We start from the raw sequence: 57,671 nt of genomic DNA on the forward strand, positions 1-57,671 counted from the left end.
CCGTAATCACGAGCAAACCATTCCCCACGATCAGCAGCGGTTTGTAACCATATTTAAGCACCCATTTCCCGCTTGGGACAGCAACAACCATCCAACCAATCGACGTTCCGAGTAGAGCGATACCACTCACAAATAGCGAATAGCCCTGATTTTGCAAATAAAGCGGAATAAAGCTTGAAGTCCCGAATAAAGCTGCACAGGAGATGAAAGAAACGGCAATCATAATCGCAACTGGCCGGTTACGAAGCAGATTCAAAGGAACAATCGGTGCACTGTGCCTCTTCTCATAGAAGAAAAAAGCAACCATGAATAGAGCACCCAATGCCCCGTAAATATAATTGTATTGCTCAACTGTTGTCGTGAGTAGCAGCAGCGATATCCCCAAAGCGAATAGCACGGCCCCGCCGTAATCCACCACCGATTTCTTCGCTTGATAAACTTCTTTATACGGCTTCAAAGCAAAAAGCGAAACCAAGCAAATCGGAATATTAACGAAGAATATCCATCGCCAGCTCAAATAAGTCACAAAAAACGTCCCTAATAACGGCGCTAATACTGCCGCTAGCCCCCACATTGCTGTGAAAAAAGCTTGCACTTTCCCACGCTGCTCCACTGGATATATGTCCCCTGCAATTATCGCCGGAAATGGCATCATGACGCCTGCACCAATCCCTTGAATGGCTCTAAACAAGATCAGCTGCAGCATACTCTGGGATAAACCGCAAAGTACTGACCCACCAAGAAATAAGAGAATCCCTGCGGCATAGATCTTTTTCCTACCAAATAAATCGGATAATCGGCCTGCAAGCGGAGCGAGTACCGTAGAAAGCACCATATACGAGGTAAATGCCCATGCAAATAGGTCACTACCGCCAATTTCCTTCACAATGATCGGCATCGTCGTGTTGGCAATGGTCGTATCCATAGATGCTACAAGCATCGCCAATACGATGCTAACCATGACCGTTGTTCGATTGCTTAGATTACTACTCAACATATTTCCGTGTACCTCCTATGCTGTCTTCTTCATCACATCCATATATTGTAACTGATTCACTATCTAATGAATAGCGTGTTTAGCGATTTGGCTGCTGAGACTCGAAACAGCATGAAAAAATTTCTTTACATATGGCTTACGCGTATAATAAAATTAATCCAATTGAAATAGTGGGTAATTGAATGGGGACATGACTACATGACTTTGAGTATTTTGTTTATGGGCGTAATCGTTGGTTTTTTGGTTGGATTGACTGGTGTTGGCGGAGCTTCGCTGCTCACCCCCATCTTAATTCTAATCGGTATTCATCCTTCTATTGCCGTCGGAACAGACCTGCTTTATAATTCCATCACGAAGCTTTTCGGCACAATCCAGCATTGGCGGCAGAAAACGATTGATTTTAAACTTGTCAAAATGTTAGCCATGGGCAGTATTCCAGGCGTCATTGTCGCAGTAATATTCCTGAAATTATTCAATTCGTTTTATAATAATCAAGAAGTCATTATTAAACACGCGCTTGGCTATGTCTTGATTCTGGTTGCTTTTGCCACCTTGTTCAAAGTCTTCTTCGGCCATAAGATCAAAGAGAACCGTTGGCAGCTCAAAAGCTTGAAGGAGAAACGCGGTCTAACAATCACCATCGGTGCTGTCCTAGGATTCATTGTAGGAATAACCTCCATCGGTTCCGGCTCCTTATATGCCATTGCCATGCTTTATTTCTACCGCATGGTTCCTGCACAACTCGTCGGTACTGATATCGCCCACGCATTTTTTCTGGCAACGACAGCAGGCATTCTGCACGCCAGCATGGGGAATGTCAACTACACGCTCGTCATCAATCTTCTGCTTGGCTCAATCCCCGGAGTGCTGATCGGCAGCATGCTCTCCACCAAAGCACCAACCAACGTCCTGCGGACGATTATTGCAAGCCTAGTATTAATTAGCGGCCTTAAATTAATATGAAAATTATTAAGAAGCTGTCCCTAAAGTCGTTAAATGACAGAAGGACAGCTTTACTTTTGAATTTTTTGGGCAGGGAGGCCCTTCTCAAATTTAGAGGGAAATACTACCGCTGTTTATTGGAGTAACGCAGCTAAAATTTGAATAACTGGAATTTTTCCTGTTTATGGAACGTTGAGCTAGGAAAGCACGGTATTCAGGGCTAATTAACGGTAGTTTTTCCAGTTATTTAGGAACCAAGCCGGGATATGTTTGAAATAACGGGAGGATTTCCCGTTATTTATTAAATCGCGAAACCGGATACGAAATTAAATATCGAATTTTCCGAAAAAGAAAGCAGCAGTGGATAGAAAAACCGAGGAACTAAGCCAGAACAGGCCTCTTAGCCCTCGGTTTTATTGAAGGCTATTGAGGGTATTCCAAAGATTTACTTTGGGGACACCCTCCTTCGTATAAGGTCATCCCTGAGATTCCCCGGGAAATAACCTTTTCTTATTTCAATGTCATTTCCTTTGTGAACCATAATTTGCAGCTCAATATACTTAGAATAATACCTGTCATTGCTGCCGAAGCCGTAAATGCAAACAAAATCAAAATTTGATACTTAACCGCTTCGATCGGGCTCGAACCAGCAATAATCATCCCTGTCATCATGCCAGGCAGTTGAACTAATCCAACCGTCTTCATGCCATCTATAGTTGGAATCATACTTGCCTTAATAGAGCGCTGAAGCGCTTGTTGAATAGCTTGCTTCGGCGTTGCTCTCAGCGCGAGAAGGGCATCAATTAACTCGCGAGAAGAACCGACTTCGCGGTTCATCTGGTTCAAAAACAACCCGCAAACAATCATAGAACTACCAATTGTCATCTCGCTGATGGGAATTATGAATTGCGTTGTTGGTTTGATAATTGGAAGCCGAGCATAATTCCCATAGTTAGAATTTCCGTTACAGCAATGGCTGCTGCTATACGCCAATTGATTCCCTTTAACCCTTTTGCCCGTTTGCCTGCATTTTGAGTAGCTACCATAATCATTATCGCGATGATTCCTATAATAAGTCCCACATGTTCGGTTTGAAAAACAAAATGAAGCACATATCCAATGAACAAAAGCTGCAAAGCACCACGGATGCTTCCCCAGGCAATGTCCTTCTCAAGCCCAAGCTTTTGCCATTTGGATAAAACCATCGTAATCATAATAAAAGTAAACGTAATGCCCAAGGCAACTGGTGACATACTTACTTCACTCCCCCTTGATCAAGGGAAAAAGCAATTAAGTCGTCTGTTTCACCGTCAGGACGTCCATGTAATGATAACTGGCCACCTTGAATGTTGTCTAATGCGGCTAAAACTCGTAATAGCGTACTCTTCCTTTACCCCGATGGCCCTGGATGGTTATGACATCTTTTGGGCTTACATCCACGTTGATTTGTTTAAAAAGCGGTGTGCTCCCTCCGTTTGGATGGTGCTTATGTACATGTTCAAAAACAAAAAAAAGCTGCAGAATTTCTCACTCCCTAGATGATTAACGCTTATGATGACTAAAGTATAGCACAGCTGCTATTTCACGGTGTTATTGACCCATTTTTTATGCAAACAGGCGCTTGCCTACACAAGATGACTTGCCCTATTCATACGTTGTGATGAACACCCAATGTGATGATAAAGGAGCTACTGCATATGCAGCGACTAATGTGTAAAGGTAAAATCCACCGTGCAACGGTAACGGAAGCCGACCTGAATTACGTCGGAAGCATTACCATAGATGCTTTGTTAATGCGTAAAGCGAACATTTTACCCTACGAAATGGTTCAGGTTACCAACCTGCGCAACGCTACTAGATGGAAAACATACGCCATTCCAGCGCCGGACGGCTGCGGAAAAATCGGGCTGAACGGACCGCCTGCCCATCTTTTTCAACCTGGGGATCTTGTCATCATTCTGAGCATGGGTCTGATGAGTGAAGCTGAAATTACGACCTTGAAACCTCAAGTCGTGTTCGTAGATGACCAGAATCAGGTACTCCGGGTTGAGGAGCATGATGTGGTTATTCAAGAGCAAGAAGTGAAGTCCTATGAGTAACCTCAGCACAAGCAAGTGGACGAAATACAAGCTGCTCCGCAAATCGGAGGAACTCAGAGCGAATCTCCCGGAAACCGAATGGCTAAAGGAATCGACCTTCTGGCGAATGATAAATAAATACAGCCAAGTTATTATTAAGCCTACTGGCAGCTATGGCGGACATGGTGTCATTCGAATTAAAAAATTGGATAATTCCGAATACGAGCTCCAAGACGGAGCAAAAAAGAAACTCTTTAGCGATCAAGAACAAGTAAACGCTTTTCTCAAAAAGAAAACCGGCAAAAATTATATTGTCCAGCAGCGTATTCCGCTTGCTACCGTTAATGGACGGCCTTTTGATCTACGCGTGATGGTGCAGCGGCGCCCCAATGCGAAATGGCAAGTAACTGGTAAACTGGCCAAAGTCGCAGGTGCAGGCTTTATCGTTACGAATATCCGCATGAGCAGCGGAAAAGTTGTATCGGTGGAGCATGCTCTCAAGCGTTCTCAGCTTAAATCCATACGATCTGGGAGTCTCCTGGCGCAGCTGGATAAAGTCGCACTGAAGAGCGCTGCCAAGCTTGGCCCCTCCTATCGGTGGGTTAAAACGATGGGCATCGACATGGCTTTTGATAAAGAGGGGCATGTTTGGATCATTGAAGTCAACTATGCGCCAATGCTGGAACTGTTTTTGAAACTAAAGGATAAGTCGATCTTCCGCAAAATCAAGTCATTTCACCAAAAATAAACAAACGCAAGAGACACAAGCCGTCTCCATCTTCACCCGGCTTTAATAATCTACATTAGAGTTTGCATACGCGAATTCACAATAACTAACCATTCGTTTTCCCGCTGAAAACGGCGAGGAGGCCCAGAGATGAAGCAATTGGGGCTTTATTGCTCACGATGTTCGGCAAAGCTCCCTTTCCGCTATCAAGACATGAAATGTACTTGCGGCGGCACATTATTGGTCGATTACGACTTGGAGCGCTTGAGCAAAACATTCACGAAGGAAGCATTACAGACTCGCTACCCATCCATGTGGAGATACAACGAACTGCTTCCGGTGAGCAACCCGGATTGTATCATCACGTTAGGCGAAGGCTGGACCCCGCTAGTACGCTTACAGAATTGGGAACAGAAGCTACCGATTAGGCAGCTATGGATTAAACGCGAAGAACAGAACCCGACTGGAAGCTTCAAATCGCGAGGATTCTCCGTTGCCGTTTCTCTGCTTAAAGAAGCGGGAGCAACCAAAGCGGCGGTTCCTTCCAACGGCAACGCCGCTGGCGCTCTTGCTGCCTATGCAAGCCACGCCGGGATTAGGGCTTCGGTGTTCATCCCTTTGGACTGTCCTCCGCTGATCGTTGACGAGTGTCCTCTCTATGGAGCGGAAACTTTCCTTGTGGATGGCTTAATTCATGACGCCGCTGCTATTATTGAAGCCGGCAAGCAGGAACAAGGCTGGGTGAACGTCGGCACTTTGAAGGAGCCTGGACGCGTAGAAGGCAAAAAAACAATGGGACTTGAGCTCGCCGAGCAGCTCGGATGGTCGTTTCCCGATGTTATCATCTATCCAACCGGCGGAGGCTCCGGAATTATTGGCATGTGGAAAGCTTACCATGAGCTCCAATCGCTTGGTTTTGTTGACGGACCCATGCCACGTTTCGTATGCGTGCAAAAAGAAGGCTGCCAGCCTATTGTCGACGGACTTCTGCCGCACTCTGCCATGGTTCAGACAGCAGAAGCAAGCAGAGAGCCCAGTCCGACCGGCATGCGTGTGCCGCAACCGCCTGATTTGCCCCTCATCTTGTCAATCATTAAGCAAAGTGGCGGTACGGCGCTGGCCTTATCCAAGGGTCAAATCGCCGATGCTACGCGTTCTTTAGGCGCTCAAGGCATTTCCTCATCGCCAGAGGGCTCTGCAACCTGGGCAGGCCTAATTGAGCTGTGTGACCGTGGCTGGCTGCGTCCAACCGACTCGGTCGTGCTGTTCAATACCTCTCATGCGATGAAATATGCACAACTGGAAATCATTTCCTCTATCCCAAGGATACGGAGTTATGCGGATTATAAGTCGCATGGGCACAGACTTGGGCACTGATTCCGCTGGCTCATTGCCTAAGAAAGCAGAAAAGGGATATCTCGTTAAGCCATGTAATGGCTGTGAGATATCCCTTTTCTTCGAAAGATTACGACTGACCTAGATTATTTTCTTCGTACAAGCGGGACATCGCTTGAATCAGAGGCTCAGCTGGATCGCGGTTCAATAAGAATAATGTCATTAAATATTGCAGCGGAAGCGCGCAAGTGTTATTGCCGTCTTGCACAGCAATGAAGCCGGCTTCCAGAACCGGACCATGCTCCTCGTGAAGCTCTAAATCAACATAGATCTTTTGATCAGGGAATTCTTCACGAACAGCCGATGCGCAGTAAGGAACAATATGTTTATCCAGAAGCTCTTTCGCCTGGTCTTCGGTTTGCGGCGGATTAGGAAGCGGATGGCTCTCTGGGCTTCTCAGCAAGTCCACAAAGAAGGAAGAAAGCCAGAGTCCTGCATTCGGATTTGTTTGGAAATTTCTCATAATTTCATTTAAGAAAAATCCACATGACGTGAACTTCTCATCTTTTTTAAGTGTAAAAGCAAACATCGGGCCATACGTCGGATTATTTCCGATTTGTCCCTCGACTTCGTATTCGGGAAATTGCGCCTTCATAACTTCGTTCATGTGCTGAAACCAAGTCATAATGATCTGGGCCTGTTCTTGTTCCAAATCTGGTGCGTTATTTTCTTCCGTTTGAGTTTCGATCTCTTTTTCTGTCATTGTGGTAAAAGCCTCCTGAATCATTCATATTGGCACGAATATTCCTATTGTACCGCATTTGATCCAGATCAGAAAGCTATAGTTACATTTTTAAGGACGAATACGGACGACACCAACCTCAGACGCGTTCACCGAGATCGAGTTCCCTCCTTGACCAATGGTTGCGCTAGCGGATTGTCTTACTCTCACTTTTGTTTTTCCGCTGCTGTAGCTTGATTTCTTGTTTGATTTGCGCTGCATGCATCACCACCCCCTCTCCTCGAACGTGGACACTCTATGCTCAGAGTATGAAAGGGTTAGCGTTCTTTCTTCTTTTTGCGTCTTTTGTAAATTTGAATATTTAAAGCATTACTTGCCAGCGCATTGCCTACCTTCGCCGATGCCTGGGCCGTTTGATGGATGTGAATGATAATCACATTCTTTTTGCCGATCCGATATCGGTACGTCTTTACCTTTGATCGAAGCATGGTGAGCTCCTCCTCGCAAGCGCACAAACAACGCTGTGTATTGCTGTAGCATATGCACCACGCTGACAGGCTGTATCAGCAAGTACATAAGGGGAGCACAATAGGCTGTTAAAAGGATCTTTTTATAATCGCTTAGGAGTCGGCATACCCAGCAGTTCAAGCGCTTCATGAAGGGTAGCCTTCACCGTTTGTGTGATCCATAAGCGGTGGGAGATGCTCTCTTCGCTCCCTTTCAAAACCGGACAAGCACTATAGAAATGATTGAACAGGGAAGCCAACTCAAACGCATAATGACAAATTAAGCTAGGAGCCAATTGCGCGGTGGCATTCTCCAAAGTTTCCGGCCAATAAGCGATATGCCTCAGCAACTGATATTCTTGATCTTCCAGAAGGGTTCCACTAAACTTGACTTCTATGGTTTGCAGATGATCATCTTTCTTTGCTTTGTCCAAAATACGGTTCGCTCTTGCATAGGCATATAGCAAATAAACGCCTGTATTCCCAGTCACTTCAGTTGCCTGCTCCAGATCGAAAATCACTTCCGTTAACAGCTGATATTTCAGCAAATAGTAACGGATCGAGGCCGCGGCGATGGATCTGCTGGATATCCCCGCTTTTCTTGAACGTTTGGCATCTATCACTTTCTCCATGCGATCCAGCAGATCTGCGACTTTAATTCCAATGCCTTGACGACCTGACATCGCGTAGGAGCTTTTGCCTTCGGAAGTATCTATGCCAAGCCCTGCCGCTGTATCGGGACTCAAAGAAACAACGCCGTAGCTTACATGCTTAAGCTGGTTCGCCTGCTGCTCGTAACCAAGAACTTCAAGAGCTAGTTTCACCATCTCTTGCGGATATTGCTGACGATAGTCAATGACATTAATAACCATATCTGCGTGCCCAATGGTTTTCTTGCTTCCTTGGGCTGCCGTTGACCATAGACGGTCCTCCCATTTTTTATACACAAAATCATTTTCCAGCAGTCCGAATTTCCATAGATGATAGGCGATATCCTTCGCAGTGTAGGTGAGAATGCCATTAGAACGAACAAGCACTTTATCCCCTTGATATTCCTGGTTGTCCGCTGGAGCTTCTCCCCCTTCTTCGAGGTTTTTCAATACCCAACAGCCCGCCAGTTTCCCCTCCGTCACCTTGTGAAACATCTCCGTTTTGCTGAGCAGCTCGAAGGTTGTATCCCAAAACCCTGCACGAACAATGCTGCTTTCCCAGACCAGCACATCATAGGAGATGCCGAATTGTTTCATTTCATCCAATTGCTCACGCACAATTCGCTCCGCTACCAGAGCGCCCATCCATGCAAGATTCGATGTTCCGCTCTCAATGGCATGTAAGACCACAGATCGCTGCTCGGCTAGCTCTGGCTGCGCTTTATAGGCATGATTCACCTTTGCGTAGGTATCCCAACAGAAATCTCCGAAACGTAGAAAATTCCCCTCCGTTTGCGTATGAAGAATGCCTACCACCGTATCTGCTAATTGATTCCCAAGGTCATCAATATAATTGTGAACCTCTACTTCATACCCAGCATGTAAGAGCATACGCGACAGCGAATCACCGATACAAGAGTTTCTCAGATGACCGACATGCGCGGCTTTGTTCGGATTAATGGAGGTATGCTCAACTAATACTTTTGTTTGTTTTCTAAAACTAGTGCGCTTAGTTGGAGCTTGAAATTCACCATTAGCCCATGCGTCCCAGTTGATATAAAAATTCAGAAAACCAGGTGCAACAGCAGCTGCCTTGCTAAACAAACCTTGGACAAGCCCGTTCATCTCGATGCGGCTTTGAAGCTCCCCAGCGATCTGCAAGGGGGATTTGCGTAATATTTTGGCCAAAAGCATGGCAATGTTGGAGCTGTAGTCACCATGTTCCGGATGTGCCGGATGCTCGGTTAAAATTTTCAAATTCGCTGGACGCTGGGTCCCGGATTCCTGGAACATGGCCTCCACGTGCTGCTCAATTTCAACGGTTAGTAGCTGCTGAATCATCGTATTTTCCTCCCAAATCACCTTATTTGCATACAAAAAAGCTCCCGTCTCTAAATAAGAGACGAGAGCTGTTCATTCCCGCGGTACCACTCTAAGTGTTAAATCCGTAGATTTAACCCCTCCAACGATAACGGCTTATGCCGGATCTCCCTACTGCTCATTTCGGAAGACCATTTCCCAGGTCCGTTTCGTTCCTGACATTCGTACCGGTTCCCACCATTCCCGGCTCGCTGCGACTGTCCGACAAGAACTACTGTCCTGTTCATCAATGTTACATATCAAGTTATGAATTGACTGAATATTACTTTAATATTTTCAAGTTGTCAAGAGGCAACTAATTTCATCATTAAGATGCCAATGAACGCCAAGGCCAATCCAGACTGTTCCATCTTTGAAAATTTATCCTTCAAAACAAATCGCGTGTAGAGCAGAACAATCAGTACATTCAATGCGACAACAGCAGAAACTAAACCTGCTTTGCCATGATCAAATCCATGAATAATGAAAATCATGCCGACTACATTCGTAATGCCCACGATCATCCCAAATAGAAATGTCCGTCTTTCCGTCCAACCCGAGGCAACTGCCACTTGTACCTGAGTATTGTCACCTTGCTTCTGATCCCTCAACCACCACAACCCAAAACAGATGGTTCCAGTAGCAAACATACAGAACAACGTCGGAAACAACGGGGCGGATACCAACGTCGTCCATTTACTAGACAAGTCATTGGCGGCAAACAGAATCAACGCCAGAGCTCCCCATCCCGCTCCTTGTAGATTTTTCAGCGTAATATCATTGGAGTAACGCACGACTAGAATCCCGATAACAATAATGACAAAAGCCAGAAACTGCATCATGTTTAGTCGTTCATCCCAAATCAGATACGCGACGAATACCACAACGACGGATGGCAAACCAGTGAGGATGGCGACCAATGACGCTTTTCCTACGGCAAAACCTTTGAACATGCTGGCATTAGCTCCAAAGGAAAACAGCCCCATCTGAACGCCAATTAACGCAGAAACCGTCCAAGCTTGTTGTAAAATAAGGGCGCAAATGGCGCTTATTAACGCCCCCATGAAAAATGTGCCGCATAGCAGCACATTCCGATTTAGTGATTGTTGGCTAGACCAGTGATACAGAATGCCTCGCAGCCCGAAACTGAAAGCCGCAAGTACGGAATACATGAGCCACATCCGAACAGCTACCCCTTTCTTTTGCTTGCAAAGATCGGGTTATTTTACCACATTAATCCTTATTGAACAACACTTTGTTGCAGCACAAGGCGCTCAAGAATGGCATCTCCGCCCGCAGAAACTTTCACTTCCGCGAACTTCGCATTTTGTTCGTAGCTGCGACCAGTTCCTTCCGGGATGAAATAAGTTTCAATCCCATATTCAATCCCCTCATACCCTTTACGGGTACCGTTAATGCGAATTTCTCCCGGGGCAAGCGCCTCGCCTTTCGTATACACGCGGCTGAATTCATGCACACCTGTAGCTGTGTTCGGAGCAAGCACAACAGCGATTTTTTGCTTAGACGGCACCTCACCATTCTTAGAATCAAGGATCGGCGGCTGAGAAATCGTGTAGCGCAACCGCACATAATCACCTTGAATAAGTGAACGCGGGTCTAGCGGTTCAAGCTGGAGCTTGATGAGCTGCCCGTGGGAGAGCAGGTACTCGCTTTTGCCAATTTGTATGGACATGGCCGCGATTTGCAGCATCACTAGCACCGCAATAAGGATTCGGTTTGTCTTATAATTTGCCCCAGCATCCGCATCCGGCTCTGCAGCTTCAAGCCGATGTCTCTTTTCATACCAAAGAGTAAAGATCAGAATCAATATGCCAATCATAGCGAATGTAACCGATTTGTGCAGCAGCTTCCAAGCTAAATCGTAATATTTGTACACGAGGAAAGCTGTCCAAAAGCCCATCGACCAAGTGAAAATCCATCGGACTTGCAGCTGCCTGCTAACGACTAAAGCAAGTACCACTAGAACAAAGAACAGCGCATTGGTGATATAATACCAGGCAGACTCAGTCATGAAGGTTAATGCAAACAAGGTTAATAGAAACGTTGGATAACTGCTATAGAGCACCGGCTGCCTAACTTCAGCATTCTGAATGGCCTGCCCGCCTGCAAACAGAATGGATAATAAACCGGCAATCACAGACAGCACGATAACACTGCTATGGATCCAATTGGACAGAATCGCTGCTGTAATCAGGATTGCTGCAAGGAAGAAAAAGATGCGATGCACGGTCCCAGCAATGTAGATAAATGCAGCAATTGTAAGCGCTAAGAAGGCGAATAAAACTAAGACATTTTCTGCAATTACAGCCGCTCCCGCTCCAAGCAACAGTCCGCTGATAAGGATGGTGTACCGGACTAAAGCATTAAGCTTTCTCAAAAAGATCATACTGGTGACAACAATGAGTCCAAAACCCATCAACACATTCTTAGGGTCATCGAAACCCAACACCAACGTAACAATCCCAATAACCGTCAGACTGCCAAGCAACGAGCCGATAATAACAACAGAAACCGTGAGAACTCGCACGATCCATTTGGTAAAATCACCTTCCGGCTTATCGCTCTCCCCTGCCTCTCCTTCGAGTTCACCATTCCTTGGCTTCTCAGCAGGCTGCCATGCACGGATAAAGGTCATGAACTTTACATTCGCACCGATGAATACAATCACAAAAAGCAAACTCACTATGAAGAAAAGCTCGTTATAATTGTGCACGATGAGCTCAATGTATTTGAACGTAATCGTGGCTGATATCCATAAGCCAGAGAACAGCAGATAGGCTTTGTTGCGCATTTTATGGGAATACCATACTGCTGCGGCAAGAACGGCAATCAGGGGGAGATTCATAAACAGCCCATAATCTTCGAAAGCGTACGAATTTGAAAGCATGAGCATTATGCCTATACCCACTTGAAATGAAATCCACTTCAAAAACGGCGAGTTTAACCTTCTACGCTCTGTTAGCAGATAGAGAATACCATTCGCAATAGCTAATCCTAACCAGATTGCGATTTGGATAGCCTCCGAATCCGATCTCCCTTCCCATTGCGGGAAAAAGTAAAAGGAATATGCCAAATGCCCAAGGATATACGATAGGATATAGAAGGGCTGCCACCTCGTCCATATGGCAAAAAGAAATGCCGGTATAAACCAGATCGCAAACAACGTGTAGCTATCGGCATGGGAGTTATAGGTTTGCCCAATGAGCCCTGCCCCTACACCAAAGGATATGCAGCTTGCAAACAAGCTAAGCTTACTCAGAAACTGCCGGCCTGCTTGATGGGAAAGCCAGACCGATAATCCATAGAAGCCGAGAATAAGCAGAAAAGCAGGTACGAACTTCTCCCAGCGGTTTAATTGCTCCCAGTTGGTTGCAAAGAAATATACAATGGCTGTTAAAAGAGAGCTGGCTCCCAGCACATAGCCTAATTGAATCGTAATCCATTTCGATTTCATGATGCATTCCCTCCTCTCGTCTTACTTCTCATTGTACTTGAGATATAAGTTTTGAGAAGTACTAACTATTCCTAGTACCCGGTCATTAGCCTAGCTAATCATTCATGTGTGTATGTGCCCGGCAGTAAAAAAACTAGCCAGAAACTGGCTAGTCGCTTTTTACCGATTATTCAATTGTTCTGAGATCTTAAAGCTTTGTACAGACTTTTGCAGCTGAACGGACATCTCCGACAACTGGCGAATCGCCGAAGTAATTTCCTGAATAGCAGCACTCTGTTCTTCTGCAGCGGCTGCGACTTCCTCATACCCGGCAGACTGCTCTTCGGTAATTCCTGAAATTTTATGCATCACTCGGGAAATGATCTCGAATGATCCCACGGCTTTCTGCAGCGTATTCAACAAATGATCCGTCCGCTCGGAAAACACGGAAATACCATTGAAAATGACTTTGAAATTTTCATACGTATCATTAATCCAGGTTTGGCCCTGTTCAACAGCTTGATTGCCCTGAACAATACTTTCCATGACCAGACGGCTGTCTTTTTGAGTACCTGAGACGAGCCCCGTAATCGAACTCGCAGCCTTCGAGGATTGCTCCGCCAGCTTCTTCACCTCGCCGGCAACAACGGCAAATCCTTTGCCTTGTTCACCAACACGAGCCGCTTCAATTGAAGCATTCAAAGCTAGTAGATTCGTCTGCTGCGCAATCTCCGTAATAATGTTGATAATCGCTCCGATTTCCTTCGACCGATTACCTAATTGAAGTGCGGCTTCATGCGATGATTTCATCTCTTTTTGAATCACGTTCATCTGATGCAGCGTCTTTTCGACAAGGTGCTGACCATCAACCGATTGCGCCCCAACTTTGTGCGCCATCTCCTGCATCTCTTTGACTTCGGTCGTTACCTCCGTCAGTTCTGAGTTAATCTCTACGATTGATGAAGTACTCTCTGAGATGGAACTTACCACTTCAGCCACACCGTCGTACATACTGTTCATAGAAACAGCAACCAATCCTGCACTTGAACTTGATTCATCCGCAGATTGATACAATTGCTCACTCGTATGGGTAATGATATGGGATGAGTCATACATCTGCCGGATAAGCGACTCCAAATTCTTTCTCATCACATTAAAAGCAGCAGCCAGTTTACCAATCTCATCGGTGCGCTGAATGGAGACTTGTTCCGTTAAATAACCCGCAGCGACCTTCTCTGTGACATGCATAAGCTGAACGACCGGTTTTGTCACGGACCGACTAATGTAATAGGCAATTAGACTGCCAATGGCCAAAACAATAAGCGTTATGCTCAGCATTGTCCAAAACAAGTCTTGATTCGTTTTGGGAATAACGCTCGCATCCAAATCAATGCCGATGATGCCGACGTTGTCGCCATTTTTGTTACGCAGAGGAACAAATATAGATTTATGAATACCATAGTCATCTTTGTAAATGCTGCTGATCATGGCTTTATCCTCGGCAATTGCCGCATTCATTTCCGGTGTAAATGGATATTCGGTGCCGTAATCATCATCAACACCCGTTAGTATGACGATCTGTTCTTTCGTTGGAGTTTTGGTCAAAACATACACGTTCTCCAGCGTGTCCTGTTTCTTGAACTCCTCGAATTGTTTTTTTATTTTCAGATAGCCTGGTTGTTTGGTGTCCGTAATATCTTCAGGCCGTTCAGGAAGGACAGCTAAATAGTTGGATACGTTTTGAATATTCGACGTTAATCGCAGAACAAATTGATCTTCAAGCTTCGTCGCTAATCCTTTACTAACCCAATATCCGGACAAAGAAAATACCGAACTAACAACTAACAACAGCAAGACAATGCTGATCGTCATTTTTACCGCAATATGTGCACGGATCCAGTTCATCACTTTCATTATAAAATGTTTCGATTTATCTGTCAGAGTCTGCGCTTGCGTAGCCACTTGTTGTTACCTCCCGCCTATCGTAGATGCTTCAGCATGTTTCTCATAGACTTGTGAGACGAATGTCTTCAAATATTGCACGATTTCAGGGACATGCTTAACCTCTGTGTAAGGGGAGATAACGAAGATTTTGGTCGCGTATAAAGCGGTAGAGCTCCCCTCTTTCGTTGGTACTAGCAGATGCTTTTTGGTATCGCCAAAAAATATGCGTTCGCGCTGCTCCCCGAGAACTTCAAACAAGTTTTCATTAAACTTGTTGATACGTTCAATTTCATTTAGCGTGCATGCACCCGAAATTTCTTCTTGGAAGCGAGAGCTCCCCTCTGGGTAAAGTCGAAATAACGTGATAATACCAGGATTATCCGCATTAACAATGACAGCCTCTGGGATTTCAAGACGCAGCGCCTCCCGGAAGGCGAGATTAACCTCAACGAATTGAGCCAACAGCTGTTGATACCCTTGAATGCCAAATGCAAGAAGAGCGCTGTATATGCTAATAGAGCTAGCCATACGAGAGCATTCCAGTGTATATCCTGTATGATACTGACCATATCCACGATGCCCGACATATGGCGTTTCATCCGGATGCAGATCCATTAACGTTAAATCCGCGGCTTCTTTTAGAAGAAAAAGGCTTGTCAGATAAGGGGTTTGTCCTAGTTTTTGAAAATCAAAGCAAAGCGAATCCGCCAAATGCAGATGTCTCATCCGGCTATGTATAGCTTTTTTAATGCCTTCAAAACCTCATCTTTGAAATTTAGTGGATTCGACGTGAAGTTATAATCCTGGAAGAAAGCAAAAAATCCGCCTAATGCCGAGTCAGCATGGATATGTGGTCTTAGCAGCCCAAACTGCGCAGCAACCTTGCCTGCTGTTGCTTGGATATGCTCCAAATCGTCAATCCCCATGGCATCCGTGGTGCCTGTCGTTGCGACAATATAGACAGGGACTCCACCTCTGGCGATGACTTCCTCCATCTTATGCTGCAAATCGCTTACGTCCATGGAACTGTCAGCCTTCGTGCGAACGCGAATCAATTTATCGCTTCCGATTCCCGTTGCTTCTACAGATTTGAATAAGCTGTAATGGGCAGCTTCGGAACAAAAGGCATACAAGTTGTCGGGAACGCCTTTCTGCAAAGCCTCCGGAGCAAATTTGGCAATTGCTATACGAAGGCCTGAGAATACAGCTCCTTGACCACCCCACGTTGTGTATCCGCCGCTTTTCATTGCATCATAGCCGATTAATTTCGACATCATGCTGATTACTTTTACTTCCGCTTCAGCACCCGCTGGACCGTACACATCCCAGAGATTGTTGCCATTAACCATGAACGCTGCAAGCATGCCAAGAATACCGGGTATGCTGGCCATCGGCAAAATGTTGGTTAGAAAATATTTTGTATGATAGGGATGATTGTGCAGCAGCTCCAATAACTCCGAGTTTACTTCCTCCAGGGGCATACTGTCAGCCGGGATCGCACTATTATGGATAAGGTTGTTATAAAATCTGTCTGTGCGGTCTTTCTCCCCTCTAAGGTTGACCCCATCCGGGTTTTTCAGCAAATCGACACCTGTCAAAATTTGTTCAACGAATCGCAAAAGCATTTGGCGTGATTGCCCGTTGCCATTCTCACTAGGAAATAAATTCTGTACGTTTGGCAATCTTCTCTCTCTCATAATTTCCTCTCCTATCGATAGAATCGTTTAAAGAACATACTCAGAAAAAATGTGAATTGCCGCAATAACCCCTTTCTTCGACATAAGTCGACAAAAATCCTTACTTTTTTATACATTAGTATAGTACAGCAATATTAATATAACAACACAATTTACCAATTATTCTAGTTAAATAGTACTTTTGATATATAGTTCATATAATGACATTTAATAACCAATGGTAGATTAAAAAGGTTAAAAAAAGCTTTATCACCATGTCCAATGAGGAAGGTGATAAAGCTTTTTAAGTTTAAGAAATGGATTGCGCCTCGTCCATACTCCCTTGGGAGTGGTGATACAATTGCTCATAATAGCCATGTAGAGCTAGCAACTCCGCATGGTTGCCTTCTTCAACAATTTGTCCTTGACTCATAACCAGAATGCGATTCGCGTGAATAATCGTCGAGATCCGATGGGCGATCACGAGTGTCGTTCTTCCCTCAGCAACAATCTGCAGAGCCGACTGGATCAACTGCTCCGTCTGAGAGTCCAAATTCGCTGTAGCTTCATCAAGGATCAATATTTTCGGCTGGAAGACAATGATCCGCGCAAACGAAATCAGCTGTCTTTCACCCGCAGATAAGCCGCTTCCTCTTTCTGAGATACGCGTCTCATACCCATCCTTCAGCCTGGCTATCAGCGTGTCCGCTCCAACCAATTGGCAAGCCTTGATGACATCCTCACGCGCAACGGTTTCATCAAACATCCTCACATTATCGAGAATGCTGCCGGCATATAAATAGGGCTCCTGCTGGACCAGCCCGACCATGCGATGCAAATTAGCCTGCGGCATATCCCGAATGTCTGTGCCATCAATCCGAATGCTTCCTTCCTGCACATCATAGAAGCGGCATAGCAAGGAAATTAGTGAACTTTTGCCCGCTCCCGTCGTACCTACAATCCCGATCATTTCACCGGGTTCAATCCGAAGCTCGAGATCTTCAAGCACGGAGATATCTTTCAAATAGCCAAATTTCACATGGTTAAAATGTATCTCGCCCTTCACCTTAGCCAGTGGGATAGTCTTCGCATTCTGCTTGTCATTCACGTCCGGCTGTGTAGCAAAAATGTTCCAGATCCGGTTCATTGACACTGTTGTAGACTGGAGCGTATTCCACTGCTGCGTGATATTATTAATCGGTTGGAAAAACTGCCGAATATACGTGATAAACGCATAGAGGACACCAAACTCAATCGCTTTATCGAATACGGCCATTCCACCGACCCATGTGATAAAAGCGACAGATAAATTTCCTAAAATATCAAAGGATCGGTTAAATAACACGTTCGTGCGGATTTCCCGCAAGTTGGCCTGAAAGTAGCTTGAATTTCGATCCACAAAACGTTTCATTTGTTCATTCTCTTGGTGAAAGGCTTGAATGAGATGCATGCCCGATAAATTCTCAGCCACAAAGGCAACCATTTGAGATAACCGCGTCCTGGAAAGCTGATACGTTTTGCGCATATACTTACGGAAGCTTATAGCAATAATCGCTATGATTGGAATTACTATCATACTGTACAACGTTAACGTTGGATCCAGATGATACATCAGCACAATGATGAAAATCAAGGTCATTCCATCGCGCACTAGACTTAATAGAACTTGCGTGAAGAACTGGTTCAGTGTCTCTGTATCGCTGGATACATGTGTGATCAGACTGCCGCTAGGCGTCTTGTCATAATAAGACATCGACTGTTTGAAAATGTGTTGGAACAAATCCTTGCGGATTTTGGCCACGATACTTTGGCCGGCAAATTGCAGCAAGTTGTTCTGCAAGTAGCTGAAAAATAAAGAGCTCACCGAAAGTCCTACATAGAACAAACAAATCATCAGCAGTCCGTGATAATCATTTTTCCCGATCATCAAGTTATCATCGATAGCGATCTTGACGAGATAAGGCTGAAACAAGTCAGCAGCAATACCCATTAATGCGCACAGCAGAACAGCTGCAAATGTTAACCTATGCGGTTTGGCATAAACGGATAAAGCCCGGAAGGACGTTTTCATCGGTAGCGGCTCATTGGTGCTGCTCTCTTTACTCCGCGACATCGTGGCTGCCCCCTTCCTGTATCGCATGAAGCTCGGCATACAAGCCTTCCTGCGCGATAAGTTCTTGATGTGTGCCGCGTTGCACAATTCGGCCTTCGTGAAGCACAATAATTTCATCCGTATGCTTCAAGGCTGATATCCGGTGTGCAATCCAAATAGTTGTTTTGTTGGAACGTTCTTTACGAATCGTGTCGATGATATGCTTCTCAGTTACAGAATCCACTGCGCTAACGCTATCATCAAGGATCATGAGCGGTGAATCCTTGATGATGCCTCTGGCGAGACTTGTTCTTTGGCGTTGACCGCCTGACAAGGTCACCCCGCGTTCACCCAGCTTCGTCTCAAACTTCTCAGGAAAGGATATAATGCTGTTCAGAATTTGCGCATTCTTGGCCGCGCGTTCTACCTGCTCGAGCGGTAATTCCCGTTTGTAAAAGGCGATGTTGTCCCGAATAGTCGTGCTAAATAGGAAGCCTTCTTGAGGCACATAGGCGATCTGGTTGCGCAGGCTTTCCAAGGTCACATCCCGAATGTCTGTATCCCCGATCCAAACGGTCCCCTCAGGAGGATCATAAATCCGTAACATCAGCTTCACCAGCGTCGATTTACCGCTTCCTGTTTTGCCGATAATGCCAATCGATTTACCCGGCTCAATGGTCAGCGATATGTCGTGGAGCACCTCATCCTCATCATCCGGATAAGCAAAGGACAAATGCTCAATCCGAATGCCTTCTTGATCGAGATGGGAAGGCTGCGCCAACTCCGATTGCACAACTTCAGATTTCAGATCAAGCAACTCATTGATACGCTCAAGCGAAGCTTTGGACCGCTGCATGGCATTAATAACACGGCCGATCTGTTGAAGCGGGTTGACCATCATGCGTATGTATAGCGTTAATTCAACGAAATTCCCAATCGTAATCCGGCCTTGAATCGTCAAATAGCCCCCAAATGCAATCGCGATAATAAGCGATAATGCGCCCAGAAACGGAATTAGTGCTTCAAATAGGGAAGACAGACGAACGAGTCTCAGTTGGTTGTCGCGAATCCGATCCACCGTTGCACTGAACCTGCCAATCATGATCGGTTCGACCGCGAACTTCTTCGTGACACGGATGCCGCCAAACTGCTCCTCGGCTGATTCTGTCATTTTGCCTAAAGCTTCTTGTACTTGTAAGGAACGATTTTTAATAATAGGTTGAAATTTCACACTCAGAATCGGAATAAGCAATAAAGGCAAAATACATACAGCAATTAAATACAATGGAATTGAACTAAAAAGCATGGAGACAACAACAGCGATAATTAAAATCACCGAGTTTACAATCTGGTTAATCCCCATGGAAATGGATTCACGGATGACAGTCACATCGTTCATCACATAACTCAGCAGCTTGCCGACACCATTCTTGGAGTAAAAAGTAGCCCCCAGCAGTGTAAAATGATCAAACAATCGGTTTCTAGCGACGAACTCGAATCGTCTTCCATTTCGCATAATCAAATACTGTCCAATTGCTGTTAATACACCGAATGTAATACCAATCATCAGGAGCTGCACGCTGTAGGTCACAATTAAATCTCTACTCAAGCCCCCCAGCTTAAGCTGATCAGTAAATTCGCCTAGCAGTTTGGGGTAATACGAATGTACGATGTTGCCTACAGAGATCGACAATGCAGCTGCGATGTACAACGGCCATTTCAGCTTCAGGAAATCAATTAATAACCTTGTTGACTTCAAAACGACATCACTTCCTAATACTTGTTGTCTGGAATAATAAGTATTCCGAAGGAACAATTGTATCCTCTTAGGCGTCCCACTACAGTATACGCCTATTCAAAGCCACTTCCTATATCAGATATTGACGTTATAATAGAGAAGTCATCTAATTTTCACATATGTTGCCTAGGAGGATTACGGATATGGATTTTATATTGGACCGTATTGACAATAAAATTGAGTTCTTTCAAGCCTATGACTTGCGAACGCTTGAGAAGCAAATTAACGCACAAGTCGATAATAACAAAGCACTGTTACTGAGTGTTTTCGCCGTTCAACATCATACTACATTCGACCCGAATGCAGGTAAAATGCTCTACAGTGCGGTTGTACATTTCAAATCCTAATAGACATTAAAAAATGACTTCCCATCCTATTGATGGGAGAGTCATTTTTTGCATTATAAGCCCAGCATGAACTGGAGCGTCTTGTCATTAAAGCCCGGAAGCCCTTCGTGTCCGAAATCCGGATACAGCTCATAGCTTTTTGGGGATTTGATTTTGTTGAACGCTGCAAATTGCGTAGAAGGCGGGCATACTGTGTCAGATAAGCCTACAGCCATCATGACTTCCCCTTGAATCCGCTCCGCTAGATTTTGAATATCAATGTAGCCTAGCTTGGTGAAAACTTCCTCTTCACGCTTATGCTGCGGATCATGACGGCGGAAAAAGTCCTTCAGCTCTTGATAGGCATCCTTCGCCAAATCCATTTCCCATACGCGCTTATAGTCGCTAAGGAATGGGTATACTGGCGCCAATCGCTTAATACGCGGCTCCAATGCGGCGCAAGCAATCGTCAAAGCTCCGCCTTGGGAGCCTCCCATGGCTCCTACGCGCTGCGCATCTACCTCTGGCATGTTCATCGCAATACCGGCTAGCTGCGCTGTATCCAGGAAAATGTCTCTGAACAGCAATTGATCCGGATGATCGTCCAAACCGCGTACAATATGACCTCTAAGCGTAGTCCCTTTCATGCCTCCTACATCTTCGGACAAGCCGCCTTGCCCGCGGCAATCCATCGAGAAGAACGAGTAACCTAAGGCCGCATATTGCACTTTATCCGACCAGTCGCCGGAATTACCTGAATAACCATGAAATTGTACGATAGCTGGATGAGGTGCGGATGAGTGCTTAGGACGAATATATTTGGCATAGATACGTGCGCCCTTCACGCCTGTGAAGTACAGATCGAAGCATTCTGCAAAAGGAACCTGAAATTCGCTAGGACTCAGCTCGATTTGCGCATCAACGGCTTTCATTTCTGCAATCGCACGCTCCCAATACGCATCGAAATCGTCAGGGCGGGGATTGCGCCCCTCATAGGCGAGCAACTTCTCTAATGGCATATCTACTAATGGCATGATAACTCCTCTTTTCTTTTATTTTAAAGGAGCCTTGTACGCAGCGAAATCAACAGCTTGACCATTTACCAATCTGCCTAGTTCGCGGTCAGGGCCGCTTTTGAAAACAAGTACATCATCATTTAGCGTTGTGTAGGTCAATACGGCACCGCCCTCTGCAGATTGAGCATGCTCCGGGTGTCTGTCTTTCATTGTGTCTGCGAATTGGCGGATGCCCTCAATCCCCTTATTCACCGCGTCATGTTTGTCGATACATTCAATAACTACGGCATTTTTGCTGCCACTGCTCGTAATAATGGAACGGTCGGTACGCGCTTCTCTTTGATACGACTGCTGAACATAGACAGCCATGTATACATTTCCGCAAATGCCGAATAAAGCATGCTCAGCTTCCACCCATTCCCCTGCTGGCAAACAACCAATAATCTGATCCTGGTGGTTTTCAGGGATTTGATAATCAGCAATGACGGTATTCCGGTGAAAAAACACTTCTGAGAATTCGCTCTGATGCCGCAAATCTCCTTCTTTATTTCCAACCGCTGGATGAAAAAAATAAGCATGATTGATTCCTGGCACATCATCCAGTGGCAGCGATACATCCCAGCGATGCTGTTCATTGTCAAACTCAAGCACGCGCTCGTAGATACCGCCTACCGCATAACTTTCTGAGATATATACATAGCTATGCAGAACATCCTCTTCATTGGCGGCCTTGCCGGCCTGTTTGGGAATTCGGGATTTCACTTCAATTGGCGCTTTACGGTGCAAGGCTAGCTCACGAGCATCAACCGGAGCTTCATACGCAAGAAAACCTGCAAATTCGGTTCGAGGCATTTCCTCAGGCAGCGTAAAATCCCCATACTGCACATAATCATGCAGGACATTCGTATCCCTGGGCATATCATGAGGCCAAATCCTGGAGTGCGGCCCCACCCATGCGCCTCCCAAATAATACGTCGAGCGAATACGCCATAAATAATCCAGCATTTGAGCTAGCTCATCTTTCAGATTTTGATCCTTCATTAGGTGCCACGCGCACGTAAACGCCTGAACGTGGTGCCAGAACCACGGCAGCCCCCCGTACTCGGACATGCCGATCGAGGTAATCCGATTCCGTGTAAGGCGTAAGCTCGTGATGCCATCCTCCAGCAAATCTTTATCTTCATAGCGCTGTCCAAAAATGAGTTTGGCGGCTGTGTATTTGGCTTCGTGATGGTTATAGTGCTCAACCTTTTTGCGATAGAAGCCGCTCTGATAGATATGTTGAAGCGCTTCCTCGAATGAGTTTCGCAAGGACTCGCTAAGAACAACCGAGTATCGATCATAAAAATAAACCATCAGACTTCCCATTAATTCCACTGGCAGTGTATTTTTAGAAGCTTCCTGCGGGGTTGGTTTTAAATTTAACGGCCAATGGCCGTAGGTTGGACTTTGTGCATCCTGATCCTGTAGTTCAAGTAAGCGCTGAAGAATGGCTTCTGCTTTGGTTTTCGCCAAATAGCGGTCTCCGTCAAATGCAATCTCTTGTTCTTGAGAAGCAGCAAATAGATAAGAAGCATAGTAGAAATTGTCTCGAACATCTTGGTGAAATAAGAAGCCGCTGTCTAGTAATGGCAGTTGATAAGCCGCTGCGGCAACCTTGGATTTGATCTCGTTTTGTCTTTGTTGCAAATTCGTCAAATTTGTCATCCCCTTGCGTCCTTCATAAAAGAGAGCGTTTTATCCGTTTTATAAAGCGCTCTCTTTCTAAGTTGAAACGTTTAACTTAAGTTTATATGCAAATATATGCATCGTCAATGCATGCCGGAATATTCATTTTTCATATTTTGACTGTTGCTTCCCTTTACAATTTCTTATAAAATGATCTACCGTTGGTCAAAAAATATATTCTTCATTATTTGCTTGGGATAGGAGGTATTCATCCTGATTCATATCGAGAACTTACAAAAAGTGTACGAGGATATACCGGGACGTGTACCGGCCATCCAGCAGATCCATTTACATATCGATCGCGGAGAAATCTTCGGTATTATCGGACACTCCGGCGCAGGGAAAAGCACCTTGCTGCGATGCGTAAATTTACTTGAGCGCCCCTCCTCGGGCAGCATCACCATTGATGGCGAAGACATGACTAGTCTAAATGCCAAACAACTGCAAGTAAAGCGCCGCAAGATCGGGATGATTTTTCAACACTTCAATCTCCTCTCCTCCTCTACGGTTGCCGATAATATTGCTTTCCCGCTGAGACTCGCTGGTATGGGACAAGCTGAGATTGCTGCAAGAATCAAAGAGCTGCTTGAATTGGTTGGACTGCAGGACCATGCGGACAAATATCCCAGTCAGCTCTCCGGCGGACAGAAGCAGCGTGTTGGTATTGCCAGAGCACTGGCTAACCATCCGGACGTTCTGCTCTGCGACGAAGCTACTTCTGCTCTAGATCCGCAGACCACGAATGCGATTCTGGCCTTGCTGCTCGATATTAACCGGAAGCTTGGTATTACAATCCTGCTCATTACGCATGAAATGCAGGTGATTCGGGCGATCTGTGACCGCGTTGCTGTCATGGAGAAAGGTTTGATCGTGGAAACCGGGAAAGTGCTCGATGTATTCCTGCAACCGCAGCATCCAGTAACGAAGGATTTTGTTGGTCAAGTCTCTGATTTCGCGACCAGCGCGACGGATGACGGTACAAGCGTGAAACCAGATCATGCGCAAGGAACGGTTATTCGGATTACATATATCGGAGCCAAAACGTATGAACCCATTCTCTTCGAAACGGTCAAATCGACGAATGTCACCTTCGCTATTTTGCAGGGCACTATTTCTTCTATGAAAGGTGTGCCATACGGCCAGTTAGTTGTCCAATTATCCGGCGCTCAGCGTGAGGAAATAGATGTTGTGATTACAAAATTAAAGCAAGAAGGAATGGAAGTCGAGGTGATTACCCCGTGAATATGACTTGGGAGATGAATTGGGCTGAGATTGCCAAAGCAACCAGCGATACACTTGTCATGCTAGGGTGGTCGCTGCTTTTCACCATCATTATCGGCTTAGCCCTTGGTATTATTTTATTCCTTACTTCCAAAGGACAGCTGTTGCAAAGTGTTCCTCTTTATGGCGTGCTCTCATTAATTGTGAACATCCTGCGCTCCGTGCCGTTCGTCATTCTCATGATCTCAGTGTTTCCGATCACGAAAGTGCTCGTGCACACCACCATCGGCGTGAAAGGCGCGATCCCGCCTCTCGTTATCGCCGCCGCGCCATTCCTGGCGCGGCTGGTCGAATCCGCGCTGCGTGAGATCGAGAGCGGCGTCATTGAAGCCGCTCAGTCGATGGGCGCAACGCCGTGGCAAATCGTCTGGCGCGTTCTGCTGCCGGAGGCGCGCCCGGGCTTGATCTCAGCCGTTACCGTAACGGCTGTTGCTCTGCTCTCCTACTCCGCCATGTCAGGCGTCGTAGGCGGAGGCGGGCTTGGCGATCTTGCGCTCCGCTACGGCTATATGCGGTTCCGTACGGATATTATGATCGTCACCGTCGTTATTCTTGTCCTTTTCGTTCAGCTTTTACAAATGCTTGGTGATCGTATGGTCGCCAAATACAACCGCAAATAAGACATTATCAATTAGTGGAGGTCATTTTATCATGAAAAAACTTTCTGTTTCACTTGTTGCTCTATTCTTCGTGTTGGCGCTTGCCGCATGCGGACAAAAACCGGCTGATAATCAAGCGAGCACAGCTCCTGCTGCTTCTGGAGCACCAGCGGCAACGACGCCTGCCAAAGAAGTTACGCTGAAAGTCGGGGCTTCTTCCGTTCCCCACGCGGAAATTTTGAACGGCATCAAGGCAAAAATGAAAGCACAAGGTGTTAACCTAGAAGTCATCGAGTTCAACGATTATGTACAACCGAATGTGCAAGTGTTTGAAAAACAATTAGACGCTAACTTTTTCCAACACCAGCCTTACCTGGACCAATACAATGCCGATAAAAAGCAAAACCTTGTAAAAGTCGTAGGCGTACACATTGAGCCATTCGGTGCTTACTCTCAAAAAGTGAAATCCGCTGCTGAGTTGAAGGAAGGCGCGTCAGTTGCCATTCCGAATGACCCGTCTAATGCGGGCCGTGCGCTGGCGTTGATGGAGAAAAACGGTTTGATCAAGCTGAAAGACGGCGTTGGCATTAAAGGAACGGTGAAAGACATCACCCAAAACAGCAAAAAACTTCAAATTAAAGAGCTTGACCCAGCTATGCTGCCGCGTACGATCGGTGAGTTCGATCTAGCGCTTATCAACACGAACTACGCGCTTCAAGCGAATTTGAATCCTACCAAGGATGCGCTGTTCATCGAGGACAAAAACTCTCCTTACGTGAACATTCTCGTGGCTCGTCCGGACAACAAAGATTCCGAAGCTATGCAAAAGCTTGCCAAAGAATTGAACTCCGCTGACACGAAAAAGTTCATTGAAGACAAATACAAAGGCGCTATCGTTCCAGCGTTCTAAAATAAATAAAGTAAAACCGTCAGGAATTGTCCTGACGGTTTTTTTGTTCGCGGGAATTCAACTAACGTCACTCAGGGACGATGTCTCACCTGAAACAAAAGGAAAATCTACCTTTAATCAGAGCGGTATCGGTAGATGGGACGGAATAACTGGAAAAACTCCATCTAAATCGTCGTTGGCTGCTGAAATCTGCTGGTTTTGAAGAAATTAGCGGTAGAAAATACCTTTCTTTGGGATAAAGCAGGTCCGACGTTGAGATTAGCTGTAGTAATTGGCGTTAATTACAAAGTAATTGTTCCAGTTAATTTCCAGTCCCCGTAGACTCATGCCTAGCGAAGCCATTCCCAACCACTTCCCTCACGTCGCTGAAGGAAACAAAAGCAGCGGCGTCTATGCGATGAACCAGCGACTTGAGCTTAATGATTTCTTTCCGGCTTACGATACAATAAATGACTTCCCGCTGCTCCCCCGTATAACCGCCTTTACCTTCGAGATACGTGATTCCACGCTGCAACTCGGTCATAATCGCTGATGCTGTCTGCTCAGGTTTATTGGTAATGATAAAGGCCGATCGAGCGCCTGAGGTTCCTTCCAGCACGAAATCAATCACTCTAGCACCTACTATAATTGCAACAAGCGTATACATCGCTCGCGTCAAATCCAGGTAAATCAGAGATAGTAAAAGGATGAGGAAGTCGATGCCGAAAATCGTTTTGGCAATACCGATCCCATAATGCTTTTGCAACATGCGTGCGATGATATCGGTTCCCTCTGTCATCCCTTCAAACCGAAACACAATACCGAAGCCTAACCCTACAATTCCTCCTGCATAAAGAGAGGCTAACAGAGGGTCTGGCAGCGGCATGGAGAAGCTCTCAAACAGCCGCAAAAACAGCGATACGGATATCATGCCTGCAACGGTATAGAGGAAACTGATGCGACCCAACAATTTCCACCCCATGAGAATGAGCGGAATGTTAATCAGCAGGTTCGACCATGCCGGATTCCAGCCCAGGACATACTTGAGCAAAAGAGCAAGTCCGGTAATGCCCCCTTCTGCCAGACCGTTGGCCAGATTGAAGTAATTCATCCCAAAGGCAATAATCGCGGAACCGCCTATGATAGCTATTACATTCATATAATTGATTTTTGCAGACATCCTAATCTCCTTGGAAAAAGTTGTTGGCATTATCTTACCCTTATGCAACTTATCCCATTAGCACCAAAAAAAATGCCTACCCAGATTCGGATAGGCATCACTCACTTATTGTAAAAACGAATTAATATCCGTATATTCATAACCATGCGCCTCAGCGACAGCCTTGTAAGTAACATGCCCTGCCACAACATTAATCCCTTTGGCAATGGCTTTATTATCCAGCGCAGCGCGCACATACCCCTTGCTGGCAATTTGCAAGCCGTAAGGTGTTGTCACATTCGTAAGTGCCAGTGTAGATGTGCGAGCTACTGCACCCGGCATGTTCGCCACTGCATAGTGAATGACTCCGTGCTTCTCGTAGGTCGGTTGGTCATGCGTTGTAATGCGATCAATCGTCTCAATGGAACCGCCTTGGTCGATCGCAACGTCCACAATCACGCTGCCCGGGCTCATCGTTTTGACCATCTCTTCCGTCACCAAGCGTGGAGCGCGTGCCCCAGGAATCAGGACTGCGCCTACAACCAAATCAGCTTGTCGCACGACTTCCGCAATGTTATACGGATTAGACATAATCGTTTTCACACGACCTTGGAAGAGATCATCCAATTGGCGCAACCGGTCCGGATTCAAGTCAACGATCGTCACATCGGCGCCTAATCCAATGGCCATTTTCGCTGCGTTTGCTCCTACGATTCCACCGCCGATGACAGCTACTTTCCCAGGCTCAACACCAGGTACGCCGCCGAGCAGAATCCCTTTGCCGCCATGCGCTTTCTCCAAGAAGTGCGCGCCGATTTGGACGGACATACGGCCCGCCACTTCACTCATTGGCGTCAATAGCGGAAGGCTGCCATTGTCCAACTGAATGGTCTCATAAGCAATTGCGGTGACCTTGTTGCGAGCTAGCGCATGTGTCAGTTCAGCCTCAGGTGCAAGGTGAAGATACGTGTATAAAATCAAACCTTCGTGGAAGTAGCCATACTCCTCAGGGAGCGGTTCTTTCACTTTGACAACCATTTCAGCTGACCAAACGTCCGCTGCTGCTGCAACGATCGTCGCTCCTGCTTGTACGTAATCTTCATTCGTGAATCCGATGCTGTAACCTGCCATGGTTTCTACTAAAACTTCATGCCCCGCTTTTGTATAGGAAAGCACAGAGCTAGGCGTCATGCCTACACGAAACTCATTATTTTTTATTTCCTTAGGTACCCCAATAATCATTCTGCATCTACCTCTCCTAGGGACCCATGAAAAAAGGATCCGTCTTCACTTGATAGTTCCAAGTATAAGAGGGATCCGTTCTTGTTCCATTAGACAAATTGTAAAGAATCTGTCCGCTTTTTTTTCACAATTTAAGTTCAGGATGAAGCAGCTGATACGCCCGGATTCCGACCTGCAGCGCTAAACGTTTCTCAGGGAGCATATAATCTGCGCCTAGCAGCTCCTCTATTTTCTCTAAGCGATAATAGAGTGATTGCCGTACGATAAATAGCTGTTGAGCTGCAATCTGCTTAGACCCATCGCTATCCAGATACACCTTAAGGGTGCGCAGCAGCTCACTGCCTTTCATTTGATCATAATCGAGGATCGGTCCTAAATAAATGCGGACAAAGGACTGCAGAATTTGCTTATCCGCTATGTGAAAGAGCAGCTGGAATACGCCCAGCTCGTCAAAAAACTGCACCTTCCCCCCCAACGTTGGAGCAAGTGAAATCGCTTGAAGCGCCTCTTGATAGCTTTGATGCGCCTGCAAGAAGCTGCGGTTGCTTTGGCCAACTCCGATGGTCAATTCCATCTCTTCCTCAGCTTTCATGAGCTGTAGCGACTGAAACACCTGCTGAAGTCGCTCTTTGGCTGGCCGTTTGGACATTTTGTCAAAAGCTACGACGACAAGCCGGTTATTTTTCAAAGTTAACAAAGGATGAAACATGTGCTGCTCAAATACGGATCGTGCGGCTAACGAAAGATGAATACCGGCAGACTCTAGGCCATCACCGCCTTCAAGAACGTACTGATCTTCAATTTGTCTATGTTCAAATTCAATTAAAATAACATGATAAGGCAGCTCATTCAGCTGTTTAAATCCATGGCCGATCAAGACTTTGACCTGCTCTTCGTCACGAATTCGAAGATGGAGCAGATCGTCTACCCACAAGGTTTGTGAGTATAATTTACGCTCCTCTATATATCGCTTGCGCAATAAATCCTGCGCGATTGACAATGAGGCAGAGTCCAGAATCAAGTACTCATACTCCTGTGGTTTGCGACCTAGAACGAGGATAATATTCGCCCAGGTTTTACCCATCGCGCCAACGGGCTGCACGATAACCGTTTGGCCTTCTAATTCAAAAACAACGGGAGAGCCCGTATTCCTGGAAGTTGTGTCTAGTTCTATTTGATTGTTCAAGATTTCTAGCCATTGGTTTATCTCACGGCTCCCCAGCTGAGGAATAAATTTGGGTTGCCCATCCTGAGGCATATAAATGACCTGGGCTTTTGTACTGCTCTGCAGCAGCCCGAGCACGTGGGATACGCCCTGTGAGGATAAGGTCATGCGATGGAACTCACGTGAAATTTTCTCCAGATCCTGGAGCGCTTTATGATGTTGGTTGATGATGTGCGCATGAATATCTTGCGTAATGTCGATAAAGCGCACCGCTTGAGGGAAGATGATAAGAGGAAGCCCGCAGGCTTCCGCCGCTTCGATCCAGGCTTGCGGAATAGAACTCAAATAATGACCCATCTCAATGCACAGACAGGATACGTTATTATTAATAAGCTGCTCCAAATAGAGCATAAACAGCTTGGTATCGCTCTTGAAAGCAGCTCCTGTTGTCAGAATCATCTCTCCGCCTTGCAGCAATTCTTCAAACTGAATCACTTCAATGATATGAACCCAGCGCACTAGTCGCTGTAAACCCTCTTGTCCTGCAGCCATATAGGCTTGCTGAAAGAAAGGTCTGCCCAGCACTTCTTCTACCGTTAATTGATAATCTTGATTCAAGACTGTCACGCTACTTTCTTCTGGCTCACCAAAGTTATCCACAATTGACTATTTAGGCTATTTGGGGATAAAGGAATTATTGAAGTTTAGTATACAGGAAAAAAGCGCCTGTTTCACTAGGAAACAAGGCGCTTTCTGGTTATCCAAACTTAAATGGCTTTATCAATGGCAACGGTTTGCCCGGACCACACCTTCTGCGAGGTCCAAGGCGCATCCGCATCTTGCCAGAACGCATCATCTGCTGGCAAGCCAAGCGGCAGAAACACAGCAGAGCACAAGTATAGGCTGCCTGTGGAGATGTAAGGCTCGCCAAGCTCAGGCTGGTGACCGCATAGACCGATCGTCAGCCAGCCTTCTTCGTCGAAAGTGCCTGGTGCTTCGATTAGACGCCTAATAATGGCGCTTAATGCGCATCTAACCCCAGCTGTAGAAACACCGACAGGCAGTTCACGGCGCAGCGCTGTTTGAGCTAGCGACTGAAAAGCGCCGAATCGGTAAGCAAGCGACCTGCCAATGACAGGGAACGTACCCTCAGGAGAGATGGACCGCTCCTGAACAGCGGCATAGCGCTGCGCACGGGCCAAAATATCCTTGCGCATAGCGGCCCAATCTACATAATGCGTATCCACATGCTCAATGATATCAACCAGCATAGGCTGAATCACGAAGCTGTTGTAGTAGTCCGCATGATAATGAGGGCCATCGCCGTACATGCCGTCTCCGAGGTACCACTGCTCATGCTGCTTGAGGGCAAAATCCACACGCATCTGGTCCCAATCCTCGCCCATAAATCTGAGCGCGGTTTCGGTCATTGCGGCGAACAACAGCCAGTTGTTGAAACCCGGCTTGCGTGTTCTCGTCGCTTTCAAGGCTTGCACCAGATTACTCTGAACTCGGCTGTCCAGACCATTCCATAGCGTGTTAGGTGCTCTTAGAATCGCATGCGATAGAAATGCAGTATCTACGATTGGCTGCAACCCTTGGCTAAAATTCATGAAATCAGGCGACTCGGGATCAGTCGCAGCATCCAAACTTGCACGCACTAGCTCGACGTAGTGTGTCCGAAGCTTTTCCTCCTCGGCATCCTGCGCAGGAGTTTCTAGCCATGGCGCGATACCGACAAGCGTACGGGCAAAAGCTTCCAGATGCGAGTATTGGCGCTGCTCTTCTTTTTTATTTTCAACTGGCATGGAAGCCCGCAGTTTTTTATCAGCCAATGCCGCAAGAACGGGATCAGCAATGCGAAGCATGGTTTGTAGCCAGTAAGAACGGGTACTGTTTGCTGTTTGATTATTCATACCAGTAACCTTTGATTCCTTTCTCCATACGCACAAGCGCTTCCAAGTAGTAGTAATCTCCCCAAATCATGAAGTCGTCAGGCGCGTTGCCGCCACGAACACTGTAGGAGCCGCGCTCAATGAAACCTTGTGCATCAGACTTGCCAATTGTCGCATAGGATTTTACAAGTCCAGTCATGGAGCGCCCAATCGCATTTTCCAAATAGGCACGGTCTGCATCATCTGCAGCCAAATGTTCTAACAACTCAAGCGCTCCTGCTGAAGCAATCGCGGAAGCCGAGCTATCGCGTTTTGTTTCTTCGTTCACAGGCGCATTGAAATCCCAGTACACAACGTCATCTTGCGGCAGACGATCAAAGAAGTAGCGAGCCAGACGTTTCGCTGTTTCTAGGTAAAGCGGATTTTTCGTATAGTGGTACGAAAGTGCGAATCCATAAATACCCCATGCTTGGCCGCGAGTCCATGTGGAACCGTCACTATACCCTTGCGCAGTTCCACCATGCAACGGCTCACCGTTTTCTTGATCAAAATAGAATGTATGGAAAGAGGAATCATCGCCTCGCACCAAGTAACGGCGGCTTAAATCAGCGTGAATGACAGCAACCTCTTTGTATTTCACATCGCCAGTTTGTTCGTAAGCCCAGTACAAGAGCGGAAGATTCATCATGCAGTCAATGATAATGCGGCCTCCGTTATGCTCATCGCCTTCACGGCCCCAAGCTTGAATATACTGACCTTTTGGTCTCCAACGCTTCATCAATACGTCAGCAGCTTGCAGTGTGAGCTGTTTCGCATTCTCATCTTTTTCAATGATCCACTGCGCTTTGGAAGAAAGGGAATATAAGAAGCCGATATCATGGTGATCTAGAGCGACATTGTCTTCCAATCTTTTCTTAAAGCTTGCAACCGTTTTCTGAGCAGCCTCTTGAAAAGCTTTGTCCCCGCTGTATTGGTAGCCCAGCCACAAAATGCCGGACCAGAATCCGTCTGTCCAATCGGTGTTCGGATTCAGGTGATACACATCATTTTCGCTGACATGAGGAAATAAATCCCCAAAACGTTCAATGTTCACTTTCGTTTTCTGTAAAGCATCTTCAATGGCTTGTTTCCACATGAATGATTCACTCCGTTTACTGTAGTTTGGTTGTTTCGCGTTCTATAAAAGTAAGGGGGACCTCGATTTCGCGTTCTTCGCCTGACTCCGCTTTATTGTCAATCTTTTGCATCAGCTTGTTTATCGCCAATTGCGCTTGATCGTTATAAGGAATGTCCCAGCTTGAAATGCCAGGGTAGCTTTCTTTCGCAATATAATCGTTATTAATGCCAATGAGTCGTAAGCGACTCGGAATATCAATGTGCAGCTTGTTAGCCGCAGATAACACTCTCAATGCCACATGATCATCAAAAGCGACAATTCCAATAGGCTTCGTATGCCGCTGCGTGAGATCAAGCAGATAGGCTTCGATATCCAACCCCATCGTATCCACGATTTCTTGGTAAATACCGCCTCCGAATTGCGCCATCCCGGCATTAAATCCGATTAGACGCTGTTCATCGATGACTTTCGAGCGTTTGCTACCTAGGTAGCAAATAGCTTCGCAGCCATGATCGGCAAGCACCTTGACGGACTGCAAGCAAGCTCCCGCAAATCCTAGATTAACGGCTCCTGTTGCTATGTCCTCTGGCCAACCCCACCCATTGATAAGCACTAAAGGTGTTCCGCTGTTGACAATGGAGCGCGTCGTTTCAAAGCCCATAGCTAAACCATGGCAAATTAACCCGTCAACTCTCCGCTGCAGCAACACTTCCAAGTGTCTGCGTTCAATATCCGGGTCAAAGCCTCCCGAAGAGAAAACGGATAAGTGGTATCCTGCATGATGCGCTTCAATCTGTAAATGTTCAGCAAGCTGTCCATAGTAGCTGGCCAGCGCTGGAATAATGAGACCGATTTCATAAGTTTTCTTACGGCTTAGACCTGCTGCCATCGTGTTGCGTCGGTACCCCAGTTGCTCAGCAGCCAATTCGACCTTGCGAATCGTCTCTTTCGACGAGCGAATACCACCTCGATTCAACACATTGGAGACGGTGGCAATCGACACGCCTGCTGCTTCGGCCACTTCCACAATGGTGACTTGTTTGGGCTTGGTCATCCCTGTTTCAACTCCGTTTTGTTAAACGTTTAACATACTCTATTAGCTTAGTTTGAAACGTTTAACCTGTCAAGAGAAAAAAAGACCGGTTCCCTCTTTTCAAGGGAATTCCGGTCTCTCGTTTTACTATGATTACTTCGCTTTATTTTTTTCCAAAACAGCGTTGGCATCCTTGCGGAATTTCGCAGCCGCTTCTTCTACGCTCGTTTTCTTATACAAGATTTGCTCGCTAGCTGCTTTGAGCAATTTCTCGACTTCGATGGAACCAACCGGGTTCGGAGGATCCATTTGGGAACTGTTTTGCTCAGCCCATGCCACATAATCAAAGATTTTCACTTCGTTCGGTGACAGCAGCGGTTTGAGCGCATCTTTCACTTTGGAGGAAACAGGCACACCACGATCGCCCTTAATCAATTTATTAGCTTCAATATCGTTCACGAAGAAGGAGATGAATTTCGCTGCTTCTTCTTTTTGCTTGGAGCTGTTCGCGATAGAGAAGTACATACTTGGCTTCAAGAATAAGCCTTTATTGCCGTTGCGACCAGGAAGCGGGAACAATTCAAGCGGACGGTCTTTGACCAAGTTGGCAACAGCCAGGAATTGATTGGACCAACCATTGCCAGTTACGGCGTTGTTCAGCAAAATTTCATCTTCCTCAGCTACACCTTTCTTCTGTGATTCTTTATCAAGAGAAAGGATATTGCCAGCTTCGTACCATTTTTGATAACGCTTGAAGTATTCAACGAACGGCTTATCATCGGTGTAGCCAAGTGCCGTGCCGTCTGCGTTATACATTTTTTGATCGACGGAACGCAGGTAATACGGGAAGAAGACTTCGTGGTGAAGTGCAAAACCACCGATTTGTTTGCCGCCAGCTTTCGCTTTTGCCGCAACCGCATCGTAATCTTCCCATGTCCAATCTTTGGTTGGTGTAGGGATGCCTAAGCTTTTGAACGTATTCACATCAACTGTCGTTGCCAGCGCGTTCACACCTAGGTTCATCGCAACTAACTTACCGCCTACTTCACCACCGGAAATATTATTCGGGGAGATGGAGGAAACATCGATAAGTCCGTTTTTGGTGTAAGGCGTCATATCAGCCAGCTGATTTTTCCCGCCGTATTGTGTCAAGTATGAGATATCCATTTGAATAACATCCGGCAGCTGATTGGCCGAGGCTTGTGGAGCAAGCTTTTTCCAGTAGTCGTCGAATGGCGCATATTCCGCTTCAATCTTTACGTTCGGGTTCTGCTTCTCGTACATCTCGATAACTTTTAACGTGTAATCGTGACGCGCTTGCCCGCCCCACCAAGCTACACGAAGCTTAACTGGATCTTTGCTAGGTGCTGCTGTTGCCGCTGCTGCTTTGGATGGTTCGGCGCTTGCCGCAGGCGCTGGCGTATTCGTGCTTGACGAGCATGCTGCCGCAGTAAACATGATGGATAACGACAGAGCTAAAGTGAACACTTTTTTCATCTCTATTCCTCCCCTAAGTGAGCCGATCAAATTTGGATAACGCTTACATGTTTATTATCCAACTTTCTAGCGAAAAGTTTAATCCAGAAAGTAGAGGTATTTGTTTAAAAAACAGTGTTAAAAGATTGTTAAAAAAAAATAAAACCATCTTCCTACTTTTTACGTAGTACTGTTCATGCATGACATACTTCAGGGTTAGGGAGGTTTCTTGCTTATGACATTGACTCTCAGGTACTACCAAACCGCTTCAATCCGGGACGCCATTTCCATGTTAGTCTGGTATTTACGTAAAAAACGCCGCGCGTAACATGTCTTATAGGGTTCGCAAATAAGTAACAAAGGCTGCTCTCCAGTAGGATAACTACTTGGGATGCAGCCTTTTTGCTAGTGTAATGTTGAGTTACCACTCTATATGATCTACAGGTCCTTAAGGGGGCGTAACTGCGGAACCGGAACCGGGCATCTGCGAGGGTGGGTGGATTACTTGTTCTTAACGCCGATTACTCCTGCTATTTTCAACAATTATTCCACTTTTGCCCAATTAACTGGATTTTCTACCACTATTTTCGCCAATCTAGTACATTTCGGGTAGCGTCGGACCATTTAGCTGGAGTTCCTACCGCTATTTCACTCCCTGCCACTGAGCAGCACAGTTTAACGGTAGTTTTTCCATCTATCTAAAACTGTCCACAAAGAATTGACAGCCTCCTACTACAGGGTGCTATTGCTCTGAAAACTGTCAGCAAATGATCGAGCTCACTAGCTCGTAAGACCGGAGCCGCTGCACATAATCTGCAACCGGCGTGACCAGAAGAAATTCATCGACCTCACAGTCGCGTGCGATCAACTCTAGTTGCTCGTGCACGCTAGCCGCTGTGCCGATGAGTATTCTGCGCTGGGGCTGAGACTCTGCACCTTGCAGCCAAGGCATGCCAGCTGCTAGCGCCTGCGCCTCCACCTCCGAATCAGCGCAAACTACTCCTACCGCGATGATGACGCGGGGGACCTGCCCTTGTGCGGACGGCACGAATTGCTCCCGGTAGCCCCGCACCACTTCATTAGCATCGCTGTCGCTCATAAACTGGCCGAAAACATAGCCAGTCCCATGCTCAGCTGCTAATGCGGCGCTTTTGGTGTTTGTGCCGAGCATCCACACTTCCGGCGCAATAAGGGGCACTGGCCTTGCCGTTACCGGTTGCCCTTCGCACGCAAACCGGCCTTCCAGCAAGGCCATTAATGACTTCAACGTATCCGGCAGCTGCCGAACGTTGTCTAAGAAGTTGCCGCTCAGCGCGATCGCGGCATTGGCTGAACCACCGGGCGCCCGCCCGATGCCAAGATCGATCCTGCCCGGGTATAGGGCAGCAAGCATATGGAAGCTTTCAGCCACCTTCATAGGCTTATAATGCGGCAGCAGCAGCGCACCTGACCCGACGCGAATTCGCTCAGTCTTTGCGCCGATATGCGCCAAAAGAACCTCGGTCGATGTACAAGCTAGCGCAGGCATATCGTGGTGTTCGGCGACCCAGTAGCGCGAGTAGCCCCATTGTTCAGCTTTCCCGGCCAGCTTGACAGCTTGCTCATAGGCAGCTCCGGCGTCTGCTGGGGCAATGACGGGAACAAGATCTAGCACACTTAGCTTCATTCAGATGTTTCCCCCTTTCTCTCATTATGCACTTCATCCGCTAATCAACAAAAAGCCCCCTATTCATAATCGAATAAAGAGCCGATGAGATCATGTTTTACAAAGCTTCGCCTTTGCCGCCGTCAATATTTACGGAAGTGCCCGTCACATAGGAAGCTGCTTGTGAGGATAGGAAGGCAATCACGTTCGCTGCTTCCTCCGCATCACCGATACGGCCAAGCGGAATCGCATGTCTAGCATCACGTGAGTACTCATCCCACGTGAGCTCAGGCGCTTCCCGTTTCCAGCCTTTTTCCAGCTGGTCACTGCGAATCTTCCCGATACAAACGGTATTAACACGAATACCGTCCCCAGCAAGATCCTTGCTCATCGCATTTGTTAAAGCTAGTCCCGCTGCGCGGCTGACACTTGTGGGCAAGGAGGAAGCCGGCGGTGTTTTGGCAGCAGAAGTCGTCAGATTCACAATGGAGCCGCCTCCGGCTTGCCGCATATAAGGAATCGCATAACGGGAGCAATGAATGGCTCCGAACAGTTTCAGTTCCAAATCCTGCCGCCATACCTCCGTTCCCACCTGTTCAAAAGGCTTCGCTGCGGAAGTCCCGGCATTATTTACCAGAATATCAAGACTTCCAAATGCTTCAACCGTTTGCTCGACTGCGCGTTTGCAATCTTCTTCAGACATGACATCCGCTTGAATCGTAAGCACACGGCTTTCGGTCAAATCGGCAATATGTTTGGCAGCTTCTTGCAGCTGCTCCTCATTCCTCGCACAAATAGCAACCTTCGCTCCCTCACGGGATAACGTAATCGCAGTCGCTAGGCCAATCCCTTTGCTTCCGCCTGTAATTAAGGCAACTTTCCCCTTCAACCCCAAATCCATCCCTACATCCATCCTTTCTTAGACACCAGAGTAGTTCAAGCATACTCTTTTTAGCAGCATTTTTTCAAATGTTGGCAAAAAAAAGAGAGGCGATAGCCTCCCCTTTTCTACTTTCTAGTTATTCAAGTAAACTGCTTTTCCTGTACGCGCCGATTCATATATAGCTTCCAAAATTTGCGAAACAACGTAGGCTTGCTCCGGTGTCACCACAGGCTCTGCATCCGTTTCAATCGCCTTGATCCAAGTGCGCATTTCCAGATCCGCATCGCTTTCTTTGGCCCCGTCATAAAAAGCAACTCCGCCAGCTTTCAGATCGACTTCTGTTGTATACAAACGGCTGTGTTTCTCGCCATTGATACGAAGTCCGCCTTTCATGTCTGCTCCGCCTTCCGTTCCGCTGAGTGAGCACTTCGCTTCGTCGACTTCAAGCGTATTCAGAGCCCAGCTGGATTCCAGCATAATTGTCGCTCCGTTTTCCATCACGATCATCCCGAATGCGGAATCTTCCACCGTGAACTTGCTCGGATCCCATGGACCCCATGCGTTAGCGGCATTCTCCTTCTGGGACAATTCGTGGTAGGACGTTCCGAGCACAACTTTCGGTTTGTAGTTGTCCATCATCCAAAGCGTCAAGTCCAAAGCGTGTGTCCCGATATCAATTAGCGGACCTCCGCCTTGTTTTTCTTCATCGAGGAATACGCCCCATGTCGGAACTGCACGTCGGCGAATCGCATGCGCTTTAGCAAAATAAATTTCGCCAAGCTCACCTTGCTCACAAACACGTTTCAAATGCTGGCTATCCGCACGGAAACGGTTGTTGTAGCCAATTGTCAGCTTCTTGCCTGTACGTTTAGCTGTTTCAGCCATACGTTTGGCATCTGCTGCCGTTTTTGCCATCGGCTTCTCACACATAACATGTTTGCCGGCTTCCAAAGCTGCAATAGCAATTTCCGCATGCGAGTCATTCGGAGTAAGCACATGCACGATATCAATCGTAGCATCTGTTAGTAGTTCTTTGTAATCTTCATATACGGTAGCGCCTTCTGCGCCGTATTTGTCAGCTGCCTTTTCAGCGCGCTCGCTAACGATGTCACAGAATGCAACAATTTCAACATTCTTCAGTTTGCTCAAGCTTGGCAAATGTTTACCATTTGCAATTCCACCGCAACCAATAATACCAATACGGAAAATACGTGACATAAGATTACCTCCAAGTAGGTTGAATTTTATTATGAATTAATTAGGAAGTTCAATGGTAACTTCGCGTTTCAAGAGCGAGGAACGGATAATACCGTCAATAACCGCTTGATTGCGGACGATTTGTTCACCTGGAATCGGCGCAGGTTTGCCGTCGCGAACCGCTTCAACAAAGTCGCGAACTTTTTCGTTAAACAGATTCTTATTGTGATCGATGATCGGAATTTGACTTTCGGTATGATGTCCAAGCACATCATGGAAGTATGTGATAGATCCGACAGATCCATCAAACACGCCGCTCCATGGTCCTTTTCCAGCAGGTGTCACTTTAAGTCCGCCGTCCGTTCCAAGGAACAGGGTCGGTCCTAATGTGTCCATGTGCATCGCCCATGAGATTTTAAAATTGAGTACGAGATCGCCTTCAAATCGGATCATCGCCACACCGAAATCTTCTACATCAAAGCGCGCTGCTTCTTTGTGATACAAAGGGTTCGTACCAAAATAATTAGAACTGTAAGCGGATACGGTAAGCGGTTTCGGATATCCCATCGCGTTAAGTGCCATATCCAGCGAGTAACAGCCAATATCAGCCATTGCACCAGCACCGGCAATTTCTTTGGAAATAAATGTCCCGCCAGGCATCCCTCTACGACGTCCGCCGCCAGTCTCCACATAGTACACTTTGCCCAGTTGACCGGACTGAACCACATCTTGAATGGTTTTCATATTCGGATCATATCTAGGTTGGAAGCCAACATTGAGCATATAGCCTGTCTTTTTCGCAGTTTGCGCCATTTCTACCGCTTCATCGAGCGTAACAGACATCGGCTTTTCAAGCATGACATTCTTACCTGCTAGCAAGGCATCAACCGTTGTGCGGTGATGAGCCACATTGGGCGTGCAAATACTTACTCCGTCAAGGTCTAACTCCAGCAGCTGTCGGTAGTCGTCAAAAGGTTGCGCCGTTGTAAGCTGCCAAAAATCAATAAATTGCGCTGCTTTGCCTGGTACAGCATCTGCAACCGCTACAATCTCTACATCAGCCAGCTCTCGGTAGGCTCTTACATGTGCGCCAGCAATACCGCCGCCGCCAATAATGCCGATTTTCAATGTTTTGTTCATCTCATTCCCTCATCGCTACATGTAATATTAAGACATCCTACTTAAATGTAGCATAGGAATAATAGGATTTTTAGTCTAACATTAGGACAAAAAAAGTTAAGAAATTACGACATCATCTAATTGAGCAGAAAAACGGCTTGTCTGCTTGGTTTCGTTGGAGGAAATGCAATTGAGCAGGCTCGTCGGGCTGTAAATGACTCTTTTCGTTGGATGGATTCCAATGAAAACATCCTTTCAACGCCTAGTGGGCTAAACAGTCACTCTTCCGCCTTCGCAAAATAGAGGGAACTACAAGCCACTATTTGGCCGATATTGGCCTTTTGAAGGTTTTAGGGGAACTACAGGGTGTTATTCCAGTAAAAAACTGGGATAACGGGCCTTGTCGGTCAGAATAGAGGACCATAGTTCCGATTAATTGGAAAAAGTGCCGATTACCTTAAGAATAGAGGATCATAGTTCCCCACCTCTCCCGCTCGACCTTTAAATTTCAATATTCGGAGGCTCACCATCCTTAAGCACAAAAAGGGCTGCCCCAAGTAGATAACTCTACTTCTGAGACAGCCCTGAGACAGGAGAAGGCTTTCTAGCCCCACTATTATTCAGCTAGTTCCACGATTTTCCTGCATCAACAGCTACTTCCACAATCCTCCAGTTTACGCGCTACCTTCGCCATCCACCTTCTTCTTCGCATCCTCCAGAAGACTCCGATAAGCTGCTTCATCCGGATGATCACGCACCAAGTCCTCATAGTAGCGGCTGACGCGCTGAAAATAATAAGGATGGACGTCCTGCGTCGGAACAAGCCGGTACGGCTCCCAGCGGTAGGTCTGCACTTGGTAGGCTTGATTCTGCTCTTTCACCCAAAGCGCGAGCTCGCACAAGCCGTCTTTCCCGTCCCGAGTTGGCATATCCTCAATTTCCAAATGATTGTACGTAGTTCCCGGCGGAATCATCCGCTGAAAGCCGCTTGACGTCCATTGGATGATATCGAGCTCACAGCCCGCATCCGCGCCCCTGCCCTCCTGCTGCCAACCGATAATCACATCCCAGCCTTCTCTGCGTGAAACAGGCGCTGCCGCAAAATCCGTTACTCCCCTAATTCCTCCCGTGGCGGCTGATGCAATAGGAAACCAGTTACCGGAATAGTCCTTGATCGAGAACAGGTACTGGTTGTCTAAAAATCTATACATCGCCGTGATTTCGGGAGAGCCGTCACCGTCAACGTCCGCATACAAAATTGCTGCGGGATTCCCCTGCTGCTGCAGCTGCACAATCTCAGCTTCTTGAGGTATGCAGCTCCGGACGACAGAAAGGAAATCAATAGGATTCATACTCATGGTCATCCCTCTTTTCGCATCATTTTCAACTAAAGTATATGCGACTGAGGACTTGGCCCATGAACACTTATGGCAAGAACAACAAAAAGACCATGCATCTCAACGAAAGTTGACATACATGGTCTTCCTTACGCTTTAGGCGCTCCCAAGATACACCTGCGTCTGATGGACACAATGAATGAACCGCACCGTCTGCGTTTCAGCCCTCATTACGACCGAGTGAGTCTCTGCGCGGCCGCCGAACTGATATTTCACGCCGCTCAGGAAATCACCGGAGGTAACGCCTGTCGCTGCGAAGTAGATATCGGATTCTCCGATGAGATCACGCATAACTAGCACTTTGGAGGGATCCGTGATCCCCATAGCCAAGCAGCGGGCGATCTCGACATCATCCTCCGGCAGAAGCCGTCCCTGGAATTCGCCGCCCATACAACGCAGTGCTGCCGCGGCAAGGACACCTTCCGGCGCGCCCCCCGAACCCACGTGCAGATCGATGCCCGTTTCGGGAAAAGCTGTCGCCATAGCTCCCGCCACATCGCCGTCGCTGAGCAAATGAATTTTTACACCTAGCGTGCGTAGAACTAAGATTTTGTCGGCATGCCGTTTGCGATCCAAGATCGAGACGGTTAGCTCGGTTACATCTTTTTGCAGCAGTTCAGCGGCTTTACGTACCGTCACTTCCAGCGGATCCTCTAACCGGAGATGACCGGCTAATCGCGGACCGACAGCCAGTTTTTCCATATACATATCTGGAGCATGCAGCAGATTCCCTTTCTCGGCAATAGCTACCACAGAAAGCGCATTGTTTCTGCCGCTTGCAACGATGTCTGTACCTTCTAGCGGATCTACTGCCACATCATATTCAGGACCAGCACCGCTGCCCACAGGCTCGCCTATATAGAGCATCGGAGCTTCATCCATCTCTCCTTCTCCTATTACAACAGTTCCTCGAAATGGAATGGAGCTAAAAATAGAACGCATGGCAGATGTAGCCGCTTCGTCAGCGCTATGTTTATTCCCTTTTCCAGTCCACCGAGCGGACGCCAAAGCAGCATATTCTGTAACCCGAACAATTTCCAGTGACAAATCTCTTTGCATACATCCATTCACCCTTTCTACTTTGGAATTGTTAGGTGTGTTTACGTTCTGTCAGCTAAAATAAGACCTGCTGTTTCTTCGATCGCCTTCTCGCTAACATCGATGATTTGGCAGCCAAGCTCACGATACAATTTCATGGCAAAAGCCAGCTCTTCTTTGACCCGCTCTCCAGTCGCATATTTGGCGCCAAAGGGAAGTCCAACGGCTTTTAAGCGTTCTGTTCGAATGCGCACCAATTGATCAGGACTCATTGTCAAACCAATTAGTTTCTTAGGATCTAATTCATATATGATGGCGGGCGGCTTTACCTCTGGAACAAGCGGATAATTGGCCACCTTATTTCCTTTATGCGCCAAATAAATGCTAAGCGGTGTTTTGGAAGTGCGGGAAGGCCCCAGCAGGACAATATTGGCGTGTCTCATCGCGCTGGGATCTTTGCCATCATCACTATTTACTGTGAACTCAACCGCTTCAACCCGCTGATAATATTGCTCATCCATCTGGTAGAGCAGACCTACTTTGCGCTTCGGCGAATCCTTGAATGTATCAATGAATGCCTGCATCATAGGTCCCATAATGTCAATAGCATTGACGCTAAGTCGGATTGCTTCCTGCCGCATCATCTCCCTAAGCTCAGGAAGAACCAGCGTGTAGGCGATAAAACCGTTCTCTTTCGATGCTTCTTCCACTAAGGAGCGCACTTCATCTTCTGTTCGGATCGATCCGAAGCGTTTGACCTGCACTTGGCTGGCATTAAATTGCCGGATTGTTGCTTGAACGACGGTATTCGCTGTTTCCCCCACAGAATCCGAACAAACGAAAATCGTATGCATCTTATCTCCCACTTGCACTCCTCCTGATTAAATCCCCAGCGCTACTTCAAGCAGCAGTTTGGTCATCGTCGTTTTCGTAATTCGGCCAATTACTTCGTCATGTTCCTGATCAGGCGTTGCTGGCTTAACGACGGGCAATCCGTCGACTTGATGATGAATCATTTTCCGCGCTGCCTCTAACACACTGTCTTCCGGGTGCACGGTAACAATGTTCGGATGCCTGGTCATGACCAGTGATACGGGCATTGTGCTTGCGGCGGACTGCCCTAATGTCACCTTGAGCAGATCCTTTCGTGAAACAATTCCTACTAAAGCCCCCTGTTGATTGACAATCATTAAGCTTCCTACGTTTTCGAGAAAAAGTGTCACGACAGCATCGCTGACCGTAACCGTCTCCCTAAGCACGACGGGAATGCCCATGACTTCTTTGACCTTCATCGCCTCAATATGCTTAAATGGTGAATTTACCTCAAGCGCAGTTTTTCCAAGAAAATAACCGACTTTCGGTTTGGCATCAATGTGCCCGAGCATCACCAAAACAGCCAGATCCGAACGAATCGTCGGGCGGCTGATGCCTAGAAGCTCAGCGATGCGTTCCCCCGTTATCGGGGCATGCTTGCCCACAAGATCAATAATTTCCAGCTGGCGGGTTGTAAGCTCGATGATGTTTCCCTCCTAAACCATACAAAACAACCTATATAGTGTGTTCTATTTATTATATATTGTATATTATATAGCATAAAAAAGGAAAATAACATTGTTTTATAGCACATAAAATAATTTCTTATCAATTTTGGACACGTTCTGTTCACTTTTTTAGAATGCTAAAAAGCCCCCTTTCGACTTCCCCGAAGGAATGAAAGAGAGCTTTGTACTTACCGTCTATTGGAAAAAGACAATACCCATAATGCCCGCGCCTACAATGATAATAAATGGATGCAGCTTATATTTGACAATGCCTACGAAAGCCCCAATTGAGATTAAAATCGTAGCAATCTGCTGCCATGTAATCGGCAGTGTCGCTTCACCCCAACCTGCCATTCCAAAGTGTATCGCTGCAAAAATAATCAAGCCGGTAACTACGGGCTTCAGGCCGTAAAAAGAAGATTTGAACCACTTATTATTATGCCATTTATACAAAAATGCCGCTAATACGATGATCAGTAATAAAGATGGAAGCACCATTCCCAGCGTCGCCACAATCGCGCCCATCACGCCAGCCGTCTGAAAGCCAATTAGTGTGGCACAATTTGTAGCAATCGGTCCTGGGCCTGACCCCGCCAAAGCCACAACTTGGTTAAAAGCTTCATCGGTAAGCCAATGATTCCTGCTCACCTCTTGCTGGATGATCGGCATCATCGCGTATCCACCGCCGAAGGAGATAAACCCGATCTTAAAAAAAGTAAGAAATAAACTTAATAACACGCTTCTTCACCTTCCCTCATATCCCGTCAGCAATGAAATAATCCGCCGCCCGGTTGGACTTTGGCGCTTGCGATGTCGTTTCTTTACTCGCGAATGGATCTTTCATTCCCCATTTTTGTTTCAAGAAAACAACCGCAATCCCAATCACAAAGCCGGAGCCAATCACTAAGATCGGTGATATCGGGAGGAAAAGCAGGATGAACACGGTAGCTACCGCTGCAAAAAGCGTCATTTTATCAATAATGGATGACTTCGCCATTTTGTAGGCAGCTGCTGCAATTAGTCCAACAATTGCTGCATGAATCCCTTCCATGATCGCTTGCATTTTCGGATAACTTTGGAGAAATGCGTAAACCATACTAAGGATCATCACAATTAAAAAGGTAGGAAGCGTAATGCCGATGACGGCTGCTACGGCTCCTCGAATTCCCGCCAAATGATAGCCGACTAAGGCTGAAACATTCACGCCTACGCCGCCCGGAGCTGCTCCGGATATGGCAAGAAGCTCAGTCATCTCCTCATCAGACATCCACCCATTCGTCTCAACGACTTCTCTGTGAATAGCAGGCAGCATGGCATAACCACCGCCAAAAGTAAGTGGGCTGATCCGCAGAAATGTCCAGAAGATGCTTATTAATTTACGATAGCTGTTTATTGGCATGTTGGTTGACCTCCCCTGCACTTAATTCTATTTTGAACTAAAGAGAGTAGAATGTCCAATCATTTTTACTAATCCGTTCCCTGAAACTCCCTTATAATGCAGGATGTTTGTATGTGAATCCCGATAATCCCGATTAAAAATCTTAGTTTAATTTATTTTGGCATAAAGGTCGGTTTAATTATAATTTGGGGTAAGCCTAACTTAAGAACACCTAACCTAATTGAGAGGATTGATGATAATGAGCCGAATGATTCAAGCGTATTTTCACACGGAAAATCAAGCCGAGGATGCCAAAGTATCGCTGATGAAATACGATCCGAAAATGCTTGAGGTTGGACCACTGGAGGGCGGATATAATGGCAGCGGGCGGCTGCTGCTTCCGTTCATGGAAAGCGGAGGATTAGTGAATGAGGCGAACATTAACAACAGCTTTGCCATGGTTGATGCGCCTCCCGCCGCAGCCCGCGCCTCTTCCGATTATGCGAGTGACGGGGATCTCCAAGCGCTTAATTATGTGCTCTCAGCCAAAATCGCGGATGCAGATTATCCGGCAGCTGCTGAAATCATTCGCCGTAACCATGGGCATTTGGAGGAATACAACGACTAATGCAACCCGTCACCCAAAGCTAGCGAGAATTCCGCTAAGGCTTTATTTAGGGGGAACTGGAGACCTCTATTTGAAGGAAAACAGGCAATTTTCGTCTTTAAGCGGAACTACAGGCTCTTATTTGGCCTCTGAAGCACGTTTTTCCAGTGCAGACGGCAATATAGCGTACTGTAGTCCCCCTCACTAATGAAAAATGTGCTTATTCAGGCAAATAACGGACTATAGTTCCCTCAATCCCACGCGAGTACTTGCACAAATGAAGAAAAAAAGAGCTTGCCGACATCGGCGAGCTCTTTTCTTATGCAGCTTTGGTCTGCCGCTTTTTCATCGCATAATTCGTGATATAGACCCCGGCCACGATGAGTATCGCTCCCAAGAGATGATACATTCTCAGCGATTCACCTGTAAATGCTGTTGCAAATATCGCGCTGAACATCGGAATGAAATTCAGAAAGCCGGCACAACGCTGGGGACCAACGATTTCGATGGCTCGATTCCAGCTTAGGAAAGCTATGATCGAAGCGAATAATCCGATATATATGAGTCCTGAGATAAGCGCTGAATTCCAAGCAATCTGCGGAGATTTCACCGCTGCTTCGATTAACGAAAGCGGAATCAGCATGAGCAAAGCGACGACAACCTGCGCGAACAGCAAAGGGCTGGACGGAAACCGCCCCGCTACCTTTTTCATACCAACGGAATAGAGTGCCCAACAAAGAACAGCCGTTAGCATCAGCAAGTCCCCTTTATTAGAGGACAGATGGAGCAGTGCTGACAAGCTCCCTCGGCTTATGATCCAGCTCACCCCGGCCATCGAAATTAGAATACCCGGCATTGCCGTCCAGGCCAATTTCTCTCGCATAACTAACCATGTTAAAATCACCACAATAATCGGTGTAGCGGAGTTCATGAGTGACGCATTAATTGAACCCGTATATTGAACCGCGACATATGTCAATGTGTTAAATCCAGCAACACCAGTCGCAGATAAGAACAAGAGCATTTTCCAATTCCGGAGAAATTCAGCCCTTAACCGCCAAGTTTGCTTGCCATAGAAAGGTAGCAGCAAAAGAAAAGCAATGCCCCAACGCAAAGCAGCTAGCGTGATTGGGGGAATATGCTCGACAAGCGCTTTGCCGGCTACAAAATTGCCTCCCCATATACAAGTGGCGAGCAATAAAAGTATGTAGGGGGATTGTCGTATCATGCGGGATCAGACTCCTTTGAAAGAACATCATCTTGTTAGGCACTTATTCATGATAACATATGAAGCTCTCATAAAGACGATGTGCCACATAATATCGAATAGCAAAACGGCAGAAGATACATACTAACGTATGGAAATATTGTGAAATATGGAACGGATAAAAAGGAGATCGACACGGATGAGCAGTGAAGCGACAACGGAAATCAACCTGCTAGCAGAGACCCGTCAACTGCTCAGCCATTGCTCCGATTTGACGTATCAACATTTCCCGCTTCAGCAAGTCGACCTGGTTTATTTTAGTTATCTTGTCAGTTCAGAGGCTCTAAGAAATGATGTCTTGATCCCTCTTAATCAGCATGTCGAAAATATGGTAGTGATCCTGAGCAAGTCTTCCTTCAAACAAAAACTTCTAGCAAGTGAAATCGTTAATGGGATCCTGAACGGCTGTATCGCTATCTTTTATAATCATAGAGCCTATTTGTATGAAGCATATGCGCCTGAATCGCGAACGATACAAAGTTCTGAGACGGAAAGTGTCATCAATGGTCCTATGGACTCCTTCACCGAATTACTCAGCACGAATCTGTCTTTAATTCGAAGACGTATCAAGGATCCGACACTCAAAGTGCTTTCTTTCACAGTTGGGGGTAAAACAGGCACAACATTGAATCTCCTCTATTTGGAGGACCTTGCAGATTCGCTTCATGTACAGCAGTTGAGCGAGATGATAGTGAAGCTCGATATCCCTGTAATCAATGAAACAAATATCCTTGTTCAATACTTAAGCCCTAATAAGTTTTCAATTGCACCGCAAATATTAACAAGTGTGCGCCCCGATCACATGATAAATAAACTAACCAGCGGCAAAATTGTCGGGCTGCTCGACGGGAGTCAAGTCGCCTTCAGCACCCCAACTTCCTTTATTGAATTTTTCATGTCTCCTGACGATTATTATCAACCTTGGGCCGTCGCCTCCGCTGTTCGTATTCTACGAATTATTGCCTTATTCATTACGCTCAGCTTCACCGCATTCTATGTATCACTTGTCACTTATCACTATGAAATGATTCCGCCATCACTGCTGTTAAACTTAATGGAATCCCGCAATAGAGTGCCTTTTTCACCACTTGTCGAAGCTATTTTTATGGAAATGACCATTGAGCTTCTTCGTGAAGCAGGAGCACGCTTACCTACCAAAATCGGGACCACCATCGGCACCGTCGGCGGAATCGTTATCGGTCAAGCTGCCGTTCAAGCTGGTGTAACAAGCAACATCCTCATTATCTCTGTTGCGATTTCAGCCATAGCCTCTTTCGCCATTCCTAGTTATATCATGAGCTCTTCCATTCGCCTAATGCGATTTGGAATTATTCTATTGGCAGGTGTCTTTGGAAATTTCGGTCTGGTGTTCGGGCTCGGCTGTTTGCTCGTTCAAATTTCCAGTTTACATATGTTTGGCTTATCTTATATGGCACCCTTAGCACCATCGCAACCAAGACGCTGGTTAGATCTGATAATTCGAGCGCCAGTTCATATTTTGGCTAAATTAAAAAAGCCTACCTCCAATAATCCAGACAAATGAAGGAGACACTTATGCGGGCAAAGCTCCCTTTTTATCAGACCACCATTTTGGCCAATTATATTCAAACCGGTGTCGTCGTTTTCAGTCTCCCTCGTGTGTTAGCTGAGAATATCGGTACAAATGGCTGGGCTGCTCTACTCATCTGTTCAGCCGTCGCAGCTTTTAATATCTTCCTAATTTCATTGGTCTATCGATTCGGCAAAGGGAAATCCATCTTCGATATCACTAAGTCTGCTTTACCGAAGTTCATTGTGGTTCCTTTGTTCTGCATACTGGCCGCATTATGGGCCATTCTGGGCAGTTTGATTGGTAAAGATTTCATACTCATTATTACGTCGTTATCCTTCCGGTCACTCCCCCCAATCTACTTGTATGCGCTCTTTGAGCTCCTTGTTTTATTACTTTTATCCAAAGGAATTTTTTCTATCTCCAATACAGCAGCTATCGCTTATTTCATTCTGATTTGGAATGTTTTACTACTGTTCTATGCTCGCAACGACTTCGATTGGTCACGAATGACATCCTTTTGGTTCAAGGGTGTCGATCATACACTGAAGGGATGGTCTCAGATTTATTTAGCCTTTCTGGGCTATGAGCTCTGTCTGCTTCTGTTTCCATATGTGGATGAAAAATCACACTTATTGCGTGCCTTTCAAATCGCGAATCTACTTACAGTATTTAGCTATGTTTTAATAAGCTTAGTATCCTTTGGTTTTTTCAGCTTGCATCAACTTCAACATATGAAATATCCTGTTCTTAATTTACTCTCTTATGTGGAGCTTCCCTTTGTGAAACGAGTGGATGACCTCATATTCAATCTCACCATGCTGCGAGTTCTTATTTCTAATGCCATGTTTGCCTGGGCATCCGCCGAAACGATCAGATGGGTCCTGCCAGCAGCGAAATTCCGTTCTATCCCCTATGTAACCTTAGTTTTTATTGCTGCAGCTGCCTTCTTTGCCATACCTTCAACGCTCGAAAAAACAGAGATGTGGTTATTTAAATTTGGCATTGTAGAAGCAGGAGTCGCTGTCTCTCTCCCCATTTTATTACTATTCCTCCTCTTCTTTAACAAGCGAAGGGGGCAAAATTATGCGTAGTTTGCTTATTGTAATCGTTCTATTCAGCCTCACTGGTTGTGCCCAGCAGCAGCGGATAGAGAAGTTAGGCATGTCAGATACCGTAGCTTTAGACCTCGCATATGATGAAAATGAAGAGCCATCTAATACCCAATTATCTATGGCCGTATCGATCCCAAGAGCAGAAAAAGCGGACTCGCATCAAGTAAATATTTTGCAAACCAAAGCGGCTTCACCTAAAGAAGGCCGGAGCAACTTCTCCCGCAAAATTGACAAAGTCATTGTTTCAGGTCAATTGAGAAGCATGATCTTCGGAAAGGATTTAGCTAAACAAGGCATATGGAGGGCATTAGACTCCTATCGCCGTGACTATACGGTAGGAGAACGGCTGAAAATTGTCGTTGTGAACGGTAGTGCTGTCGACATGTTGACCCATTCCTATGCTCAAATCAGTTCTGTCGGAAGTCACATCCATCATCTTCTAGCGCAAGAGTCCAAAATTCATGAAGTCCCGAATGTCACACTCTACAGCTTCGTACGCGACTATTTCGACGACGGAATTGATCCAATTGCGCCTCTGATCATCATGAAAAATGATAATGTGGAAATAGACGGAATCGCTCTTTTCAAAAAAGATCGTTTCATTGGAAAAATCAGTCAAGACAACACAGTGATGTTTGCCATTCTGCAACATAATCTAAATAATGCCGAATTCGATATCAAATTTATGGATCAATCTTCTGGTCAAATAGAAGGAGCTATGATTAGCTCTATCATTTCCAAAAGAAAAGTATCAATAACGAAGCAGCATGCCGGTTTAAATCCCCAAGTTGTCATCCAAATTAAGCTGAGTGGAATAATTTTGGAATATACAGGCCCATCAACATTTAAAGATGCAGCTGAGCAAAAAGCGCTTAACCAAGACTTGTCCAAGGCTATTCGCGATCAGTTGCAGAAGATTGTTAGCCAAGTACAGCATACCGGAGGGGATAACCTGGGAGTCGGCGCTTACATCCGAAACAGTATGAGCTATGAGGAGTGGAAGAAGGTGGATTGGGACGCTCTCTATCCGAGAGCTGATATTCGCGTGGAAGTTGATGCTTCGATTCGTGACTTTGGGATGATCCTGTAAACAACTTATCATGCTCCGTTGACATGCGGCTTTCATTTCCTTTACGATGGCTAAGTAATTGTCCATAGGTTGGTTAGTAAATTTCTAAACTTTCACATTTGATTATTTAGGAGAATTGAGCCATGAAGCATAGTTTTGTATCTCATCTTTTTTGTCCGAAATGTGACACTCGATTTACCGTAGAGGACAGGCATCAGCTGTGCTTCTGCGGTTCACCGCTTTTGGTTGCTTACGATATGGAGGGTTTAGCTAAATCCTTAACCCCTGCCATGCTGCGCGACCGCGAACCAAGCCTATGGCGCTATCGCGAGCTGCTGCCTGTTCTTAACCCAGAGCATGTTGTCACGCTCGGCGAAGGCTTTACCCCACTGCTTCCAATGCGAAGCATCGGTGCAGATATGCAGATCCCCGGTCTGCTGATGAAAGACGAAGGCTTGCTGCCTACTGGCTCTTTCAAAGCCAGAGGCGCTGCTGTCGGAATTTCCAAAGCCAAAGAGCTGGGCGTGAAGGAACTCGCTATGCCGACCAATGGCAATGCAGGGGCTGCGTGGGCTGCGTATGCTGCCAGAGCCAAGATGAAGTCAACGGTCATCATGCCCGTAGATGCACCGCTCATTACTCGTAATGAATGCGCGATTTCCGGGTCCAATCTGTATCTGGTTAACGGACTAATCAGCGATGCCGGGCGGATTGTCGCCGATCTCGTCAAGTCCTATGGCCTCTACGATGCTTCTACACTTAAAGAGCCTTACCGCATCGAAGGCAAGAAGACGATGGGACTTGAAATCGCTGAGCAGCTGGGCTGGAAGCTGCCCGATGTTATTTTGTACCCAACTGGCGGCGGCGTTGGATTGATCGGTATTTATAAAGCTTTACAGGAGCTGCAAACCTTAGGTTGGGTACAAGGGAAGTTGCCGCGGCTTGTCGCTGTTCAGGCGGAAGGCTGCTCACCGATCGTCAAAGCGTGGGAAAACCAAGAGAATGCCTCGGAATTTTGGCAGGATTCCAAGACGGTCGCCTTCGGCATTAACGTTCCAAAAGCACTTGGCGATTTCTTAGTCCTAAAGGCCATCTATGCGACCGGCGGATGCGCGGTTTCCATTCCTGACGAAGAGCTCCTGCAAGAACAACAGCGTATCGCAGAGCTCGAAGGAGCATTCGTGTGCCCAGAGGGAGCGGCTACGTTCGCAGCCGCAAGAAGGCTGAAGCAAGCCGGCTGGATCGCCGAAAATGAGTGCGTCATTGCGCTGAACACGGGGGCAGGCATTAAATATCCGGATACCGTCAACGTGCAGGTTCCTGTCTTGCAACCAGAGGAACGAATCACGAGATAAGGGGAGCCAGGAGTGAACAACGAACTGAACAAAACGCTTCTAACGGACATGCAGTTATTCGCGGCGGCACTCTCACAAGTGAATGTCGTCGTTATACAGTGCACGGCAGATGATATTCCTGTTTTTCTCACAGTGGGCAAAATTAGAAAATATACGCCGTTTGAGGTACAGATAGGTGAAATGTCCTATTTGCGCGAAGAAAGCGAGTTTCGCATAAAAGAAGACTAAACACGCAGAAGTCAATAAAATGTCACTTCACAATAAGACCCCAAGGGAATAATTTCATTTAAGTACTTGTACATGGCTTCTTTCTCGCGATTTTGAAGATGTCTATCTGCATAAAAATCAAAATAAATCAGACTTTCAGCGGCATCATATTTAATAAACGATAATTGACCGCAAGGAAATAGCCGATTAATGGCTTCAATAATGCCATATTGGTTCAAATTCCTGCGCTTTGCAGTTTGAACAACCGCCTCCGGAATGTCCTGTGGCGGTGGAACTTTATCCGTTTGCACCAAGTTATAGGCTTTCACTTGGTAGCAAACGTATGGATATAAGTAACCGCTTGCATACCGCCGCAGACTCTCCGCATCCTTTTCCGATAAGATCAGATCTTCATTCCATGCATAGATCGTCGCTTTATGCTTTTCCGGCGTATGAATCCGTACATATTTCAAATGCGGAAAACGATTTTTGACCAACTGCTCCGATAATAGACGAGTTCCCACCGTGATCACCTCTTCGGATTATTGATTTCTTCTCTCATGTATATGCTGCTTAAAAAAAGACAGCTAACCTTTTGCTACGAAAAGGTTGCTGTCTCTCTCTTATCATTTTATTCGGGTACTGATAATCCTAGACCCTCAGCGATACGAATGCCATATTCTGGATCTGCTTTATAAAAATGCGAGATCTGTCTGAGCTTGATTTCGTCCGACTCCACGGGCTTCATAGCGCCAACAATCGTCTGAACAAGCCGCGAACGCTCATCCTCGCTCAACAGCCGGTACAAATCACCAGGCTGCGTATAATGATCATGATGATCATAACCTACGCTGTCAGCTGATCCAGATACTTCAAAAGGCGCTATTTTGTTCTCAGGCGATTCCTTCGGCCCGCCTACGCTGTTCGGCTCGTAGTAGACCGAGCTCCCGCCATTGTCATCCGCACGCATTTGCCCGTCCCGCTGATACGTGTTCACTTCGCTGCGCGGCCGATTAATCGGCAAAGCCTGATGATTGGCCCCTACCCGGTAGCGATGCGCGTCCCCGTAAGCGAACAGGCGGCCTTGCAGCATTTTATCCGGCGAAACATCAATGCCTGGAACCAATGTGCCCGGTGAAAAAGTCGCTTGCTCAACCTCAGCAAAATAATTCTCCGGGTTGCGATCCAGCACCATGCGGCCTACCTCAATTAACGGATAGTCCTTCTGTGACCAAACTTTTGTCACATCAAACGGGTCAAAGCGATACGTGTTCGCGTCTTCAAGCGGCATGATCTGAACACACAACTTCCAAGATGGGAAATCGCCTTGTTTAATCGCATTGAACAAATCTTCCGTGTGATAATCCGGGTTGTCTGCCGCAAGCTGCGCCGCCACATCTGGTGCTAAATTCTTAACGCCTTGCTCTGTTTTAAAATGATACTTCACCCAGACCCCGGCGCCTTCGCTATTCACCCACTTGAACGTATGGCTGCCGAAGCCATGCATATGCCGTAGTGTCGCAGGGATGCCGCGATCCGTCATCAGAATCGTCACTTGATGCAGCGACTCAGGCGATAACGACCAGAAATCCCATACGGCATTTGGGTTTTTCAAATGCGTTTGCGGGTGGCGTTTTTGAGTATGAATGAAGTCCGGAAATTTAATCGCATCGCGGATGAAAAACACCGGCGTATTATTTCCTACTAAATCATAATTGCCTTCATCGGTGTAAAATTTGACGGCGAACCCGCGTGGATCACGCACGGTGTCCGAGGAGCCATTTTCACCCGCAACCGTCGAAAAGCGCACAAACAGCGGTGTCCTTTTACCAACCTCCGCAAAAAGACTTGCTTTCGTATACTTCGTTAAATCCTGCGTAACCTCAAAATAACCGTGTGCCCCTGCCCCTTTGGCATGAACGACCCGCTCCGGCACCCTTTCCCGGTTAAAGTGCGCCAATTTCTCCAATAGGTGGACATCCTGGATCAACGTTGGCCCATGCGCCCCAGCGGTTATGGAGTTTTGATTATCCCCGACGGGAGCTCCCCAGCTCGTTGTAAGTTTATTCTTTTCCGTACTCATTGCTCAATCACCTCTTAAGTATAATTGTGAAGCTCCCGTTTAAGCGCTCTCATCGCTGACAGGATATAGGTATGACAACCTTCTATTGCCTATTTCATATGTATTCGAGAACCTGTCTTGTTATGAAAAAGAAAAGCCCAGCGGAAAGATCACAGATCTCCGCTAGACCCCTCATATTAACCCTATTTATTTTAAAATATAACTGGCAACCTCACTCAAATCCTGAATATCAATGATGCCGTCAGCATGAACGTCCGCTTTGCTATTCCAGTTAGGATCCGTGCTCGTTTGTCCATAATGAGCGGCAATGAAGGCTAAGTCGCCGACGCTCACTTGACCGGAATTGTTAACATCGTATCCATGGCTTGTGTTCACAGAAGCTTGGAAGGCTGACAGTGAGGCATTCAGCTCAGCAACCGCTTGCGCGATTTCAGCTTGCGTGACATTTGGATTCGCTTGAACAGCTTTGGCTTTCGTAATTGCAGCTAAAAGCGCCGCTTTCGAGCCAGCTGGATATTCCCCTTGACCAATACCTTCTACCGCCTGTGCGTATGTCATCTCTGCTGTGCTAATAAGCGCATTCAACGCGGACAAGTCGGCATAGCGAATCGTAATCGGTTTCTCCACACCTTCGAAAGTCGTTTCCACAGCTGCCGCATTAGCGACTTGTGCAGAGCTGTAGACGTTGGTGGCAACCGTGCTGCTTACTGACTTGGCTCTAAGCTGAAGCGAGATCAGTTCGCTATTGCCCGTCACACCGTAATCAGTCCCTAAACTAACCAAGATGATTTGCACCTTGCCAGGAGTGTTGTAAACATTGCCAACAACACTTACACCCTCTTGCAAGCCTTTGGCTGACACATATTCGAAGTAATCCGGATCATAGGTAAATTTCACATCTTGCGCGATGATGGGTTCTGTAATTCCTCTCAGTCCGTATGTAAGCGAGAGCGTCTCGCCAGGTTTTAACGTACTTCCACCACTTAACGTAATGCCTGGCTCTTGGGGTTCACCCGCAGGCACCGTAATGCTCGGCATTGGCGGCTGGGTCATTCCCCCACCAAGGTAATAACTCACATGAGGCGGCTGGTTATAGCCGGTATTTTCACGGGCCACGCCTAATCGGTATACAGGATCTTGCATAAGTGTGTATAATCGATGATCTGTTACATCGGTTGTCAGATATATGCGCAGCGCGCTGCTGTCTTCGAGCCGCCACATGGCTTCTTCACGCCAGTCACCGAATAGATCGGCTTGCAGTCCTGGGTTTCCTTTTGTCCCATTGTTGGAGAAAGTCCCGTCGGCTGAAAGCAGCGTCTTTACTTGCGAATTCTCATAATCCCATTTCAAAATGTTACCTACACCTGTCAGCGTCGTATCGCTGTAGGTATGATCGAGCAGCTCACGCTGGAGATCTCCATCCCACCAAATCGCGAAGTTTGCAGGCGGAATATGCGTGGAAATCTCATTGCCCTTCACGTCGTACATGCCTCCGGAGATACTATTCCAGCCTCCCGCATCAATAGCCCAAGACTCGGCTCCTTTGTACCTAGGGTCGATATCGGCGGACACGCCACGACCTACATCATAAGTCGTAGGTTTGCCCCAAATGAGCTCGCCTGTTTTCGCATCGCGGAATTCCAAGCCTGCACGACTCGGTTTTTCCTCATGAACCTGAAAAACCTCGTAGCCAGGACGATCCGGATCCAAGTCACTCAGATGCATGGCATCTCCATGTCCCAAGCCTGTTGTGTAAAGTCCTGTACCATCGTTGTCAACCGCCATTGCACCGTAGACAATTTCATCTTTGCCGTCGCCATCAACATCAGCAACGCTTAGGTTATGATTTCCTTGACCAGCGTAGCTGCCATTTCCGGGAGTGTTTGAATCAAACGTCCACGCTTTCGTTAACTGTCCATCTTGCCAGTTATACGCGACAAGAACTGTTCTTGTGTAGTAGCCACGTGCCATAATCAGACTCGGGTGCTCGCCATCCAGATAAGCAATAGCTGCCAGAAAACGATCGACCCGGTTTCCGTACGTATCTCCCCAGTTCCCTACGGTGCCCCTTGGAGGTTCGTAGGAAGTATTGGTAAGTGTTTTACCCGTTGCACCTTCAAAAATGCTCAAATATTCAGGACCGGTTAAAATATAGCCAGATGAATTCCGATAATCCGCTGCCCCGTTCCCAAGCACGCCACCAGCCCCATCGATGGTTCCATCTGCCGTTTTCATTGCGACTTCCGCTTTGCCGTCTCCATCCAGATCATATACCATGAACTGTGTATAATGGGCACCAGCCCGAATATTTTTACCCAAATCAATACGCCATAATTGTGTGCCGTCAAGCTCATACGCATCAACAAAGACATTGCCTGTGTAACCAGACTGAGAGTTGTCCTTGGAATTGGAAGGGTCCCATTTCACAACATACTCATATTGTCCATCGCCATCCAAATCACCGACACTGACATCATTCGCATTGTACGTGTAGGCGACCCCATCCGGAGTAGTACCCCCCGTAGGTTTATTTAGCGGAATATCCAGATGATTCGTTTCCATGACAGACGCGCTGCCCGTAGCCGTTTGTTCAATTCCGCTCAACACCGCTCGAACCGTATAAGTCGATTGGAGCGTACCTTCCGTATCAAGGAAGTTGGTACTTGAAGTGATCGGGGAGCTGTTAACCTTATGGCCGTCCCGATACAAATTGAATGAGATGCTGCTTGGCTCTGTGCCCAGCAATCTCCAACCGACATAAACGCCATTGCTCACTTTAATTGCTGTAGTTCCGCGTTCCAGACGTTCCATTTGACGTTTGAAGACTTTCTTAATCGGTGATACGACAGAGGCCGTGAGATCGGAGAGCCCCGCCGAATTAACAGCAGCAATTTTGTAATAATAAGGAACATTCGTTGACACGGATTGATCTACATAGGATGAATCTGACGATCCAGCAATTCTGCTGTAAGTCCCCGACTCGTTTGCCGATCTA

The 57,671-nt window shown here is 46.6% G+C and carries 47 protein-coding genes, 2 pseudogenes and 1 other annotated feature (2 of these 50 only partly in view); of the genes and pseudogenes, 14 read left to right on the forward strand and 35 right to left on the reverse strand.

The window, feature by feature from the left end; translation table 11 throughout:
* Positions 1 to 997, reverse strand: partial view of an MFS transporter gene (locus AC58UW_RS13515; protein WP_497421139.1) — the 5' portion only. 338 nt of this gene lie to the left of the window's left edge; 997 of the gene's 1,335 nt are visible here — the first part of the coding sequence; its start codon is at positions 995 to 997; its stop codon lies off the left edge, out of view.
* Positions 998 to 1,195: 198 nt separating this feature from the next.
* Here AC58UW_RS13515 and AC58UW_RS13520 point away from each other — a divergent pair, with 198 nt between their 5' ends.
* Positions 1,196 to 1,960, forward strand: coding sequence for a sulfite exporter TauE/SafE family protein (locus AC58UW_RS13520; RefSeq protein WP_497421140.1), 765 nt, complete (start codon positions 1,196 to 1,198; stop codon positions 1,958 to 1,960).
* 489 nt (positions 1,961 to 2,449) lie between these two features.
* On the opposite strand, the pseudogene AC58UW_RS13525 reads toward AC58UW_RS13520, so the two are convergent.
* A pseudogene (locus AC58UW_RS13525) lies at positions 2,450 to 3,192 on the reverse strand (ABC transporter permease).
* Between the two features lie 444 nt (positions 3,193 to 3,636).
* On the opposite strand from AC58UW_RS13525, the gene panD reads away from it, so the two are divergent.
* The 3 genes from panD (at position 3,637) to AC58UW_RS13540 (ending at position 6,121) form a co-directional block, all read left to right on the forward strand.
* The gene (panD, locus tag AC58UW_RS13530) at positions 3,637 to 4,038 is read left to right on the forward strand and encodes an aspartate 1-decarboxylase (RefSeq protein ID WP_497421141.1); all 402 of its coding nucleotides are present in this window, start codon (positions 3,637 to 3,639) and stop codon (positions 4,036 to 4,038) included.
* Positions 4,031 to 4,765, forward strand: coding sequence for a YheC/YheD family protein (locus tag AC58UW_RS13535; protein ID WP_497421142.1), 735 nt, complete (start codon positions 4,031 to 4,033; stop codon positions 4,763 to 4,765). Before panD ends, AC58UW_RS13535 begins: the two co-directional genes overlap by 8 nt.
* Before the next feature lie 129 nt (positions 4,766 to 4,894).
* Positions 4,895 to 6,121 (forward strand): threonine synthase, encoded by a 1,227-nt coding sequence (locus AC58UW_RS13540; RefSeq protein ID WP_497421143.1) that lies wholly within the window; start codon positions 4,895 to 4,897, stop codon positions 6,119 to 6,121.
* A gap of 88 nt (positions 6,122 to 6,209) precedes the next feature.
* Here the strand turns inward: AC58UW_RS13540 and AC58UW_RS13545 are convergent, their stop codons facing one another.
* From AC58UW_RS13545 to AC58UW_RS13590, 10 genes and pseudogenes are all read right to left on the reverse strand, one after another.
* A complete protein-coding gene (locus tag AC58UW_RS13545) occupies positions 6,210 to 6,842 on the reverse strand; it encodes a hypothetical protein (protein WP_497421144.1) in 633 nt (210 codons plus the stop codon).
* Between the two features lie 90 nt (positions 6,843 to 6,932).
* Complete coding sequence (locus tag AC58UW_RS13550) at positions 6,933 to 7,082, reverse strand: hypothetical protein (RefSeq protein WP_186456158.1); 150 nt, start codon at positions 7,080 to 7,082, stop codon at positions 6,933 to 6,935.
* Positions 7,083 to 7,138: 56 nt separating this feature from the next.
* Complete coding sequence (locus tag AC58UW_RS13555) at positions 7,139 to 7,309, reverse strand: hypothetical protein (protein ID WP_497421145.1); 171 nt, start codon at positions 7,307 to 7,309, stop codon at positions 7,139 to 7,141.
* Between the two features lie 122 nt (positions 7,310 to 7,431).
* A complete protein-coding gene (locus tag AC58UW_RS13560; protein ID WP_497421146.1) occupies positions 7,432 to 9,318 on the reverse strand; it encodes an arginine--tRNA ligase in 1,887 nt (628 codons plus the stop codon).
* A gap of 54 nt (positions 9,319 to 9,372) precedes the next feature.
* Positions 9,373 to 9,593: a binding site (T-box leader), on the reverse strand.
* A 48-nt stretch (positions 9,594 to 9,641) separates the two neighbouring features.
* On the reverse strand, positions 9,642 to 10,517 hold the full coding sequence (locus AC58UW_RS13565) for an EamA family transporter (RefSeq protein ID WP_497421147.1): 876 nt from the start codon (positions 10,515 to 10,517) through the stop codon (positions 9,642 to 9,644).
* 59 nt (positions 10,518 to 10,576) lie between these two features.
* Positions 10,577 to 12,811: a GDYXXLXY domain-containing protein gene (locus tag AC58UW_RS13570; protein ID WP_497421148.1), complete on the reverse strand. Its 2,235-nt coding sequence runs from the start codon at positions 12,809 to 12,811 to the stop codon at positions 10,577 to 10,579.
* A 159-nt stretch (positions 12,812 to 12,970) separates the two neighbouring features.
* Positions 12,971 to 14,752, reverse strand: coding sequence for a methyl-accepting chemotaxis protein (locus AC58UW_RS13575; protein WP_497421149.1), 1,782 nt, complete (start codon positions 14,750 to 14,752; stop codon positions 12,971 to 12,973).
* 6 nt (positions 14,753 to 14,758) lie between these two features.
* Positions 14,759 to 16,431, reverse strand: a pseudogene (locus tag AC58UW_RS13580) (pyridoxal phosphate-dependent decarboxylase family protein).
* A 289-nt stretch (positions 16,432 to 16,720) separates the two neighbouring features.
* Positions 16,721 to 18,523 (reverse strand): ABC transporter ATP-binding protein, encoded by a 1,803-nt coding sequence (locus tag AC58UW_RS13585; protein WP_497421150.1) that lies wholly within the window; start codon positions 18,521 to 18,523, stop codon positions 16,721 to 16,723.
* On the reverse strand, positions 18,510 to 20,261 hold the full coding sequence (locus AC58UW_RS13590) for an ABC transporter ATP-binding protein (RefSeq protein WP_497421151.1): 1,752 nt from the start codon (positions 20,259 to 20,261) through the stop codon (positions 18,510 to 18,512). Before AC58UW_RS13590 ends, AC58UW_RS13585 begins: the two co-directional genes overlap by 14 nt.
* A 182-nt stretch (positions 20,262 to 20,443) precedes the next feature.
* Here AC58UW_RS13590 and AC58UW_RS13595 point away from each other — a divergent pair, with 182 nt between their 5' ends.
* Positions 20,444 to 20,647 (forward strand): YrzA family protein, encoded by a 204-nt coding sequence (locus AC58UW_RS13595; RefSeq protein ID WP_497421152.1) that lies wholly within the window; start codon positions 20,444 to 20,446, stop codon positions 20,645 to 20,647.
* A 53-nt stretch (positions 20,648 to 20,700) separates the two neighbouring features.
* Here AC58UW_RS13595 and AC58UW_RS13600 read toward each other — a convergent pair whose 3' ends face one another.
* Together AC58UW_RS13600 and AC58UW_RS13605 are read right to left on the reverse strand one after the other, a co-directional pair.
* Complete coding sequence (locus AC58UW_RS13600) at positions 20,701 to 21,660, reverse strand: acetylxylan esterase (protein WP_497421153.1); 960 nt, start codon at positions 21,658 to 21,660, stop codon at positions 20,701 to 20,703.
* 18 nt (positions 21,661 to 21,678) lie between these two features.
* Positions 21,679 to 23,349 carry a hypothetical protein gene (locus AC58UW_RS13605; RefSeq protein ID WP_497421154.1) on the reverse strand — a complete coding sequence of 557 codons (1,671 nt, stop codon included), beginning with the start codon at positions 23,347 to 23,349 and terminating at the stop codon, positions 21,679 to 21,681.
* A gap of 234 nt (positions 23,350 to 23,583) precedes the next feature.
* Here AC58UW_RS13605 and AC58UW_RS13610 point away from each other — a divergent pair, with 234 nt between their 5' ends.
* From AC58UW_RS13610 to AC58UW_RS13620, 3 genes are read left to right on the forward strand one after another with little or no spacing between them, the layout of a single operon-like run.
* Positions 23,584 to 24,612 carry a methionine ABC transporter ATP-binding protein gene (locus tag AC58UW_RS13610; protein WP_497421207.1) on the forward strand — a complete coding sequence of 343 codons (1,029 nt, stop codon included), beginning with the start codon at positions 23,584 to 23,586 and terminating at the stop codon, positions 24,610 to 24,612.
* A 2-nt stretch (positions 24,613 to 24,614) separates the two neighbouring features.
* Positions 24,615 to 25,271: a methionine ABC transporter permease gene (locus AC58UW_RS13615; RefSeq protein ID WP_497421208.1), complete on the forward strand. Its 657-nt coding sequence runs from the start codon at positions 24,615 to 24,617 to the stop codon at positions 25,269 to 25,271.
* Positions 25,272 to 25,302: 31 nt separating this feature from the next.
* Positions 25,303 to 26,160: a MetQ/NlpA family ABC transporter substrate-binding protein gene (locus AC58UW_RS13620; protein ID WP_497421155.1), complete on the forward strand. Its 858-nt coding sequence runs from the start codon at positions 25,303 to 25,305 to the stop codon at positions 26,158 to 26,160.
* 301 nt (positions 26,161 to 26,461) lie between these two features.
* On the opposite strand, the gene AC58UW_RS13625 is transcribed toward AC58UW_RS13620, so the two are convergent.
* The 17 genes from AC58UW_RS13625 to AC58UW_RS13705 all read right to left on the reverse strand — a co-directional run bounded on the left by AC58UW_RS13625 (position 26,462) and on the right by AC58UW_RS13705 (position 45,445).
* Positions 26,462 to 27,319, reverse strand: a complete 858-nt coding sequence (locus AC58UW_RS13625) for a YitT family protein (protein ID WP_497421156.1) — start codon at positions 27,317 to 27,319, stop codon at positions 26,462 to 26,464.
* 105 nt (positions 27,320 to 27,424) lie between these two features.
* The gene (gene ald / locus AC58UW_RS13630; protein ID WP_497421157.1) at positions 27,425 to 28,540 is read right to left on the reverse strand and encodes an alanine dehydrogenase; all 1,116 of its coding nucleotides are present in this window, start codon (positions 28,538 to 28,540) and stop codon (positions 27,425 to 27,427) included.
* Between the two features lie 124 nt (positions 28,541 to 28,664).
* Positions 28,665 to 30,332 (reverse strand): PucR family transcriptional regulator, encoded by a 1,668-nt coding sequence (locus AC58UW_RS13635; RefSeq protein ID WP_497421158.1) that lies wholly within the window; start codon positions 30,330 to 30,332, stop codon positions 28,665 to 28,667.
* A 140-nt stretch (positions 30,333 to 30,472) separates the two neighbouring features.
* Entirely contained in the window at positions 30,473 to 31,621 is a 1,149-nt protein-coding gene (locus AC58UW_RS13640) for a DUF2264 domain-containing protein (RefSeq protein WP_497421159.1), read from the reverse strand.
* A complete protein-coding gene (locus AC58UW_RS13645; protein ID WP_497421160.1) occupies positions 31,614 to 32,735 on the reverse strand; it encodes a glycoside hydrolase family 88 protein in 1,122 nt (373 codons plus the stop codon). The genes AC58UW_RS13640 and AC58UW_RS13645 overlap by 8 nt, the downstream gene beginning before the upstream one ends.
* Positions 32,736 to 32,751: 16 nt before the next feature.
* Positions 32,752 to 33,771 (reverse strand): LacI family DNA-binding transcriptional regulator, encoded by a 1,020-nt coding sequence (locus AC58UW_RS13650; protein WP_497421161.1) that lies wholly within the window; start codon positions 33,769 to 33,771, stop codon positions 32,752 to 32,754.
* 132 nt (positions 33,772 to 33,903) lie between these two features.
* Positions 33,904 to 35,247 carry an ABC transporter substrate-binding protein gene (locus AC58UW_RS13655; RefSeq protein ID WP_497421162.1) on the reverse strand — a complete coding sequence of 448 codons (1,344 nt, stop codon included), beginning with the start codon at positions 35,245 to 35,247 and terminating at the stop codon, positions 33,904 to 33,906.
* A 739-nt stretch (positions 35,248 to 35,986) separates the two neighbouring features.
* Positions 35,987 to 36,892 (reverse strand): LLM class flavin-dependent oxidoreductase, encoded by a 906-nt coding sequence (locus tag AC58UW_RS13660; protein WP_497421163.1) that lies wholly within the window; start codon positions 36,890 to 36,892, stop codon positions 35,987 to 35,989.
* A gap of 97 nt (positions 36,893 to 36,989) precedes the next feature.
* Positions 36,990 to 37,772 (reverse strand): SDR family NAD(P)-dependent oxidoreductase, encoded by a 783-nt coding sequence (locus AC58UW_RS13665; protein ID WP_497421209.1) that lies wholly within the window; start codon positions 37,770 to 37,772, stop codon positions 36,990 to 36,992.
* Between the two features lie 114 nt (positions 37,773 to 37,886).
* Positions 37,887 to 38,972, reverse strand: coding sequence for a Gfo/Idh/MocA family protein (locus AC58UW_RS13670; protein WP_497421164.1), 1,086 nt, complete (start codon positions 38,970 to 38,972; stop codon positions 37,887 to 37,889).
* A 36-nt stretch (positions 38,973 to 39,008) separates the two neighbouring features.
* Complete coding sequence (locus AC58UW_RS13675) at positions 39,009 to 40,091, reverse strand: Gfo/Idh/MocA family protein (protein ID WP_497421165.1); 1,083 nt, start codon at positions 40,089 to 40,091, stop codon at positions 39,009 to 39,011.
* A gap of 653 nt (positions 40,092 to 40,744) precedes the next feature.
* Positions 40,745 to 41,428 (reverse strand): hypothetical protein, encoded by a 684-nt coding sequence (locus tag AC58UW_RS13680; protein ID WP_497421166.1) that lies wholly within the window; start codon positions 41,426 to 41,428, stop codon positions 40,745 to 40,747.
* A gap of 135 nt (positions 41,429 to 41,563) precedes the next feature.
* Positions 41,564 to 42,526 (reverse strand): class II fructose-bisphosphatase, encoded by a 963-nt coding sequence (glpX, locus tag AC58UW_RS13685; protein WP_497421167.1) that lies wholly within the window; start codon positions 42,524 to 42,526, stop codon positions 41,564 to 41,566.
* Positions 42,527 to 42,567: 41 nt separating this feature from the next.
* Positions 42,568 to 43,359: a pyruvate, water dikinase regulatory protein gene (locus AC58UW_RS13690; RefSeq protein WP_497421210.1), complete on the reverse strand. Its 792-nt coding sequence runs from the start codon at positions 43,357 to 43,359 to the stop codon at positions 42,568 to 42,570.
* Positions 43,360 to 43,386: 27 nt separating this feature from the next.
* A complete protein-coding gene (locus tag AC58UW_RS13695; protein WP_497421211.1) occupies positions 43,387 to 44,001 on the reverse strand; it encodes a helix-turn-helix transcriptional regulator in 615 nt (204 codons plus the stop codon).
* Between the two features lie 240 nt (positions 44,002 to 44,241).
* Complete coding sequence (locus AC58UW_RS13700; RefSeq protein ID WP_497421168.1) at positions 44,242 to 44,784, reverse strand: chromate transporter; 543 nt, start codon at positions 44,782 to 44,784, stop codon at positions 44,242 to 44,244.
* 16 nt (positions 44,785 to 44,800) lie between these two features.
* Positions 44,801 to 45,445, reverse strand: a complete 645-nt coding sequence (locus tag AC58UW_RS13705) for a chromate transporter (protein WP_497421169.1) — start codon at positions 45,443 to 45,445, stop codon at positions 44,801 to 44,803.
* Between the two features lie 238 nt (positions 45,446 to 45,683).
* On the opposite strand from AC58UW_RS13705, the gene AC58UW_RS13710 reads away from it, so the two are divergent.
* Entirely contained in the window at positions 45,684 to 46,052 is a 369-nt protein-coding gene (locus AC58UW_RS13710; protein ID WP_497421170.1) for a hypothetical protein, read from the forward strand.
* A 298-nt stretch (positions 46,053 to 46,350) separates the two neighbouring features.
* Here the strand turns inward: AC58UW_RS13710 and AC58UW_RS13715 are convergent, their stop codons facing one another.
* The gene (locus AC58UW_RS13715) at positions 46,351 to 47,259 is read right to left on the reverse strand and encodes a DMT family transporter (protein WP_497421171.1); all 909 of its coding nucleotides are present in this window, start codon (positions 47,257 to 47,259) and stop codon (positions 46,351 to 46,353) included.
* A 178-nt stretch (positions 47,260 to 47,437) separates the two neighbouring features.
* Here AC58UW_RS13715 and AC58UW_RS13720 point away from each other — a divergent pair, with 178 nt between their 5' ends.
* The 5 genes from AC58UW_RS13720 (at position 47,438) to AC58UW_RS13740 (ending at position 52,614) form a co-directional block, all read left to right on the forward strand.
* Complete coding sequence (locus tag AC58UW_RS13720) at positions 47,438 to 48,841, forward strand: spore germination protein (RefSeq protein ID WP_497421172.1); 1,404 nt, start codon at positions 47,438 to 47,440, stop codon at positions 48,839 to 48,841.
* Positions 48,842 to 48,852: 11 nt separating this feature from the next.
* Positions 48,853 to 49,941 (forward strand): GerAB/ArcD/ProY family transporter, encoded by a 1,089-nt coding sequence (locus AC58UW_RS13725; RefSeq protein WP_497421173.1) that lies wholly within the window; start codon positions 48,853 to 48,855, stop codon positions 49,939 to 49,941.
* Positions 49,934 to 51,052 carry a Ger(x)C family spore germination protein gene (locus tag AC58UW_RS13730; RefSeq protein ID WP_497421174.1) on the forward strand — a complete coding sequence of 373 codons (1,119 nt, stop codon included), beginning with the start codon at positions 49,934 to 49,936 and terminating at the stop codon, positions 51,050 to 51,052. The genes AC58UW_RS13725 and AC58UW_RS13730 overlap by 8 nt, the downstream gene beginning before the upstream one ends.
* Positions 51,053 to 51,174: 122 nt before the next feature.
* Entirely contained in the window at positions 51,175 to 52,386 is a 1,212-nt protein-coding gene (locus AC58UW_RS13735) for a threonine synthase (RefSeq protein WP_497421175.1), read from the forward strand.
* Between the two features lie 12 nt (positions 52,387 to 52,398).
* Complete coding sequence (locus AC58UW_RS13740; protein WP_497421176.1) at positions 52,399 to 52,614, forward strand: hypothetical protein; 216 nt, start codon at positions 52,399 to 52,401, stop codon at positions 52,612 to 52,614.
* Positions 52,615 to 52,625: 11 nt separating this feature from the next.
* Here AC58UW_RS13740 and AC58UW_RS13745 read toward each other — a convergent pair whose 3' ends face one another.
* The 3 genes from AC58UW_RS13745 to AC58UW_RS13755 form a co-directional block, all read right to left on the reverse strand.
* Positions 52,626 to 53,117 carry a hypothetical protein gene (locus tag AC58UW_RS13745; RefSeq protein ID WP_497421177.1) on the reverse strand — a complete coding sequence of 164 codons (492 nt, stop codon included), beginning with the start codon at positions 53,115 to 53,117 and terminating at the stop codon, positions 52,626 to 52,628.
* Between the two features lie 107 nt (positions 53,118 to 53,224).
* Positions 53,225 to 54,676, reverse strand: a complete 1,452-nt coding sequence (gene katA, locus AC58UW_RS13750) for a catalase KatA (RefSeq protein ID WP_497421178.1) — start codon at positions 54,674 to 54,676, stop codon at positions 53,225 to 53,227.
* Between the two features lie 186 nt (positions 54,677 to 54,862).
* Positions 54,863 to 57,671, reverse strand: partial view of a rhamnogalacturonan lyase family protein gene (locus tag AC58UW_RS13755; protein ID WP_497421179.1) — the 3' portion only. 902 nt of this gene lie beyond the right edge of the window; only the last 2,809 of its 3,711 coding nucleotides appear in the window; its start codon lies off the right edge, out of view — the gene reads right to left on this strand; the stop codon is at positions 54,863 to 54,865.

The organism is Paenibacillus sp. J22R160 (assembly GCF_059692135.1).

Bases quoted from the DNA above. Each gene is read 5' to 3' on its own strand.
- AC58UW_RS13520 (WP_497421140.1), top strand. From the start codon at position 1,196: ATGACTTTGAGTATTTTGTTTATGGGCGTAATCGTTGGTTTTTTGGTT.
- panD (WP_497421141.1), top strand. From the start codon at position 3,637: ATGCAGCGACTAATGTGTAAAGGTAAAATCCACCGTGCAACGGTAACG.
- AC58UW_RS13535 (WP_497421142.1), top strand. From the start codon at position 4,031: ATGAGTAACCTCAGCACAAGCAAGTGGACGAAATACAAGCTGCTCCGC.
- AC58UW_RS13540 (WP_497421143.1), top strand. From the start codon at position 4,895: ATGAAGCAATTGGGGCTTTATTGCTCACGATGTTCGGCAAAGCTCCCT.
- AC58UW_RS13545 (WP_497421144.1), bottom strand. From the start codon at position 6,842: ATGACAGAAAAAGAGATCGAAACTCAAACGGAAGAAAATAACGCACCA.
- AC58UW_RS13550 (WP_186456158.1), bottom strand. From the start codon at position 7,082: ATGCAGCGCAAATCAAACAAGAAATCAAGCTACAGCAGCGGAAAAACA.
- AC58UW_RS13555 (WP_497421145.1), bottom strand. From the start codon at position 7,309: ATGCTTCGATCAAAGGTAAAGACGTACCGATATCGGATCGGCAAAAAG.
- AC58UW_RS13560 (WP_497421146.1), bottom strand. From the start codon at position 9,318: ATGATTCAGCAGCTACTAACCGTTGAAATTGAGCAGCACGTGGAGGCC.
- AC58UW_RS13565 (WP_497421147.1), bottom strand. From the start codon at position 10,517: ATGTGGCTCATGTATTCCGTACTTGCGGCTTTCAGTTTCGGGCTGCGA.
- AC58UW_RS13570 (WP_497421148.1), bottom strand. From the start codon at position 12,811: ATGAAATCGAAATGGATTACGATTCAATTAGGCTATGTGCTGGGAGCC.
- AC58UW_RS13585 (WP_497421150.1), bottom strand. From the start codon at position 18,523: ATGTCGCGGAGTAAAGAGAGCAGCACCAATGAGCCGCTACCGATGAAA.
- AC58UW_RS13595 (WP_497421152.1), top strand. From the start codon at position 20,444: ATGGATTTTATATTGGACCGTATTGACAATAAAATTGAGTTCTTTCAA.
- AC58UW_RS13600 (WP_497421153.1), bottom strand. From the start codon at position 21,660: ATGCCATTAGTAGATATGCCATTAGAGAAGTTGCTCGCCTATGAGGGG.
- AC58UW_RS13605 (WP_497421154.1), bottom strand. From the start codon at position 23,349: ATGACAAATTTGACGAATTTGCAACAAAGACAAAACGAGATCAAATCC.
- AC58UW_RS13615 (WP_497421208.1), top strand. From the start codon at position 24,615: ATGACTTGGGAGATGAATTGGGCTGAGATTGCCAAAGCAACCAGCGAT.
- AC58UW_RS13620 (WP_497421155.1), top strand. From the start codon at position 25,303: ATGAAAAAACTTTCTGTTTCACTTGTTGCTCTATTCTTCGTGTTGGCG.
- AC58UW_RS13625 (WP_497421156.1), bottom strand. From the start codon at position 27,319: ATGTCTGCAAAAATCAATTATATGAATGTAATAGCTATCATAGGCGGT.
- ald (WP_497421157.1), bottom strand. From the start codon at position 28,540: ATGATTATTGGGGTACCTAAGGAAATAAAAAATAATGAGTTTCGTGTA.
- AC58UW_RS13640 (WP_497421159.1), bottom strand. From the start codon at position 31,621: ATGAATAATCAAACAGCAAACAGTACCCGTTCTTACTGGCTACAAACC.
- AC58UW_RS13645 (WP_497421160.1), bottom strand. From the start codon at position 32,735: ATGTGGAAACAAGCCATTGAAGATGCTTTACAGAAAACGAAAGTGAAC.
- AC58UW_RS13650 (WP_497421161.1), bottom strand. From the start codon at position 33,771: ATGACCAAGCCCAAACAAGTCACCATTGTGGAAGTGGCCGAAGCAGCA.
- AC58UW_RS13655 (WP_497421162.1), bottom strand. From the start codon at position 35,247: ATGAAAAAAGTGTTCACTTTAGCTCTGTCGTTATCCATCATGTTTACT.
- AC58UW_RS13660 (WP_497421163.1), bottom strand. From the start codon at position 36,892: ATGAAGCTAAGTGTGCTAGATCTTGTTCCCGTCATTGCCCCAGCAGAC.
- AC58UW_RS13665 (WP_497421209.1), bottom strand. From the start codon at position 37,772: ATGGATTTGGGGTTGAAGGGGAAAGTTGCCTTAATTACAGGCGGAAGC.
- AC58UW_RS13670 (WP_497421164.1), bottom strand. From the start codon at position 38,972: ATGTCACGTATTTTCCGTATTGGTATTATTGGTTGCGGTGGAATTGCA.
- AC58UW_RS13675 (WP_497421165.1), bottom strand. From the start codon at position 40,091: ATGAACAAAACATTGAAAATCGGCATTATTGGCGGCGGCGGTATTGCT.
- AC58UW_RS13680 (WP_497421166.1), bottom strand. From the start codon at position 41,428: ATGAGTATGAATCCTATTGATTTCCTTTCTGTCGTCCGGAGCTGCATA.
- glpX (WP_497421167.1), bottom strand. From the start codon at position 42,526: ATGCAAAGAGATTTGTCACTGGAAATTGTTCGGGTTACAGAATATGCT.
- AC58UW_RS13690 (WP_497421210.1), bottom strand. From the start codon at position 43,359: ATGCATACGATTTTCGTTTGTTCGGATTCTGTGGGGGAAACAGCGAAT.
- AC58UW_RS13705 (WP_497421169.1), bottom strand. From the start codon at position 45,445: ATGCCAATAAACAGCTATCGTAAATTAATAAGCATCTTCTGGACATTT.
- AC58UW_RS13710 (WP_497421170.1), top strand. From the start codon at position 45,684: ATGAGCCGAATGATTCAAGCGTATTTTCACACGGAAAATCAAGCCGAG.
- AC58UW_RS13715 (WP_497421171.1), bottom strand. From the start codon at position 47,259: ATGATACGACAATCCCCCTACATACTTTTATTGCTCGCCACTTGTATA.
- AC58UW_RS13720 (WP_497421172.1), top strand. From the start codon at position 47,438: ATGAGCAGTGAAGCGACAACGGAAATCAACCTGCTAGCAGAGACCCGT.
- AC58UW_RS13725 (WP_497421173.1), top strand. From the start codon at position 48,853: ATGCGGGCAAAGCTCCCTTTTTATCAGACCACCATTTTGGCCAATTAT.
- AC58UW_RS13730 (WP_497421174.1), top strand. From the start codon at position 49,934: ATGCGTAGTTTGCTTATTGTAATCGTTCTATTCAGCCTCACTGGTTGT.
- AC58UW_RS13735 (WP_497421175.1), top strand. From the start codon at position 51,175: ATGAAGCATAGTTTTGTATCTCATCTTTTTTGTCCGAAATGTGACACT.
- katA (WP_497421178.1), bottom strand. From the start codon at position 54,676: ATGAGTACGGAAAAGAATAAACTTACAACGAGCTGGGGAGCTCCCGTC.